At 36.2% G+C, this 43,583-nt stretch carries 37 protein-coding genes and 1 tRNA gene; 20 read left to right on the top strand and 18 right to left on the bottom strand.

What is annotated here, in order from left to right; all coding sequences use genetic code 11:
- Positions 1 to 120 precede the first annotated feature (120 nt).
- The 11 genes from ACFSRZ_RS08090 to ACFSRZ_RS08140 form a co-directional block, all read right to left on the bottom strand.
- Complete coding sequence (locus ACFSRZ_RS08090; RefSeq protein ID WP_379666038.1) at positions 121 to 804, bottom strand: DUF6624 domain-containing protein; 684 nt, start codon at positions 802 to 804, stop codon at positions 121 to 123.
- A 169-nt stretch (positions 805 to 973) separates the two neighbouring features.
- Positions 974 to 1,309, bottom strand: coding sequence for a hypothetical protein (locus tag ACFSRZ_RS08095; protein ID WP_379666039.1), 336 nt, complete (start codon positions 1,307 to 1,309; stop codon positions 974 to 976).
- A 28-nt stretch (positions 1,310 to 1,337) separates the two neighbouring features.
- Positions 1,338 to 2,069 (bottom strand): hypothetical protein, encoded by a 732-nt coding sequence (locus tag ACFSRZ_RS08100; protein ID WP_379666040.1) that lies wholly within the window; start codon positions 2,067 to 2,069, stop codon positions 1,338 to 1,340.
- 82 nt (positions 2,070 to 2,151) lie between these two features.
- A complete protein-coding gene (locus tag ACFSRZ_RS08105) occupies positions 2,152 to 2,643 on the bottom strand; it encodes a hypothetical protein (protein WP_379666041.1) in 492 nt (163 codons plus the stop codon).
- 50 nt (positions 2,644 to 2,693) lie between these two features.
- A complete protein-coding gene (locus ACFSRZ_RS08110) occupies positions 2,694 to 2,918 on the bottom strand; it encodes a hypothetical protein (RefSeq protein WP_379666042.1) in 225 nt (74 codons plus the stop codon).
- A 61-nt stretch (positions 2,919 to 2,979) separates the two neighbouring features.
- Positions 2,980 to 3,336, bottom strand: coding sequence for a hypothetical protein (locus ACFSRZ_RS08115; protein ID WP_379666043.1), 357 nt, complete (start codon positions 3,334 to 3,336; stop codon positions 2,980 to 2,982).
- Positions 3,337 to 3,496: 160 nt separating this feature from the next.
- The gene (locus ACFSRZ_RS08120; protein WP_379666044.1) at positions 3,497 to 4,201 is read right to left on the bottom strand and encodes a hypothetical protein; all 705 of its coding nucleotides are present in this window, start codon (positions 4,199 to 4,201) and stop codon (positions 3,497 to 3,499) included.
- A gap of 127 nt (positions 4,202 to 4,328) precedes the next feature.
- Complete coding sequence (locus ACFSRZ_RS08125; RefSeq protein WP_379666045.1) at positions 4,329 to 4,709, bottom strand: hypothetical protein; 381 nt, start codon at positions 4,707 to 4,709, stop codon at positions 4,329 to 4,331.
- 65 nt (positions 4,710 to 4,774) lie between these two features.
- Positions 4,775 to 5,338, bottom strand: a complete 564-nt coding sequence (locus ACFSRZ_RS08130; RefSeq protein WP_379666046.1) for a Crp/Fnr family transcriptional regulator — start codon at positions 5,336 to 5,338, stop codon at positions 4,775 to 4,777.
- Entirely contained in the window at positions 5,339 to 5,644 is a 306-nt protein-coding gene (locus tag ACFSRZ_RS08135) for a hypothetical protein (RefSeq protein ID WP_379666047.1), read from the bottom strand. It abuts the gene before it with no gap.
- Between the two features lie 38 nt (positions 5,645 to 5,682).
- A complete protein-coding gene (locus ACFSRZ_RS08140; RefSeq protein WP_379666048.1) occupies positions 5,683 to 6,057 on the bottom strand; it encodes a hypothetical protein in 375 nt (124 codons plus the stop codon).
- A 186-nt stretch (positions 6,058 to 6,243) separates the two neighbouring features.
- Between ACFSRZ_RS08140 and ACFSRZ_RS08145 the strand changes: the two genes are divergently transcribed.
- Positions 6,244 to 6,447 carry a hypothetical protein gene (locus tag ACFSRZ_RS08145; protein ID WP_379666049.1) on the top strand — a complete coding sequence of 68 codons (204 nt, stop codon included), beginning with the start codon at positions 6,244 to 6,246 and terminating at the stop codon, positions 6,445 to 6,447.
- Here the strand turns inward: ACFSRZ_RS08145 and ACFSRZ_RS08150 are convergent, their stop codons facing one another.
- A complete protein-coding gene (locus ACFSRZ_RS08150) occupies positions 6,448 to 7,962 on the bottom strand; it encodes a hypothetical protein (RefSeq protein WP_379666050.1) in 1,515 nt (504 codons plus the stop codon).
- A gap of 38 nt (positions 7,963 to 8,000) precedes the next feature.
- Complete coding sequence (polA, locus tag ACFSRZ_RS08155; protein WP_379666051.1) at positions 8,001 to 10,841, bottom strand: DNA polymerase I; 2,841 nt, start codon at positions 10,839 to 10,841, stop codon at positions 8,001 to 8,003.
- A 164-nt stretch (positions 10,842 to 11,005) separates the two neighbouring features.
- Between polA and ACFSRZ_RS08160 the strand changes: the two genes are divergently transcribed.
- Positions 11,006 to 12,232 carry a metallophosphoesterase gene (locus ACFSRZ_RS08160; RefSeq protein ID WP_379666052.1) on the top strand — a complete coding sequence of 409 codons (1,227 nt, stop codon included), beginning with the start codon at positions 11,006 to 11,008 and terminating at the stop codon, positions 12,230 to 12,232.
- A gap of 87 nt (positions 12,233 to 12,319) precedes the next feature.
- On the top strand, positions 12,320 to 12,613 hold the full coding sequence (locus ACFSRZ_RS08165; RefSeq protein ID WP_379666053.1) for a thioredoxin family protein: 294 nt from the start codon (positions 12,320 to 12,322) through the stop codon (positions 12,611 to 12,613).
- A gap of 145 nt (positions 12,614 to 12,758) precedes the next feature.
- On the opposite strand, the gene ACFSRZ_RS08170 is transcribed toward ACFSRZ_RS08165, so the two are convergent.
- Positions 12,759 to 13,382, bottom strand: a complete 624-nt coding sequence (locus ACFSRZ_RS08170) for a polysaccharide deacetylase family protein (protein ID WP_379666054.1) — start codon at positions 13,380 to 13,382, stop codon at positions 12,759 to 12,761.
- 2 nt (positions 13,383 to 13,384) lie between these two features.
- Positions 13,385 to 16,468, bottom strand: a complete 3,084-nt coding sequence (locus ACFSRZ_RS08175; protein ID WP_379666055.1) for a protein O-mannosyl-transferase family — start codon at positions 16,466 to 16,468, stop codon at positions 13,385 to 13,387.
- 168 nt (positions 16,469 to 16,636) lie between these two features.
- On the opposite strand from ACFSRZ_RS08175, the gene ACFSRZ_RS08180 reads away from it, so the two are divergent.
- Positions 16,637 to 16,707 (top strand) — tRNA-Gln (locus ACFSRZ_RS08180).
- A 152-nt stretch (positions 16,708 to 16,859) separates the two neighbouring features.
- Here the strand turns inward: ACFSRZ_RS08180 and ACFSRZ_RS08185 are convergent.
- Entirely contained in the window at positions 16,860 to 17,687 is an 828-nt protein-coding gene (locus ACFSRZ_RS08185) for a universal stress protein (RefSeq protein WP_379666056.1), read from the bottom strand.
- A 190-nt stretch (positions 17,688 to 17,877) separates the two neighbouring features.
- Between ACFSRZ_RS08185 and rimP the strand changes: the two genes are divergently transcribed.
- From rimP to infB, 3 genes are read left to right on the top strand one after another with little or no spacing between them, the layout of a single operon-like run.
- The gene (rimP, locus tag ACFSRZ_RS08190) at positions 17,878 to 18,339 is read left to right on the top strand and encodes a ribosome assembly cofactor RimP (protein ID WP_379666057.1); all 462 of its coding nucleotides are present in this window, start codon (positions 17,878 to 17,880) and stop codon (positions 18,337 to 18,339) included.
- Positions 18,340 to 18,351: 12 nt separating this feature from the next.
- On the top strand, positions 18,352 to 19,608 hold the full coding sequence (gene nusA, locus ACFSRZ_RS08195; protein ID WP_379666058.1) for a transcription termination factor NusA: 1,257 nt from the start codon (positions 18,352 to 18,354) through the stop codon (positions 19,606 to 19,608).
- Positions 19,609 to 19,656: 48 nt separating this feature from the next.
- Positions 19,657 to 22,431, top strand: coding sequence for a translation initiation factor IF-2 (infB, locus tag ACFSRZ_RS08200; protein WP_379666059.1), 2,775 nt, complete (start codon positions 19,657 to 19,659; stop codon positions 22,429 to 22,431).
- Between the two features lie 60 nt (positions 22,432 to 22,491).
- Here the strand turns inward: infB and ACFSRZ_RS08205 are convergent, their stop codons facing one another.
- Positions 22,492 to 26,508 carry a YDG domain-containing protein gene (locus tag ACFSRZ_RS08205; protein WP_379666060.1) on the bottom strand — a complete coding sequence of 1,339 codons (4,017 nt, stop codon included), beginning with the start codon at positions 26,506 to 26,508 and terminating at the stop codon, positions 22,492 to 22,494.
- Positions 26,509 to 26,680: 172 nt separating this feature from the next.
- Complete coding sequence (locus ACFSRZ_RS08210; RefSeq protein ID WP_379666061.1) at positions 26,681 to 27,058, bottom strand: SPOR domain-containing protein; 378 nt, start codon at positions 27,056 to 27,058, stop codon at positions 26,681 to 26,683.
- Positions 27,059 to 27,271: 213 nt separating this feature from the next.
- On the opposite strand from ACFSRZ_RS08210, the gene ACFSRZ_RS08215 reads away from it, so the two are divergent.
- The 13 genes from ACFSRZ_RS08215 to ACFSRZ_RS08275 all read left to right on the top strand — a co-directional run bounded on the left by ACFSRZ_RS08215 (position 27,272) and on the right by ACFSRZ_RS08275 (position 43,460).
- Positions 27,272 to 28,555, top strand: coding sequence for a cytochrome c3 family protein (locus ACFSRZ_RS08215; protein WP_379666062.1), 1,284 nt, complete (start codon positions 27,272 to 27,274; stop codon positions 28,553 to 28,555).
- Between the two features lie 31 nt (positions 28,556 to 28,586).
- A complete protein-coding gene (locus ACFSRZ_RS08220; RefSeq protein ID WP_379666063.1) occupies positions 28,587 to 31,646 on the top strand; it encodes a TAT-variant-translocated molybdopterin oxidoreductase in 3,060 nt (1,019 codons plus the stop codon).
- Between the two features lie 22 nt (positions 31,647 to 31,668).
- The gene (gene nrfD, locus ACFSRZ_RS08225) at positions 31,669 to 33,063 is read left to right on the top strand and encodes an NrfD/PsrC family molybdoenzyme membrane anchor subunit (protein WP_379666064.1); all 1,395 of its coding nucleotides are present in this window, start codon (positions 31,669 to 31,671) and stop codon (positions 33,061 to 33,063) included.
- A complete protein-coding gene (locus ACFSRZ_RS08230) occupies positions 33,053 to 33,589 on the top strand; it encodes a DUF3341 domain-containing protein (protein WP_379666077.1) in 537 nt (178 codons plus the stop codon). Before nrfD ends, ACFSRZ_RS08230 begins: the two co-directional genes overlap by 11 nt.
- Before the next feature lie 10 nt (positions 33,590 to 33,599).
- A complete protein-coding gene (locus ACFSRZ_RS08235; RefSeq protein ID WP_379666065.1) occupies positions 33,600 to 34,148 on the top strand; it encodes a c-type cytochrome in 549 nt (182 codons plus the stop codon).
- 25 nt (positions 34,149 to 34,173) lie between these two features.
- Positions 34,174 to 35,676, top strand: a complete 1,503-nt coding sequence (locus ACFSRZ_RS08240) for a quinol:cytochrome C oxidoreductase (RefSeq protein ID WP_379666066.1) — start codon at positions 34,174 to 34,176, stop codon at positions 35,674 to 35,676.
- A 27-nt stretch (positions 35,677 to 35,703) separates the two neighbouring features.
- Positions 35,704 to 36,714 (top strand): cytochrome c oxidase subunit II, encoded by a 1,011-nt coding sequence (locus ACFSRZ_RS08245; protein ID WP_379666067.1) that lies wholly within the window; start codon positions 35,704 to 35,706, stop codon positions 36,712 to 36,714.
- A gap of 36 nt (positions 36,715 to 36,750) precedes the next feature.
- Positions 36,751 to 38,532: a cytochrome c oxidase subunit I gene (locus tag ACFSRZ_RS08250; RefSeq protein ID WP_379666068.1), complete on the top strand. Its 1,782-nt coding sequence runs from the start codon at positions 36,751 to 36,753 to the stop codon at positions 38,530 to 38,532.
- A 98-nt stretch (positions 38,533 to 38,630) separates the two neighbouring features.
- On the top strand, positions 38,631 to 39,653 hold the full coding sequence (ruvB, locus tag ACFSRZ_RS08255) for a Holliday junction branch migration DNA helicase RuvB (protein ID WP_379666069.1): 1,023 nt from the start codon (positions 38,631 to 38,633) through the stop codon (positions 39,651 to 39,653).
- The gene (locus tag ACFSRZ_RS08260) at positions 39,654 to 41,384 is read left to right on the top strand and encodes a SulP family inorganic anion transporter (protein ID WP_379666070.1); all 1,731 of its coding nucleotides are present in this window, start codon (positions 39,654 to 39,656) and stop codon (positions 41,382 to 41,384) included.
- 15 nt (positions 41,385 to 41,399) lie between these two features.
- A complete protein-coding gene (locus ACFSRZ_RS08265; protein WP_379666071.1) occupies positions 41,400 to 42,809 on the top strand; it encodes an MBL fold metallo-hydrolase in 1,410 nt (469 codons plus the stop codon).
- A 7-nt stretch (positions 42,810 to 42,816) separates the two neighbouring features.
- A complete protein-coding gene (locus tag ACFSRZ_RS08270) occupies positions 42,817 to 43,197 on the top strand; it encodes a rhodanese-like domain-containing protein (RefSeq protein WP_379666072.1) in 381 nt (126 codons plus the stop codon).
- The gene (locus ACFSRZ_RS08275) at positions 43,194 to 43,460 is read left to right on the top strand and encodes a heavy-metal-associated domain-containing protein (RefSeq protein WP_379666073.1); all 267 of its coding nucleotides are present in this window, start codon (positions 43,194 to 43,196) and stop codon (positions 43,458 to 43,460) included. Before ACFSRZ_RS08270 ends, ACFSRZ_RS08275 begins: the two co-directional genes overlap by 4 nt.
- Positions 43,461 to 43,583: the final 123 nt, after the last annotated feature.

Below are 43,583 nucleotides of genomic sequence, written 5' to 3' on the forward strand. Positions count from 1 at the left end.
AAAATCAAGGATGTCTTGTTTCATTCTATTATTCCAAAAATCTATTTCATCCTTATAGATTCTAGTTATTGGATACCCTTCTTTTTTTCTTTCGATTTTTTTAAGACTCAATTTTAGTTTTTATTTCTCTACTTTGTAAAGTGTTGGGGCTTTTATGCCTTTTTGTAAGAAACTGGCTTTATTTATCTCAAAATGCATCTCGGACATTCTGTTTAAATATTCTTCTATAGGCTCTAATCCAATCTCTTTTCTACGTTGATTTACATTTGCACTATCTTGTAGTGTTATAGGATAAGCTTGGCAGATTTCCCAATTATAATCTACTTGAGTTCCGTATACTTGAGGTAAACCTGAGTTGATATTTACACGATCTGTTAAAAGTCCGTATTCTCTTGAATGTGCATTCTTTTTTAAAACTTCCTGTTTCATTTTTTCTAATACAGCTTTTTGAAAAGCAGGATTATGATCGGAGTGCTGTACCATTACCCAGAAATTAGACGAACCTTCTTTGCCCACTAAATCAAATCCTAAAAAACCATGCTGATCAAACAATTCTTTTATTCGCTTTTGATGAGTGGTAAAAACACTGTCTTTAAAAGCATTCCAATCTTCAGTACTTAATTTTTTGTATTCTCCTTGCGGAATGTAAGCCGCAATTTGATCTACTTCTGCCATTTTTTCTAGCTCATTGGCTAAGTCTTGATTGAAAACTACTTTTTGAGGAACTTTTTTCTTTTGTGAAGTGTTTTCTTTACACCCTATTACCATAAGACCAATGCAAAGTATGCCAATTAGTTTTTTCATGAGTTTAATTTTGAGTTTCTAAAAATAGCAAATAAACGATTACATCACTTTTCCCATTATCCCTTCGTTCGTGTTTTTGTCTATAAAGCCACTTTCCAATCCAGACTTATTGTCTAAATTTTGATGTTCAATTATATTTTCTCCGAATTTGAATTTGTTCCGTATTTTTTTAACCCCATCTCCATACAATTTCATTATGATTTCCAAAATTCGGAATTAAGATTTTATGAACTTCACCTTTTTGATCGATCAATTTCCAATCTTCCGACTCGATTAACTCGCCAAATTTTTCTTCTTCAGATTGAACAAGTTTCAACCATTTCTGTTCATCTTTATTCATAAGAGCATAAGCTTCAACAGAATATTTGATATACTCATTTATAAAATTATGACCTGATTTAAGCTTATCTGAAAGTTTATATGTTCCAAATAAGTTAGGAAAGTCTTGATCTTCTTGAACAATCGTTCCAATTTCAAGGTCTTTGTAGTATAATTTGTAGTTCACTAAATGGGGTAGTTGCTATTATAATTAGTTATTTACGTAATCGAATTTTTCCAATATTGAAAATTTTTGGTAGGTTTTTGATGTCTTTTTCTGAAATTTTATAATCACCTTCAAAATTCTCATCAAATGTTATTTCATATTTTTTAATAGAATATGTATATCCTATATCAAAAAGTTCTGCTCCTTCTGGGGTTAAAGTATTTGAAGAAGAACTGTAGAAATCTAAATGAATTCCTTCGGTTAGATTCTCGTTTAAGTCTGCAAGTTCTATTCCTTCAGGCTTAACACCACCAATGGTATGTGTATAACCACCATTTTCATTTATTGTTTTATTTGGTCTGTTCTTTACTAGTTGTTCTAAAATTAGATATTTATCTCCTTCAAATTCTGCCAGCCTTAACCACAAACCTTCTTCCATTGGAAGTTTTGGAAGTACCTTAATCTCGATAGTGTTTGTTGTGTATTTTTTACCATTGAACTCGAAATTAAAAGGCCCTACTTTATATTTTTTTGCTTTTTTAAATACGACCACTCTTTCAAAATCATCTGATTGACTTCCAAATATGGATTTTGAGCGCGTAAGCTCTATGTTTTTTCCTAGCTCTTTTTTCAAATAACTCGCTAGAAAATCTATGTTTATAGAGAAAGTTACACGTTGATCAACCCTGGGTTGAGGATTGTCAATCTCAATTGATAATTTTTCTTGCCCAAACAGGCTTAAAGAGGAGATAGTAAAAAGTAGAAGAATTGTTTTTTTCATAGAGTTTAATTTTGAGTTTCTAAAAATAGCAAATAAACGCTTGCATTTTTAATGGTGTTAACTATCGAGTGGAGCTTCTCTTTTATTCGATAACAAGTTTTGTGTATACTTTTCCGTCTTCTCCAACATAATCGCGGTTAAAGACCTTTTTTCCAATAAGCTCTTTTTTTGCTTTTAAGATATTATCAAGGTCACCACCTAATTCAATTTTGAATCGATGTTTTCTTGCCTTGAATTCATGCGATACATACAATAAGTATTTGTCTAAAATATCCTCCAAAGGATATTGACTGTTGGGTTTATCGGCTTTTTGTTTGTAGGAAATTGTCATTCTGTATTTGAAACTTTTTTTTTCTTTCAAATCTAAATACACTCCGTCTTTTATATACTTATAGCGCTTCTTGTTGTTGTACCTTTTAGGTTTTTCCAATGTTATGTTGGTCATAACATTGTATTCTAAATTCAGTTTGTGCTGTGTTGAAGAGATGGTATCATTATGATTTGCAACCTGAGCAAATAAAACATTTGTTACCAAGGTTAAAAGAACGATGATTATTGTTTTTCTTGGATCCATTTATTATAAAGTATAACTCCCTAAAAATAAAAAATAAACCTAGATGTTTATTAAGTATGACTGTGTGTGAACTCTGATATTAGGTTAATTAAATCCCAATCCAAGACGCTATCAATTGAAATTCTATCGATTAACGCTTTTTGTTTTTTCAAATCTCTATCAGATTCCATTCTTTTCAAAATTTCAACCACACTCTGTAAAGCCTCATCTTTTTTATAGTCAGATGAGTTTTGAAGTTTATCTATTAATTCTAATTTATGTTGATTAAATCCCACGCTTTGTAATAGTAGTTTTCTTTTCCATGTTTTAATACTCCCTAAAAATAACAAATAACCACTACACTTCTTCTTTAGGATGAAATAGTTGAGGTTTTCTTATATAAGAAGCAAAAATGGTTGCCATTATAATTAAAACGGTTACTTCATAAGGTTTCCCTTTGTACATATGAACAAACACAATAAAAGTCATATACAAAGCTAAAAGAGAAGTGCCAATGAGTATTGTTTTATTGTATAAGAATAGTCCCGTTGCCACCAAAAGAAACACTCCGGTAGCAATCATTATACTAGGGTTGGCCACAATTTTATCTGTTTGATTTGAGTTAAGGATCTTATCCAAAGCGTTTGGAATGTAAAACAATGTAATTGCCACAGAAGGCAACCACATCAATACGATACGTAAAAGGTTATTCATTTTAATGCAATTTTTTGGAGCTCTAAAATAACAAATAAACCTTTATATTACTTATCGATAAATTATAGTCTTTTTTGTATTTTTATTAAAATATTTAGATTTTATGAAAATAAAAAGAATGCTTAAAAACCCTGGAGGTGACGGAGGTGCTAATAAATAGTTACCATTCCCACTTTAAATAGTATGTTGCAAATAATTTCACTTTCTTAACATTTAATGTTAAGATGTACTTGTTGTTTTCTATTTTATAGTTTGGTTGTGATTTCATTAATTTTTCAATATGTCCAATTTTCTCGTAAGACGAGAATGTTTTAGGGGTTCTATTAATAGGGAAACAAATTTTAATTTCAAGATGCGTTCCTGGGTAGTTTTTGGTTGAAGACCAAAATTCCTTTTCATTAATAAAGCAGTTTATAAATTCGCATTCTATACTTCGTTCTAATATTTCCCCCCTTTTAAGAGGTGCTTCTAATTTAGACATAATAAGATAAATACCGTTGTTTTTAGTAATGGTATCTATATTCCCATTGGAAACCTTGATATTTTTAATTTTTCCATTAAATTCATTTAAACTGTTAAAGAAGTAATAAGCATTTGATTTAGAGCATTTCAATAAGATATTTTTTTTATACTTTACAAGCTCTCCTTTTTCATCTTCGATATTTAATTCAATGGATTCTTTTAGAGTGCTGAAATTAATAGGATTATAATAGTTTCTATAAAATATGTATAAGATAAATATCAAACTAATAAGTATTAATGATATAGATAGATAAATGTTGTTATCATTAATAGTAATTAGTCCTGAAATCAACGAAATGATTGATGAAAATATCGATATGTATTCAATAGTATTTTTGCTCATGCCTTAAATTATACATAATGGCCACATATGAATAGTTGCAGTTCTATGTGATAGGTTTTCTTAAGGAAAATTAAGTATGGTTAAATAGCAACTACTTTTTTATCTACTACTAATTTAGTAATTATTTTTATAAATTTTGGGCGGTAGTTTTTTTCAATCCAATCATTTGATTAATTCCCATATACAAAACAATTAAAGCAACAACGCCAATTATAAGATTTCCTGTTTGTGTAATTTGAAAAGGGTTTGCAATTAGTAATACGAAACTACCTAAAACCCAAACATAATCTTGAATGATAATCCATAAAACAGCAAGTTTCCTTTGTTTTCTTATTTCGTACCATATGGTTATTGCAAAGTAGATGAGAGCTAATCCAATAATCCAAAAAACAGTGTTGTTTGTAGTGCCAAATAGGTTGGCGAGTTGACGATTTAATAGAATTAGTATTGCTCCGGAGATACTTGAGAATAGAGCATTTATTTTTAGTGCTTTTTGTAGTTTGTTCATTGCGGTAAAATTTTGTTCTTACAAATTTCTACAAACGCAACTACATCTCTCTTGACAAATGGTAATTAATGAATTTTTCTCAACCTACTTAAAGATTCTGGTGTAACACCTATCATAGAAGCTATGTATTGTAGAGGAACATGTTTAAACAGCTCCGGTTCTTCTGCAAGCAAACTATCATAGCGTTGCTTGGCTGTTGTATGTAGTTGAGAAAACATTTTTCTTTCTAATAAAGCAAAAGATTTTGCTAATAATATATTATCAAACTCTAGCCATTTAGGTTCTGTTTGATTAAGTCTAAAATGATTTTTTCTAGTAATGATATAAAGTTTACAATCTGTTATTGCTTGTATATTCCAGTTGTTTTTTGTTTCAAAAATAAAACTGGAAAGAGAGGTTACAAACCTACCGTTACCACCAATCCACAATGTTATTTCTTTGCCGTCTACTATATCAAATATTCTCATGTATCCGGACTCGATAAATGCCATTTCCCGACAAATTCTTCCTGATCTGATAAAGTATTCTCCTCTTTTTATTTCTAAAGGTTCGAAAACGGAAAGAATATGATCTATTGATTTTTTTTCAATAGATACTTGAGTTGTAATACACTTCTTTAAGTTTTCCATTTAGATTGTATTTTCTTTAAAAGGCTTACTAAAATCTCGAACTCTTTTATTGTTATTTAAAGAATCTCGATTATCATATTCAGCCCACCAAATGACATCTCTTGGGTCGCCTTTTGCAGATTCTAAAAACGATTTAAAACTTTGAATTTCGTCATTAGCTAAAAATATCACACAGCGAATAATTCTGTCAGAATTCAAATAGTCATATTTATTTAAATATTCTGTCAAAATTTTATTCGCATTGTTGAAGTCCGAATCAAATCGGATTCTCATTTCTTCAACAATATCTTTTGGTAATTCTTTCAACTTTTTAATACTCTAAAAATAACAAATAAACGGTTACATCAATGAGCTGTGAATTGTTTAAATCGAAACTTTAAAGGAGTTATTAAGAGATAATAAAGAATCATGATGCCTCCTCCAACTTCAGTAAAACTACTTGCAAACATAACTCCAAAAGTAGCTCCCATAGTGAAAAAACTACGAAGAAGCCTTCTTATTAAATACTGATTTTCGCTATAATGTTTTGTAAAACGAAACTTTACAAAGTCGAACCAAACAATAAGTTCACTAATAAAAATTAGAATGGTTAATGTTAACAGCGCTTGAACAATATCTGTTTCTTGATTTGGATCATAAACAGCAAAAAAGTAACCCAAGACTGCTCCTGGCATAAACAATAAGTGAAAAACTAAAGCGATAAGATATTTAGGATTCATTTCAATTTTTATACTCCCTAAAAATAACAAATAAACACCATACTTATCAACTTAAAAAACCATGTTTATTATACCGAACACAACTCTCCTCATCTTTTTATAAATTTAATTTAGTCATAGATATGTATGACAAAATTCTCAAGGAAATCATATAAACTTGTTGTACACAAAAACCATTGAAAAAGAATGAAACCAAACCTAAGCCCGGCACAAAAAGAATTGTTAGAGTTACTACACCCCAAAGAAGTACAAAGTTTTTATGAGTCTTTAAAACTACTACATTACCTAGCTACCTATTGTGTAAGTGCAGAAATGGTAGAACTCTCTGCTTCTAAAGATGTGCAAGATCTTATAAATGTACTAGAAGGGTTGGTGTTGGAGGGTATTTAATTATGTATTTCTAAACCTTCTAAAAGCTCTTAATGTTTGATAAATAAAAGCTGCTAAAAAAATATTTTTGATAATATTTGCTGCTTCCCATCCTTTGTTTAAGTTTTTAATTCCAGTAATATCTTCAACGTTATTGGTAGGTAATAGAAATTCAGAAAACATACCTAAAGTATTAAAGAAGTTCTCCCAACTTAAAGAAAGCCTATAGTTAAAGCCAAAAAAGAAGAAACAGTACAATAAATTCAATCCTAAAATCCAAAATATTGGCACGATCCAGCTTAATCCGTAATTATTAGTCAATCTGTTGAAAGTTAGTATAATTCTATCTTTTCTAGTTTTATCCCAATACCATTTGAAATTGGCACTTTCTTTTTTTAGAAGTTGTCTTTCACACTTTAAGACTTCTCGATTAAAAATTAATTCTTGAGATTTGTCATTTCTTCTAATAGCATCCTCTTTCAAGGCAATAAATAATTCTTTATGGTGAATACCATATTGTTTTTCTTTATCTAATCTGTTATAAGGTCCATAATAAATGTTTTCAGAAAGGTGACTAGTACAAATTTTATTTATTTCATTTTTTCCCAAAAAGAAAAGTTTTTGTCCTCCAATCTGAATTTTATTTATTTCATTATTTCGAAAGCTAACAATAGTATTTTTACTTTGACTGTATTCTATGTCACTATAGTTAATTCTATATTTGTTATCTGAAGCAATCAAATAGTCAAGAATTTCGTTATTAGAAATATTCTCTTTCTTTTCTAGCTTGGCTATTAATTCGCTATGCTTTTTGTCATACCCATTTTTATTAACCATTCTTTCAAGCCTCTTGACAGCGTATAGTTTACCTGCCAATTCACCACTTATAGACCAGGAGTTTGAGCGAAAACCGTGTGTTCCATCATTATTGACAGCCCCACTAATCGTCAGATGTCGATTATAAAACTTATTTGAGTCAAAATGAACGAAGCAATTATTATAATTAGCATTTAAGTAAAAATCCACATTGTGGAATTTATTTTTGGTAAGAGTTAATCTAGCGTTTTGCCCAAGATCAATATTCACATATGAGTTATAGTTGGATTTAATACTAACGAATTCACAGTTTTTGAATTCAATGTATATTCCTCCTCTATATTGATCTTTCATTAGATTTGAATCTTCAGGATACTTCTCATCTATAACTAATGAGTGAAGCTTAATTTGTTCTGAATTACAAGCAATTTTAAGATTTTTAATAAGTATTTTATACTTTACAAAATATTCGTAGCCATTTTCATCTATTATTTCTGGCTTGGTATTAAGTTTGAAATCAAAAAAATTATCTAGTCCATTATCATTAATTAATGCTTTTGCTTTTCTTATATAAGCATTATAGTCCCACCTAGTTGATTTGTTTTCTAATTCTGAGAAGTATGTATGATAACTTTTAAAATAGTCTGTATTTGAGTCATGTTGAATAATTTCAATTAATAGTTCAGACTTGATTTCTTTAAATTCTTCTTCTTTTTTCACTTTTAAGGAGGGTTTCTTAACTTGTCTATTTTTTGAGTTTAATGCGCCTCCAACCAATTTGTACCTAAGCCCATTTCTACATCCAACGGCACCGCTAGTTTATAAGCATTTTCCATTTCTTCTTTGATGATGGGTTTTATGGTGTCTAGCTCGTCTTTGTGGGCATCAAACACCAATTCATCATGCACCTGCAACAACATCTTAGACTTAAACTGCTCTTGCTCAAAACGCTTGTGAATATTAATCATTGCCAGTTTTATAATGTCTGCCGCAGACCCCTGAATCGGCGCATTTACCGCATTTCGTTCTGCCGCACCACGTACAATGGCATTTCTGGAATTAATGTCTTTTAAATAGCGTCTACGTTGCAATACCGTTTCTACATAGCCATTATCTCTGGCAAAATCTACTTGTTTAGACATATAGGCACGCAACTTTGGGTAAGTTTCATAATAGGTATCAATCAATTCCTTAGATTCTTTACGCGTTAAGTTGGTTTGATTGCTCAACCCAAAAGCAGATACACCATAGATAATTCCAAAGTTCACCGTTTTGGCGTTGCTACGTTGCTCGCGAGTTACTTCATTAATAGGTACATTAAACACTTTTGCAGCGGTAGAGGCATGAATGTCTTCTCCGTTTTGAAAGGCTTGAATCATGGTTTCCTCTTCACTCAATGCCGCAATAATGCGTAATTCTATTTGCGAATAATCGGCTGCCAGCAACACATAATTTTCATCACGCGGTACAAAGGCTTTACGTACCTGGCGTCCGCGTTCTGTTCTAATAGGAATGTTCTGTAAGTTTGGGTTGTTAGAACTCAAACGACCCGTAGCTGCCACCGCTTGCGCATACACCGTATGCACACGTCCGGTTTTTGGGTTGATCTCTTCCGGCAAAGCATCTACATACGTGCTTTGTAGTTTTTTATACTGGCGGTATTCTAAAATATCCGATACAATTTGATGATCTTTGGCTAAATAAGACAGCACGTCTTCTGCCGTAGAATACTGCCCTGTTTTGGTCTTTTTAGGTTTGTCTACCAACTTTAACTTATCAAACAAAATAGGTCCCAACTGCTTTGGTGAAGCAATGTTAAATTCTTCTCCCGCTTGCTCGTAAATATTTTGCTCCAAACGTTTAATGTCATCCGTTAAAGCCACCGATAGTTCTTTTAAGAAATCGGTATTTAGGTTAATTCCTTCTATTTCCATGGCTGTTAGTACAGATACCAATGGCAACTCTACATCGTTAAACAATTGAGTTACGTTTCCGCTGTCCAACTCTTTGGTAAAATGCTCTTTTAATTGCAAGGTGATGTCTGCATCTTCAACCGCATATTCCGTTTGATCTGCAATAGGAACCACACGCATAGAGAGTTGATTTTTTCCTTTTTTACCAATTAGTTCTGTAATAGAAACCGGTTGATAGTTTAAATAGGTTTCTGCCAACACATCCATATTATGACGCATATCCGGATTAATGAGATAATGCGCAATCATGGTATCAAACAATTTTCCTTTTACAGGCATGTTGTAGTTAGACAGTACCTTGATGTCGTATTTTAAATTGTGTCCGATCTTTTCTATGTTCTCATTCTCAAAAAATGGACGAAATTCTTCTAAAATCTGTTGTGTCTCTTCCTGATCTTCCGGTAAAGACACGTAATATCCTTTGCCTACTTCCCAAGCAAAAGCAATTCCAATCACTTCTACTTCCAAAGCCTTTAACCCTGTAGTTTCTGTATCAAAACACACAGAAGTTTGCTGCATTAGTTTTTGTAGCAACAGCTTTCTGGATAACGATGTATTTACATGCTGATAGAAATGATCTGTATTCTTAATGGTTTTTAAACCCGATAAACTTTCTTCTTCTGTTACATTTCCGCTTCCCGGAGCTGCAAACAGATCAAATTGTCCGTTGGATGGAGCTGCTTTTGGAGACTTCTCGCCTCCGCTCGAAGTAACATCCTTAGGGGCATCTTGAGTGGTAGAAGCAGCAAAGGTCTTTAAGAAATTCTCTGTCAAACGACGGAACTCTAATTCGGTAAAGATCTCTTTAACAGCTTCTACATTGGGTTGCTCAAAAATAAGTTCATCTTCATTCAATTCTACAGGAACATCCAGCATGATGGTAGCCAGTTCTTTGGATAATATCCCAAGCTCTTTGTTATTCTCTACCTTTTCTTTCATCTTTCCTTTTAGCTCGTGGGTATTTTCCAACAGACCTTCCATAGAGCCATAAGCCGCAATGAACTTCTTGGCAGTTTTATCTCCCACACCCGGCAGTCCCGGAATGTTATCAACAGAATCACCCATCATTCCCAAATAGTCGATCACCTGTTCCGGTCGTTCTACCTCAAACTTTTCCTGTACTTCTTTTACTCCCCATTTTTCGTAGGAATTTCCCATACGAGGAGGGCGGAACATGAAAATACTGTCAGATACCAGTTGGGCAAAGTCCTTATCAGGCGTTACCATATAGGTTTCCAGTCCTTTCTTCTCAGCCTTTTTGGCTAAAGTTCCTATAATATCATCTGCTTCAAATCCTTCTTTTACAATGGCCGGAATGTTCATGGCTTCCAAGATCTTTTCGATATAAGGAACCGCAATTCTAATGGCTTCCGGTGTTTCTTGTCGATTGGCTTTGTACTCAGGAAAAGCTTCCGTTCTCGCCGCACTACCACCTCTGTCAAAACACACCGCCAGATAATCCGGTTTTTCACGTTTGATCACATCCAATAAGGAATTGGTAAATCCCATAATGGCTGAGGTGTCCATTCCTTTTGAGTTGATTCGTGGGTTTTTAATAAAAGCGTAGTAACCTCTAAAGATCAATGCATAGGCATCCAGTAAAAAAAGTCGTTTTTTGTCAGACATTTGATGGTTTTATGATTGTAAGGTGAAGATAGTTAAACAGACAATATATTCAAAGAATATTTGTCGCTGCGAACTCCGCAATAAAGCTACAAAACTTTAACATGATGTTAAAATTCATGATGTATATAACCCGTATCTTTGTTTAATTAAAATCAAGTTGATTTATGCCTCGATGGTTTTTACCCCTCATCATCTTTTCTGTGGTGGTTTTTATACTGGAATACTACGCATTTCAGGCTATCAAAACAGTCACTAAAAACAAAATTATTCGTTGGTCTTGGCTTACTGTTGGAATAGCAGTATATGCCTATTTCCTCTTTGTAATCTTTACCACACCAAGATCGGCAGGACAGACCAAGCAGTTTCAACTAGCAGCAGGAATGATGCTTACAGCCATTATCCCTAAAATATTGATCCTAGTTATTTTATTTGGAGAAGATGTTGTGCGTTGGGTACAAAAGCTAATCTCTTGGGCAGGAAGCCAACCCACAAAACCCATTGCCGGAAGACGTAAATTTATTTCGCAATTGGCATTAATTGTGGCTGCCATTCCGTTTACCTCTTTCCTCTACGGAATCATTCAAGGACGATATAATTACAAGGTACTGAAATATCAATTGTCTTTCAAAGATCTACCCGATGCTTTTGATGGATTTACCATTACTCAGATTTCCGATATTCACTCAGGGAGTTTTACCAACAAAGAGAAGATTCAGTATGGTGTGAATATGATCAACGATCAGCAATCAGATATGATTCTGTTTACCGGAGATATTGTAAACAACAAGGCGGTAGAAATGGACAATTGGATAGAGATGTTTGGTAATTTGAATGCTCCTTACGGAAAGTACTCTGTTTTAGGAAACCACGATTACGGAGATTATACCAGTTGGCCTTCTGAAGAGGCAAAACAAGCCAATTTTCAAGCGGTAAAAGACATTCACCCCAAAATGGGATTCGATTTGTTGTGTAATGAGAGTCGTTACATAGAAAAAGACGGACAGAAGATAGCTTTGGTAGGAGTAGAGAATTGGGGAAAAGGAGGTTTTCAGAAGAAAGGAGATTTAAAGAAAGCTTCTGAGCAAATACAGCAAGACGATTTTAAAGTGTTGATGTCTCACGATCCTTCGCATTGGGATGTTCAGGTAAAGAATGACGATTTTAATTATCAGCTAACCCTAAGTGGTCATACACACGGGTTGCAAATGGGAATTGAGATTCCGGGATGGATCAAATGGAGCCCTTCTAAATACGTATACAGACAGTGGGCCGGACTCTATGAAGAGTTTGGAAGATATATTAACGTAAACCGAGGATTTGGCTACCATGCTTTCCCCGGACGCGTAGGAATTTGGCCGGAAATCACGGTTATTGAGCTGAAAAAAGCTTGATAATCAAGTGAATTGAGCAGAAATGTTATATTTGTAAGCAAGAAAGCGCCGTAAAACGCGTTTGAGACGTACGTAAAACAAACAAAAATGACAAAGTTTGGCGAATTAATCAGTATTGAAAAACCCGTCTTAATCGACTTCTATTTCGATTGGGAAGATGCTGACAATAATTTGGATACTTTAAGAGATGTTGCTGCTGCTTTGGGAGATAAAGCCAAGGTAATTAAGATCGACATCAAAAAGAATGAAGCGCTTGCAGAAGCCCTGAGAGTCAAAGGAAATCCAACGTTTATGATCTATAAGAACGGTGAGATGAAATGGCGTCAAACAGGAGAGCAAGATGCAAACACCTTAATTGGACTGGTACAGCAATACTTCTAACAGTAGTTCAAAAGTTTCCTTTTACATTTTATCTATCTGAATTCAGATGTGTTTTTATGGTTTAAAAAGACACATTAAGATGTGTCATATCGAGCGGAAGCGAGATGTCTACACAATAAGTTCCTAAAAAGCTTCTCGTTTTAAATCAAGCAGAAATTGCTTTAAACTCAAACCCTTTCTCTGCAAAGTGAGCCAAGATCTTTGGCAAAGAATAATACACCTTGTCTTTTGCTTTTACACTATCGTGCATTACTACAATGCTACCACTTTTGGTATTTTGTAATACATTGTTTAAACAAGTTTCCGGAGTTATAGAAGTATCAAAATCGCCACTCAATACATCCCACATTACAATAGAATATCCCTTTTTTCTCAAAGCTTTGCCTTGAGAAGATCTAAGCTTCCCATAAGGAGGGCGAAACAATTTTGAATGAATGTGAGCTGCGGCATGCGCTACATTTTCTAAGTAGATGTTGTTCTTTGTTTTTGTCCCCTTTAGATGGTTGAAGGTATGATTACCAACAGCATGACCCTCTTCTAAAATACGTTCGTATATACGGTGATTACATTTTACGTTCTTTCCAATACAAAAGAAGGTGGCTTTGGCATTAAACTTTTGCAGCTCATCTAAAACAAACTCGGTAACTTCCGGAGTAGGTCCATCATCAAAAGTAAGATAGATCTCTTTGGAAGTAGAAGAAAAACGCCAGATATAATTCGGGAATATACTCCGAATGATACCTGGCGTCTTTACAGTATATAGTTTCATGATTATTGTTCCTCTTCAGGAATCAAATGACTGAACAGTTTTACAATGTTGATGAAATCGCCTTGCATTTTCTGGAATTCAGCCTTATCGTCATATCGTTCTACCTGACCTACTACATTTCTTAATAATAATAGGTTGTTGTCTATCTCTTCAAAAACCCATTCAACCTGATCTTTTGGGAATTCAGAGTACCACTCCAATTGCTCTTTAAAGATCTGGAAAAGTGTTTGAGCAGATTTTCGTGCTTTCTCCTTTTCTCCTAATTGATAATAGATCTCAGGATATCCTAAAGACAAGCTATAGTGCCCAAAGTCTTTAATTGGCATCTTTTCTAGAGAAAGATCCAATACTTCAACAGCTTGTATGGTATCACCTTCTATAGCAAATGCTTCTGCCAAACGAATCATGCTGTTACGTAAAGAGATTGCATTCTTTTTGGTTTGCTCATCTAAATAGATCTTACCATCGTTAATGTTACCCCAATCCAATTTCTTAATATTGGTATACATCTTATCAGGATCTATACGTCCCATATCAAACATACCTTCGTTTGGTGTTTTTATAGGTACAAACTTATAAGAAACTCCATCCAATTGTAAGTAGTTCTTTAACCAGATATATTCTTCGGCAGCATAAGCACCTCCTGTAAAATAGATGGGTTGTTTCCAGTCGAAGTTTGCCAAGATATCCAACATTAGAATTCTGTTCTTGGTAATTCCTCTGTCTATCTTAATATCTATATAATCTAACATCTTATCTGCATCTTTGGCAGCTACAATACCATATTTTAGAGCATTCTCTTTATTTACAGGAATTCTGATGTTGTTGGTTGGTAATACTTTTTCAGGGTTTCCATCTTCATCAATGTCATAGAAAGTACGAGGATCATCACTTTCAATCCAAGACATGAATGTCTTAATATCAATAATAGAATCTTTGTACTGTGGGAACAATTGCTCAAAATAGTAAGCCACATCCAAGGTTCCGTATCTGTATTGATCGTGTTCTAATTGTGATGGAATTGGTGGCGCATCATAAGTCTTTCTCTTCATCTGATCTATATACCAATCTGTAGCAAAAAGACTGGTGTTTACCAATTTTATATCTGTTCTTATACCTTCTACTTCTTGCATATACCACAATGGGAAAGTATCATTATCACCAATGGTAAACATGATGGCATTCGGGTCACACGACTCTAAATACGCTTGTGCATTTAAACGTGTTGTGTATCTGTTAGACCTGTCATGATCGTCCCAGTTTTGAGAAGCCATTAATAAAGGAACCGCAGCCAATGATAAAACAGTAACTCCTGTTGCAACCATTTTCTGACTGGCCATTTTTCTTAAAGATTGATAGAGTGCATAGACTCCAAATCCAATCCAAATAGCAAAAATATAGAAGGAACCTACAACGGCATAATCACGTTCTCTAGGTTCAAAAGGTTTTGGGTTTGTATAGAAGATAATGGCAAATCCGGTAAAGATGAAAAAGATCAATAGTGTATAGAAGTTTTCTTTGTCTTTACGAATTTGATACAGCAACCCAATCAGTCCTAAGATAAGAGGTAAGAAATAGTATTTGTTTCTTCCTTTGTTTTCTAGAACATCCGAAGGAAGATTCTCCTGAGGACCTAATCTTCTATTATCAATTGCAGGAATACCGCTCAACCAATTTCCGTTAAACTTATCCAGCATTCCTTGTGTATCGTTCTGGCGACCCACAAAATTCCACATAAAATAACGACCGTACATGTAACCAAACTGGTAGTCGATCATAAACTTCATGTTCTCGGCAAATGTTGGTCTACGCGTACTGTTCTCCGGAATTCCTGTGATAGCCTTGTAAATCTTAATAGACTGATCGCTGGTATTTGTCATCCTCGGAATAAATCCTTTATGACGATCAGAGAAGTTAGGAAGTACTCCTTTGTAGTTGTTTACAATCTCATACTTTCCGTTCTTCTTTTCATATTTAGGCTTATCATCTTTGGTAGGATTCTTAGAATCTTGTTCTCTTCTGTATACGTTTGAGTAATAGGTGTCGTAAAATACATTGGCATCACCGTATTGTTCTCTGTTGTAGTAGGCCAACAATTCTCGTGCACTGGAAGGGTCGTTCTCGTTAATTGTTGTATTTGCATTGGCTCTAATAGGGAGCATCAACCAAGATGAGAATCCGATCATGATAAACAGAACAGATAAGATCAATGTATTGGCTGTAATTTTTTGTGTTTTTCGGGTGTACTTTAATCCAAAGTAAAAAGCAGCAACCAAAATGATTCCGGCAATAATAGTTCCTGAGTTGTATGGCAATCCGATAGAATTGATAAAGAACAATTCGGAAGCACTAAAGAACTTTAATGTAAACGGGAATAAGAATTTAAATACAAAAGCAAGTACCAGTATTGAAATAACGGTAGCAATTACTGTGGTTTTTGCGTTAATAGTATGGTAAGTCTTAAAGAAATACAACAATACGATGGATGGAATTACCAATAAAGAAAGGATGTGAACTCCAAAAGAAAGTCCAACAACAAAACTGATCAATACCAACCACTTGTTTCCTCTAGGAGTATTGATTTCGCTTTCCCACTTTAATCCCAGCCAGAAAAGTACAGCCATTAAGAAAGAAGACATGGCATACACCTCTCCTTCTACCGCACTAAACCAAAAACTATCTGAGAATGTATAGGCCAAAGATCCTACCAAAGCACTACCTAAAACGGCAATGTAAGAACCTTCGGAAACCTCTCCTGATTTCACAGCTAATTTTTTTCCTAAGTTGCTAATGGTCCAGAACATGAACAGAATAGTAAACGCACTTGCCAATGCCGACATGAAGTTTACCATCATAGCAATATTTTCAGGATTACTAGTGAACATCGCAAAGAACGCACCTAACATTTGAAATAGTGGTGCTCCCGGAGGGTGACCTACTTCCAATTTAACAGAAGTAGAGATATACTCCCCGCAATCCCATGAACTAACCGTTGGCTCTAACGTTAATGCGTAGGTAATTAGAGCTATAAGAAATGTCCCCCAACCTAGAATTAGGTTCCATTTTTTGAAGTTTTCTGACGTCATACTATAGTAATATATGGAGGCGAATTTACTAATTTATCACAGAAAAAACGTTTCTAAGTCCAGTAATAGGATAGGATTGATGATAAAACTTTGTTAAAATCAAAAAACTCAATAAAATGTTTGCAGTATCAAAAGATTGATTTAAATTTGCATCCGCAATAAAGGCATTGGCCCATGGTGTAATGGTAACACACCGGTTTTTGGTGCCGTTATTCAAGGTTCGAGTCCTTGTGGGCCAACGAAATCCCGACTTTTTAGAGTCGGGATTTTTTATTTGAAAAAGTTTAAGGATGAGAACTTGCTTACTATAAGCAGGGTTTATCCTGAGCTTGCCGAAGGGAGTCCTTGTGGGCCAACAAAAAACCTCTCAAATTTGAGAGGTTTTTTTCATTTATAGTTTGAATGTGATCACAGGTCTTAAGACGTTTTTTGAGACACTCTTGGTAATGCTTCCGTTAAACAGGCTGGAAAGCCCGCTTCTTCCGTGAGTGCTTAAGGCAATGAGATCGGCATTAATATCTCTAGAGAAATTAGTGATTCCCTTTACCACAGATGTATCGTTATACACGTTAATTGTGCTTTTAGGAATATCCAATCCGTTGATAAAATCTTTGATTTTTTGTTTGGTAACAGACGAGCTTTCAAATTTCCCGATGGTATTTATTTTTAAGAGATGAATTTTGCTTTTAAACAGTTTTGCAAATCCTAAGAATTTCTTGAAAGACTCTTTGTTATCATCTTTAAAATTAGACGCGTATACGAGATCTTTTAATTTGAATTTGTTTGTGTCTGTCTTTACTACTATTACAGGAATTTCGGAAGTTCTAACAATTTTTTCGGTGTTAGAGCCAATAATCATTTCTTCAAAATCAGAAATTCCTTGAGATCCCATGATGATTAAATCGGCATCAATTTTTTTTGAGTAATCTCGAATACCATCATAAGGTGTTTGAAAGCGAATGGCATGTCTAGCTACCTGATCTTCATTAAAATACCTTGACTTTAGATCCAGTAGTTTTTCTTTTACTTTGCGTAAATACATCATGCTTTCCGGGATGCTAAAATTACTCCCAGCCCCCATGTCTACTATTCCGGACGGAAGTTCAACCATATGTAATAAATAGATTTCGCAGCTTGTTTTCTTCCCTATTTTTGCGGCAAGCTTTACCGCGTACTCAGATTTCTGAGAAAAATCCACAGGAACTAATATTTTACTCATAATGAACATAGTTAGATTGTTGGTTGTGGAGGGAAGCTTATTAATTTGCCAACGAGGCTCATTAAATTTACAAAAAATAATTGAATAGTAGGCGTTTGCGTATTAAATAACTAGTTAGTATATTTGCAGCGAAAATCACGAAAACGAAGAGGAAGGGGACATTAAAGTCCCCTCTTTTTATACCTTAATTATGGATCAGGAATTAGTAAGAAAGTTAGTTGATGAGGCGATTGAAGAAAACGATTCTTTATTTCTAATTGATTTGGGATTTTTACCCAATAACAAGATCAAGGTAATTGTTGATGGAGATCAAGGGATTTCACTAAAAGAATGTGTTCGTATCAGCAGACATGTAGAGCATAATTTAGATAGAGAAGAAGAGGATTTTGCATTGGAAGTAACTTCCCCGGATATTACCCAGCCATTGGTAGTTGAGCGTCAATATCAAAAGAACATCAACAGAGTTCTTAAAGTAAAGACCGAAGAAGGCGAAGTTGAAGGAACATTGATCAATGCTAATGAAGAAGGAATCTCTTTGCAATGGAAAGCCAGAGAGCCCAAACCCGTAGGAAAAGGTAAAGTAACCGTAGAAAAGAATGCTACAATAGCATACGAGAATATAAAAGAAGCAAAAGTGAAGATTACATTTTAAGAAGAATATGCAATGGAAAATATAGCGTTAATAGATTCATTTTCGGAGTTTAAAGATATAAAGAGTATAGACAGAGTAACACTAATGTCTATCTTGGAAGAAGTATTCAGAGCCGCGTTAAAACGTAAGTTTGGTTCGGATGATAACTTCGATATCATTATCAACCCTGATAAAGGAGATTTGGAGATTTGGAGAAACAGGATTGTGGTTGCTGATGGTGAAGTAGAAGACGAAAATGAAGAGATCGAATTGACTGAAGCTCAAAAAATTGAGCCAGATTTTGAGATCGGAGAAGATGTGTCTGAAGAAGTAAAATTAGTAGATTTAGGAAGAAGAGCTATTTTGGCATTGCGTCAAAACTTGATTTCTAAGATCCACGAGCACGATAGCACAAATGTTTTCAAACAGTTTAAAGACTTAGAAGGAGACTTGTACAGTGCAGAGGTTCATCATATTCGTCACAATGCAATCATCTTATTGGATGATGAAGGAAACGAGATCGTGTTGCCAAAGAGCGAGCAGATTAGATCAGACTTCTTTAGAAAAGGAGACTCTGTAAGAGGAGTGATCAAAGCTGTTGAACTAAGAGGAAACAAACCGGCAATCATTCTTTCGAGAACATCGCCTGAGTTCTTAGTGAAGTTATTCGAGCAAGAGATTCCGGAAGTATTTGACGGATTGATTACCGTTGAAGGTGTGGCTAGAATCCCAGGTGAGAAAGCAAAAGTAGCTGTAGATTCTTACGATGATAGAATTGATCCTGTTGGAGCTTGTGTGGGAATGAAAGGTTCTAGAATTCATGGAATTGTTCGTGAATTAGGAAATGAGAACATCGATGTAATTAACTATACTAAGAACGAGCAGTTGTTCATTGCCAGAGCATTGAGTCCAGCAAAGATCGTTTCTATGAATATAGAGCAATACGAAGAAGAAAAGAACGGTAAAAAAGGACGTGTAAATGTGTTCTTAAAGCCGGAAGAAGTTTCTAAAGCTATTGGTAAAGGTGGGGTAAACATCCGCTTAGCTAGTGAATTGACCAAATACGAGATCGACGTACAAAGAGAAGGAATTGAAGAAGAAGATGTTGAATTGACTGAATTTGTAGATGAGATCGAAGGATGGGTTATCCAAGAATTTAAAAACATTGGATTAGATACAGCTAAAAGTGTTCTTGAAACTTCAGTAGAAGAATTGTTGAAAAGAACAGATTTAGAAGAAGAAACAATTTTAGATGTTCAACGAATTCTAAAAGAAGAATTTGAAGATTAATCATCAATAAAAAAATAATACTTTTACAAACAAAGGTTACTAAAGTTTATGGCGGAAAGCAAAACAATGAGACTAAATAAAGTGCTGAGAGAATTAAACATTTCTCTTGATAGGGCAGTGGAATATCTTGCGAAGAACGGACATCAGATCGACGCAAGACCTACTACCAAGATATCAGGGGAAGTGTATCAGGTGCTTTTAGATGGTTTCGAAACAGATGCAAACAAACGAGCAGCATCAAAAGAGGTTGGTGAAGAGAAGAGGAAAGAAAAAGAGGCAATTCGCCTTGAGCTTGAAGCCAAACAAGAAAGAAAAAGAGCTGAAGAAGAAAAGAAAGAAGAGGTTCTGAAAGCTAAAGCTGAAAAGCTAGAGTTAAAAACTGTGGGTAAGATCGATATAGATCCAGCTCCAGCTAAGAAAGAAGAACCTGTTACAGAAGTGAAAGAAGAACCGGCTCCGGCTCCAGTTTCAAAAGAACCTGAAGTTGCTCCGGTAAAAGAAGAAGTAAAAGAAGAGGTAAAAGAAGAACCAAAAGAAGAGCCTAAAGTTGAAAAGGTTGAAAAACCAGCACCAGTGGCTCCTAAAAAAGAAGAAGCTCCTAAAGAGCAGAACAAAGGTTCTGAAACCATCAAGACTCAGTATAAAAAACTGGATGGTCCTAAGCTTACAGGAAAGAAAATTGACCTGAAACAATTTGAGAAGGTTAAGAAAAAACCTGAAGACAAAGCAAAGAAACAGGACAACAATAAAAATACTGACGCATCTAAGCGTAAGAGAAAAAGAATCAGCAAACCTGGAGGAGGAACTGCACAAGGAAATCAAAACAGAGGACAAGGACAGAACCGAGGACAAGGAAACAACAGAGGAGGAAATAATAGAAGAGGGCAAAGAAGACCTGTTGTTCAGAAAGAAGAATTGTCAGAAGCTGAAATCCAAAAGCAAGTAAGAGAAACACTTGAAAAGCTTCAAGGAAAATCTAACAAAGGAAAAGGAGCTAAATATAGAAGAGAGAAAAGAGACGCTCACCGTCAGCAAACAGAAGCAGAATTAGCTGCAGCAGCTGAAGAAAGCAAAGTGTTGAAAGTTACAGAATTTGTAACAGTAAGTGAGGTGGCTACCATGATGGATGTTCCTGTAACCAATATCATTTCTGCATGTATGTCTTTAGGAATGATGGTAACAATGAACCAACGTTTGGATGCAGAAACACTTTCAATTGTTGCAGAAGAGTTCAACTATACAGTAGAATTTGTTGGAGCCGAAGTAGAAGAAGCAATCGCAGAGGTAGAAGACAATCCGGAAGATTTAGAAACACGTGCTCCAATTATTACAGTAATGGGTCACGTAGATCACGGAAAAACATCGTTGTTAGATTATATCCGTGAAGCAAACGTAATTGCAGGAGAATCTGGAGGAATTACACAGCACATTGGAGCTTACTCAGTAGAAGTTGAAGGAGGGCAAAGAATTGCTTTCTTAGATACACCGGGTCACGAGGCCTTTACGGCAATGCGTGCTCGTGGAGCTCAGGTTACCGATTTGGTAATTATTGTAATTGCTGCGGATGATGATGTAATGCCACAAACAAAAGAGGCAATTTCTCACGCACAAGCTGCAGGAGTGCCTATTATCTTTGCAATTAACAAAGTAGATAAACCGAATGCAAATCCAGATAAGATCAAAGAGCAATTAGCAAACATGAATTTGTTAGTTGAAGATTGGGGAGGAAGCATTCAATCACAAGATATTTCAGCAAAAACAGGACAAGGTGTTGATGAGTTGTTAGAGAAAGTATTGCTGGAAGCTGAGGTATTGGAATTAAAAGCTAATCCAACTAAGAATGCTGTAGGAACAGTTGTAGAAGCCCTATTAGATAAAGGTAGAGGATATGTATCTACAATCTTAGTACAAGCAGGAACACTTCGTATTGGAGATTACTTATTAGCTGGGAAACACAGTGGTAAAGTAAGAGCCATGTTTGACGAGCGTGGAAACAACCTAAAAGAAGCAGGGCCTTCAACACCGGTATCTATCTTAGGATTAGACGGTGCGCCTCAAGCTGGAGATAAGTTCAATGTATTTGATGATGAGCGTGAAGCAAAACAAATTGCAACCAAGCGTTCACAATTACAACGTGAGCAATCTGTAAGAACTCAGAAGACATTAACACTTGATGAAATTGGAAGACGTATTGCTTTAGGAGATTTCAAAGAGTTAAACATTATCCTAAAAGGAGATGTGGATGGTTCTGTAGAAGCTTTAACAGATTCGTTCCAGAAACTATCTACAGAAGAAATTCAGGTGAACATTCTTCACAAAGGAGTGGGAGCAATCACAGAATCTGATGTGTTATTAGCTTCTGCATCTGATGCGATCATTGTAGGATTTAACGTAAGACCTCAAGGAAATGCTAGAACTGTAGCAGACAAAGAAGAGGTAGATATTAGAACATACTCGATCATTTATGATGCGATCAACGACCTGAAAGATGCAATGGAAGGATTGTTGTCGCCGGAAATGAAAGAAGAAATTACCGGAAATGTTGAAATCAGAGAAGTATATAAGATTTCTAAGGTTGGAAACATTGCAGGTTGTATGGTTATGAACGGTAAGATCTACAGAGATTCTAAAGTAAGAATCATCCGTGAAGGAATTGTAGTGCACGATGGAGAGTTAGCTTCTTTGAAACGATTTAAAGACGATGTAAAAGAAGTAGCTAAAGGATACGATTGTGGACTTCAGATCAAGAACTACAACGACATCAAAGAAGGAGATAATATAGAAGCTTACAAAGAAGTAGCAGTTAAGAAAAAACTGAAATAGTAAGACCTTTAAAAATAAGAAAAACGCCACTGTACAGTGGCGTTTTTTTGTGCAGTAAACTTAGTGTTTTATGATACGTTTCACTTTTTTGACTTCTCCGTTGATCACTATTTTTAAATAATAAACTCCTCGTTTCAATCTCGCTAAATTCAATCTGGCTTTTGTGTTGCCATTATTGAGAGCGATGTTTTTCTGGAGAACTTTATTTCCTCTGTGATTGAAAATAATTAAATCAACACTTGCATTTGAATTGCTATTGAAGTTAACCAATAAATGATGCTTAAAAGGATTTGGGTAAACTTTTAGATTGGTAATTTTAACTTGTTTGTTGTTAGAATTACAATCACCTAAAGTATCACCATGCGCTAAATGAGCACTTACTGCTTGCCAAGCAATACAAAGTGTTTTCTTTCCTTTGTGGCATACCTTTACTTTGTTTTGATGACCTTGGTGACCACATCTTACATCTATTACGTTTACAATTATATCTGCTGTAGTAGAGCATCCATTGGCATCTGTAACTATAACTGTATATGTGGTGGTATCTGTTGGTGATACCAAGATGCTTTGTGTAGTTTCTCCTGTACTCCATAAATAGCTAAAGGGAGCTTGCCCTCCAGAAATAGACTCAACACCAATCGAAGCAGAAGAGGCCGGGGGGTATCCGTAATATACTGTTGGGTTCTCACTAACTGTTATTGTTGGAGATGTTCTTCCGGCAATAGAAAAGTTTTGTGTGATAGAATTGTTCAAAGCGTCAACCACAGTAACATTATAATTCCCGGCAGCAAGATTATCTAGCGTATTGTTTGTAGTTGTATCACCGGTGCTCCATTCATAAGAATAAGGAGCCGTTCCTCCTGAAACGGTCACTGTTGCTGATCCGTCGTCAGTTCCATCACAAGAAGCATCTGTTGTAGAAATATTATCAATACTTAAGGCATCTCCGGTAATATTGGCCGAAAGTAAAGGTTGTGTCAAGCTATAATTTCCTGAGTCTGCTCCGGAAATAGTGAAACCTGTAGTGTTAATGGTGATTCCAACACCTACATTAGGACTTACAAAAGTAAAAACAGGTGTTCCTCCCAGAATTACATCATCAGCACCAATTACTCCTGATAGCACTGCAGTTCCAGAAGCAGTTGCAGTTGTTGTTCCGTCAAAAGCTTTATCATCTCCTGTTAATCCGGTTACAGTCAAACTAGCTACAGTAATATCGGCAGATAAGCTTGGTTGTGTCAATGTGTAATTCCCTGAATCCGTTCCGGAGATTGTAAATCCGGTTGTACTAATACTGATTCCCGTTCCAACATTAGCATCTGCAAAAGTAAATGTAGGAGCGCCCCCTAAAACAACATCATCTCCGGCAACAACTCCTAATAAAGTTGCAGTTCCAGAAACGGTAGCAGTTGTAGTTCCGTCATAAACTTTATTATCTCCAGCAAGTCCGGTAATAGTTAAGTTTGTAGCGGTAATATTTGCAGACAAAGTAGGCTGTGTTAAACTATAATTAGCAGCATCTGCTCCAGAAATAGTAAATCCGGTTGTGTTGATAGTAATTCCAACACCTACATTAGAGCTTACAAAAGTAAAAGTTGGCGATCCTCCTAAGACTACATCATCAGCTCCAATCACTCCAGATAGCGTTGCAGTTCCGGAAGCAGTAGCATTTGTTGTTCCGTCAAAAGCTTTGTTGTCTCCGGTCAGTCCGGTAATAGTTAAGCTTGCAGCGGTAATATCAGCAGATAAAGTAGGTTGTGTCAAGGTGTAATTTCCTGAATCGGTTCCTGAAATAATATATCCGGCTGAGTTAATACTAATTCCTGTTCCAACGTTGGCACTCGCAAAAGTAAATGTAGGAGCGCCTCCTAAAACAACATCATCTCCGGCAACAACTCCTGATAAAGTTGCAGTTCCAGAAACGGTAGTAGTTGTAGTTCCGTCATAAACTTTATTGTCGCCAGCAAGCCCGGTAATAGTTAAGCTTGCAGCAGTAATATCTGCAGATAATGTGGGTTGAGTTAAACTATAATTTCCTGAATCAGCTCCAGAAATAGTAAATCCGGTTGAGTTAATACTAATTCCTGTTCCAACGTTGGTACTTGCAAAAGTAAATATAGGAGCGCCTCCTAAAACAACATCATCTCCGGCAATAACTCCTGATAAAGCTGCAGTTCCGGAAGCGGTAGCATTTGTAGTTCCGTCATAAGTTTTGTTATCTCCGGCAAGCCCGGTAATAGTTAAGCTTGCAGCAGTAATATCTGCAGATAATGTGGGCTGTGTTAAACTGTAATTTCCTGAATCAGCTCCAGAAATAGTAAATCCGGTTGTGCTAATGCTAATTCCTGTTCCAACATTTGCACTTGCAAAAGTAAATACAGGTGCTCCTCCTAAGACTACATCATCAGCTCCAATCACTCCTGTTAATGTTGCGGTTCCTGAAGCGGTAGCATCTGTAGTTCCATCATAAACTTTATTATTTCCGGTAAGCCCGGTAATGGTTAAGTTAACTGCAGTAATGTCTGCAGATAATGTGGGCTGTGTTAAACTATAATTTCCTGAATCAGCTCCAGAAATAGTAAATCCGGTTGTGTTAATACTAATTCCTGTTCCAACATTGGCACTTGCAAAAGTAAATACTGGTGCTCCTCCTAGAGTTACATCGTCAGCTCCAATGACTCCAGATAGCGTTGCAGTTCCGGAAGCAGTTGCATTTGTAGTTCCGTCAAAAACTTTGTTGTCTCCGGCAAGCCCGGTAATAGTTAAGTTTGCAGCAGTAATATCTGCGGATAATGTAGGCTGTATTAAAGTGTAATTACCAGCATCTGCACCAGTTAATGTATATCCGGTTGTGGTAATGGTGATTCCAGTGCCAACATTACTTGTGGCAAAAGTAAAAACAGGCGATCCACTCAAGCTTACATCATCTCCTGCATTGACTCCTGATAATGTTGCAGCTCCAGAAACAGTAGCATTTGCTGTTCCGTCATAGGTCTTATTGTTTCCTGTCAGTCCTGTAATAGTTACAGTTGCTGCGCCTGTAGTATCATTAGCATTTAATCCGGTAGTTTCATAAGTTTCAATTCCAGCACAATCGTTGTACGCATAGATTTGGAAAAAATAGGTTGTTCCCGTATTTAATCCTGTGATTGTAATATTAGGAGAATCTGAGTTTCCAAAATAAACAGCTTGTTGTCCGGAGTTGTTCCAATTGAGATTTGCAATAGGCTCATCTCCGTCGCTTGGAGCGGTAAAACTATTTGAATCATTAATATAGATGGCATACCCATCAACTCCTCCTGTTGGAGCAGTAAAGTTGCTCAAGGTTAAAGTTGAAGAAGATTCTGCTCCAAAAATAGCACTAGTAGCTTGAGCTGTTGGTGCTCCGCAAACAAAGAAAAGACTTCCTAAAAAATCGTCAACAACAACTCCTACATGAGGATAATCTCCAAAGGTCCAATTGCTTGCTGTATCATACACTTGTGCCAAGCAGTCTGCTGCAGTACTGTTACATTCTGTGGCTCCTGTATATCTACCTTCTCCTGAGAAAGATAAAATTTGAGATGGTGATAGTCCTGTACCGGCAGAGATAAAAGGAGTTCCGTCATCTCCATCAACAGCTGTTAAAAAAATTCCCGGAGCGGCTCTTGTTCCTGTAATAGCAACAAAATCTTCTGCTGTTCCAAAATTGAAACCGGCTTCTATTTCGTCTACGGTTCCTACAGAAGCTGTTTCTAAAGATCCATCGGCATCAAAAATAGTAACCACAGTTCCTGCTGGAATAGTGCTTCCTGTATTGTTTTCCCATAAAAGTTCTCCTTCGCCAGTTGGTGTAGCAAAAGCAGTTCCGTTCCATTCTTCATCAATGAAACGAATGGAGGTTCCGGCTGGAGCATCGTCTATAAGTAAGAAGGTAAGTCCATCTTCTTCATCTGTTGATCCATTGTCGGAATGATAAGATAGTATGGCAATATCTCCCGGAGCATCAATAACCCCGTTGTCATTTTGCGCATACGTTTGGTTGTAAAAGAATATCGTTAGAGCTAACGATAAAATTACACGAGTAATGTTTTTCATAATAATAAGTTTTGATGGTGAAAGAGGGCAACTAAAAGTAGCTAAAAAAGACTCTCAAAGCCTTGCTGTTGCTGGTTTTCAGGTAGTTTTAACTATAAGAACAGGTGTATATACCTATACTAGAAAAACGAATTTTAATACTCGTATGAATGTGAGGATGTGGAAAAACGAATTATTTTCCGAGAGGAACGACAATTACGCCTGCGCCAAATTTCTTTTTAAGGCCTAATTCGTTTAAAATTCGATCGGCTTCCAGCTCACTTTTGTAGAGTCCGATCTGAATTTTCCATTCTGGTTGGCTGTAAGTTAAGTAGGTTTTTATGTCGGGAAATTCTATTCTAAACTTGGCTTGCATCTTTCTTGCTTCGACCTCAAAACCATTATATAATTGAATTCTATATCCGTACCCAAACTTCTTGTTAAAGTCTCTTTTTTTAGAAATAAGCTCTGTAATTAACTCACTATCAGTTTTTTGCTCTTGAGCAATGGATTGCTGAGCGGTAAAAACAAGAACGAATAAGAACGAAAAAAATAGACTGTGCCTTTTCATAAAAAAAATGTTGCTTACAAAGGTAACGAGTTGACCAGAAATAAATTGAAATTCCATCTTATTTAGAACAGTTATAAATTAGAATTTAACATTCCTTTTGCATTTCAAAATTTAGTTATATGTACTACTTTTGTGCAACTAATTAGGTGGGGTCTTTGTGCCCGTTTTAATTAGGATTTTTAGCAACAAGATACTAAACTATAGTTTGTAAATATGAAAAGTGTAGATCTACACAATCGACTAGCCAAAGTACTTCTAAAAAGTTTTACATTCCTATTATTATTTTCTTTCAGTTTAAATGCTGTAGCGCAAGATGCTGCGGTAGATGAAGCACGTCAGAAAGAAGGAAGGAAAATTTTCAAATCTCTATGTTCTTCTTGTCACAAGTTGGATAAGAAATTCATTGGCCCTGCCTTAGGAGGTGTTGAAGAAAGAAGAGAAAATGATTGGTTAAAAGCATGGATTAAAGACAATGCAGCTTTAAGAGCTACTGGCGATAGAGATGCAATTGCAATCTTTGAAGAGTACAACGGGTCAAACATGACTGCGTTCCCACAGTTGACAGATCAGCAGATCGATGATATTCTTTACTATACGACTGTTGGAGATCCTAAGCCAAAAGGTGTAGATGGAGGAACGGTAGTAGCTACTGAAAAAGCTGAATCGCCAAAATGGTTGATTTGGATTTTAGCAGGTGTAATTGTTTCTGCTTTCTTAGTGATCGCTGCTTTATTAAAGACGATCAGCGAATTGAAAGGAGCTCCAAAAACTCCAGGTTTATGGGGGAACACTTTAGAAGTTTGGGAAGGATTAAAGAGAAATACATTCTTACATGTAGCAGGAACAATCATGATGTTGTTTATTGTTGCGTATTTCACCTTCGGGGCTTTATTTACAGTTGGTGTAGATCAAGGGTATCAACCAGTACAACCAATTGCATTCTCTCACAAGATTCACGCAGGAGACAATAAGATTGATTGTCAGTACTGTCACTCATCAGCAAAACACAGTAAAACTTCAGGTATTCCTTCAGTAAATGTATGTATGAACTGTCATAAGAACATTTCTGAAGTAGCTGAGGATACTAAATTAGATGGATATTCAACAGCTCAATTAAATGCAGAGATTCAAAAGATCTATGATGCTGCAGGTTGGGATCCAGATAAATTAGAATATACAGGAGTAACGAAGCCTATCAAATGGGTACGTGTACACGACTTACCAGATTTCGCTTACTTTAACCACTCACAACACGTTACCGTTGGAGGAATTGAGTGTCAGAAATGTCACGGTCCGGTAGAAACAATGGATGAATTGTATCAGTTTGCTCCATTAACTATGGGATGGTGTATTGACTGTCACAGAGAGACGAAAGTTGACTTAAAAGGAAACGAGTACTATCAAAAAATTCACAAGCAACTAGCTAAGAAATATGGAGTTGAGCAAGTTACTATTGCACAATTAGGAGGGCTAGAATGCGGTAAGTGTCATTATTAATAAATCAGAAAGTAGATAAATTCGAATATAAATGGCTTCAAACAAAAAATACTGGCAAAGTGTTGCGGAACTAGAAGATAGTTCTATCGTAGAAACACTAAGCAAGAATGAGTTTGTAGAAGAGATTCCTACAGATGAATTTTTAGGAGACAAGGAAACACTAGAAAATTCATCAACCTCAAGAAGAGATTTTCTTAAATATGTTGGGTTTACCACTGCGGCAGCTAGTTTAGCAGCTTGTGAAGGACCTGTGAGAAAATCTATTCCTTACGTAGTAAAACCAGACGATACTATTGTAGGTGTTGCAGATTGGTATGCTTCTTCCATCGCTAATGGTCAAGACTTTGCTAATATCTTAGTTAAGACTCGTGAAGGACGCCCTATCTTAGTAATGCCAAACAAAGAAGCAGGAGGTGTTACCAATGCGAGAGTTCAGGCATCTGTATTGTCTCTATACGACAATCAACTTCGTTTAAAAGAACCTAAGAAAGATGGTCAGCCAATCACTTGGGGGAATGCTCACAAACAAATTGGTGAGAAATTAAATGAACTAAAGACAAATAATGAAACTGTTATTTTATTAACAGGTACATTAGCAAGTCCTTCTACAGAGCAAATCGTTTCCGAATTTATCACAGCTTATCCTAATGTGAAGCACGTATCCTATGATGCAATTTCAGAGAGCGGTGCTGCAGATGCTTTTGAAGCGGTGTTTGGAACCAGAGCGGTGCCAAATTATCATTTCGATAAAGCAGAAGCAATCGTTTCTTTTGGAGCGGATTTCTTAGTTGACTGGCATGGAGGATTTGAAAAAGGGTATGCAGTAAGCAGAGATCCTAATTCAGGTCACATGTCTCACCATGTTCAGTTTGAGGCAAACATGTCTTTAACAGGAGCAAATGCAGATAAGCGTGTAGTTACTAAAGCATCTGATCAAGTATTTGCTTTGATCAATTTATATAACGCCATCACTGGATCAAGTTTGCCTTCTAAATCAACTCCGGTTGATGCAGAAGTAAAAATAGCAGCAGCTGCATTGAAAAAAGCAGGTTCTAAAGCTGTAGTTGTAACAGGATCTAATGATAAAAATGCACAATTGATTGCATTTGCAATTAATGATGCATTGCAAAGTGAAGTGTTTGACGCTTCTAATCCTTTACATATTAGAAAAGGAAATGATGCAGAATTAGCACAAGCTATTGCTGACATGAAAGCTGGAAAAGTTGGAGGTATTATTACTTACAATGTTGATCCGGTATACAACTTAGCATCAAGCGCTGATTTTGCTGAAGGATTAAAGAAGGTGAAATTATCAGCAGCAATCACATTACAAGATGATGCTACTGCTAATGCTACTCAATATGCATTGCCAATTTCTCATTACTTAGAGTCTTGGGGAGATGTAATGATCACTGAAGGTCATTATGGATTAATGCAGCCTACCATTCAAAAATTATTTAACACAGAGCAATTCCAAGACATCTTATTAAAGTGGTCTGGAAATTCAACTGCATATTACGATTACTTAAAAGCATTCTGGTCTGCTAATGTATTAGGAGGACAATCTTGGAACCAAGCATTACACGATGGGTTCTTTAAGAAAGAAGGAACTGCAGAAGTAAGTAAAGCTACAGTTGATTTAGCTGCTGCTGCTAGTGCATTAAGAAGCGCTACAAAAGGTGGAGACGGATTTGAATTGGTGTTGTACTCTTCTACAGGGTTAGGAGATGGAAAAGAAGCTAACAACCCTTGGTTGCAAGAGTTCCCGGATCCTATTACTAGAGCATCTTGGGATAACTACTTGACAGTTTCTATTAGTGATGCTGATAAATTCGGTTTCAAAAACCCAGTAAAAGATAATGGAGCTATCAACGGTAACTATGTGAAGATTACTGTAAATGGAGTTACCATTGAAAATATTCCGGTAATGATCCAACCAGGACAAGCACCGGGAACAGTTGGTTTAGCCTTAGGATATGGTAGAAAGACCAACTTAAAAGATGAAATGCAAGTTGGAGTTAATGCATATGCTTTATATGCTAACGGAAACAATGTTCAGTACGGAGTAACTATCGAGAAAACTTCGGGAGCTGTTCATGAATTTGCATGTATTCAGGTACAAAAAACAATTGCAGGACGTCACGATATCTTAAAAGAAGTTTCTTTAAAAGATTATAATGATCACTCATTAGATCCTAAGCACACTTGGAACAAACCAGCAATGGTTTCTTACGATCACCAAGAAGTAGAGGCGAAGAGTATTGATCTTTGGGATACTCATGACAGATCATTAGGACACCACTTTAACTTATCTATCGATTTAAGTTCTTGTACAGGATGTGGTGCTTGTGTGATTGCATGTCATGCAGAGAACAACGTACCTGTAGTAGGTAAGAAAGAGATGAGAGTAGGTAGAGATATGCACTGGTTGCGTATTGACCGTTACTACTCTTCAGAAATAGAAACAAGAGAAGAAGCATTAGAAGCTGGTAAGAGAGGTGGAGAATTGTTTAGAGTGTTAGAAACATCTGCAGAGAATCCATCTGTAACTTTCCAACCAATGATGTGTCAACACTGTAACCACGCTCCTTGTGAGACTGTATGTCCTGTAGCTGCTACAACACACGGTCGTCAAGGTCAAAACCAAATGACTTATAACAGATGTGTGGGTACAAGATATTGTGCAAACAACTGTCCTTATAGAGTTCGTCGTTTCAACTGGTTCAACTATGCTGATAACAATGAGTTCGACTTCAACATGAACAACGAGTACGGAAAGATGGTATTAAACCCAGATGTAGTAGTTCGTTCAAGAGGAGTTATGGAAAAGTGTTCTATGTGTATTCAAATGACTCAAGCTACTATCTTAAAAGCGAAGAGAGAAGGAAGACCTGTAGAAAAAGGAGAATTTGCTACAGCATGTTCTGAAGCTTGTACAACTGGAGCTATGGTCTTTGGAGATGTAAACAACAAAGAAGACAAAGTAGCAGAATTAGTAGACGATAAAAGAGCTTTCCACGTGTTAGATTACATTCAAACAAAACCGAATGTAGTGTATCAAGTGAAAGTAAGAAATACAAACGAAGCGTAATTAAAAATTAAGATATAAGAATATGTCTCATTACGAAGCACCCATAAGAGAACCCTTAGTATTAGGTGATAAGAGTTACCACGACATTACAGAGGATATTGCTAGACCTATAGAAGGAAAAGCAAATAAGAACTGGTACATGGCGTTTTATATTTCTTTAGCAGCAATGCTTTGGGGATTTGGATGTATCTTCTATACCATAGGAACTGGTATTGGAGTTTGGGGATTAAGTAAAAACATTGGTTGGGCATGGGATATCACCAACTTTGTATGGTGGGTAGGTATTGGTCACGCCGGAACCTTAATCTCTGCAGTACTATTATTATTCCGTCAAAAATGGAGAATGGCAATTAACCGTTCTGCTGAGGCGATGACAATCTTTGCGGTATTCCAAGCAGGATTGTTCCCAATTATTCACATGGGTCGTCCATGGAACGGATACTGGGTGTTACCTATTCCAAACCAATTTGGATCGTTATGGGTAAACTTTAACTCTCCGTTATTATGGGATGTATTTGCGATCTCTACCTATTTATCTGTATCATTGGTATTCTGGTGGACAGGATTGTTACCTGACTTCGCAATGATTCGTGATAGAGCGGTAAAACCTTTCCAAAAGAAGATTTATTCTTTATTATCTTTCGGATGGTCTGGTAGAGCAAAAGATTGGCAACGTTTTGAAGAAGTATCATTAGTATTAGCAGGTTTAGCTACTCCGTTAGTACTTTCTGTACACACAATTGTATCGATGGACTTCGCAACGTCAATCAACCCGGGATGGCACTCAACCATCTTCCCTCCTTACTTCGTTGCCGGGGCAATCTTCTCAGGATTTGCAATGGTACAAACGTTACTAGGAGTTATGCGTAAAGTAACAAATTTAGAGGCTTACATTACACGTTTACACGTAGAGTATATGAACGTGGTAATCATCTTAACAGGTGGTATTGTAGCTGTAGCATATTCAACAGAATTCTTTATCGCTTGGTATACTGGTTCTCCTTATGAAGATTATACATATTTATCATTAGGAGCTGAAGCAGGACCTTACGGATGGGCATTCTGGTCATTATTAATCTTCAACATTTTTATTCCACAGTTATTATGGTTTAAAAAGATTAGAAGAAGTTTTATTTGGTCTTTCTTGATTTCGATTGCAATCAACATCGGAATGTGGTTCGAGCGTTTTGATATCATCGCAATTGTATTAAGTAAAGGTCACTTACCATCAACTTGGTGGCGTTTTGAGCCTACTTTCGTTGACGTAGGTATATTTATCGGAACGATTGGTTTCTTCTTTGTACTGTTCTTATTGTATGCAAGAACCTTCCCGGTAATTGCACAGGCAGAGGTGAAGACAATTTTGAAATCATCAGGAGAGAATTATAAAAAATTAAGAGACGGTAATCATGAGTAGTAAAGTAATTCACGCATTATACAATGATGATGAAGTAGTGCTGGAAGCTGTTAAGAAAGTAAAAGCAGCCAATCATCATATCGAAGAAGTATTTTGTCCGTTCCCGGTTCACGGATTGGATAAAGCCATGGGATTAGCACCTACAAGAATTGCGATTGCATCATTCTTTTATGGATTGACAGGTTTATCAATTGCGATTTGGTTAACATGGTACACTATGATTGATAACTGGCCTCAAGATATTGGTGGTAAACCAAGTTTTAGCTGGGGAGAAAACATGCCGGCATTTGTACCGATCATGTTTGAATTAACAGTATTCTTTGCTGCCCACTTAATGGTAATTACCTTTTACATGAGAAGTAGAATCTGGCCATTTAAAAAAGCAGAGAACCCAGATCCAAGAACAACAGATGATCACTTCTTGATGGAAGTGCCAGTTCACGGAGACGAAGAAGAATTAACTGCTTTGTTAAAAGAAACTGGAGCAGTAGAAATAAACGTGGTTGAAGTAGAAGACGCACACTAAATAGTAACAAATGAGAAAGTATTTAAAATTTAGTATCGCATTTTTGGCGTTAGCAAGTGTTGTAGCTTGTTCTAACAGAGAAAGAAAAGTACAATACATGCCAGATATGTATGTGTCTGTACCTTACAACCCAAATGGAGCTGATGGAATCTATAAAGACGGAGTGGTAAACAGCAAACCAGTTGCAGGTACCATTTCTAGAGGAAACGTTCCTTACGATTATGCAAATACAGATGCAGATTATAACAGAGCTAAAGATGAATTAAAATCTCCTTTAGCTAAAGATGAGGCAAACTTAGAGAATGGTAAAAAGATGTACGATATCTACTGTGCATCATGCCACGGAAAGAAAGGTGACGGAAACGGAGTGTTGTCTCAAAGAGAAAAGTTTACAGGAATCCCTAACTACAAAGATAGAGATATCACAGAAGGAAGTATTTACCATGTAATCATGCACGGTAAGAACTTAATGGGATCTCATGCATCGCAATTGACTATCAAAGAGCGTTGGCAGGTAGTACAATACGTAGAGAAATTGCGTAACGATTTATTGAAATAATTACAAAAAGAAGAATACGAAAGATATGTATCAATTCTCAGGTAAAATAAAATTATTCTCATTTGCTTTAATTGTTATTGGAGCATTGAGTATCGGGTATAGCTTTTTTAGCGCCCCTTCAACTGCAGAAGAAGCAATGGAGATTATGGCTAAGAAGAATGCCCACGGTGATGGTCATGGAAACAGTCACGGTGATGCTACACATGATAATAGCAAAGCCAAAGAAACTCATGATGCAACCAAAGGTCATGATAACGACAAAACATCTGAGCACAAAGAAGGGTCTGATGACACTCATGATGCTAAAAAAGACGAACACAAAACAGATACTACACATGCTGTAGATACACATGGAGGAGACCATGATGCCGCACACGCAGAACACGTTCTTCACCAAATGCAAAACAGACCTTGGTCTGCTGTTTATGTAGCCTTATTATTCTTCTTAGGAATTTCATTATTAGTATTGGCTTTCTATGCTGCACAAAGAGTAGCGCAATCAGGATGGTCTGTAGTACTTTTCAGAGTAATGGAAGCTATTACAGCAAACTTAGTGCCTACTTCTATTATTATGTTGGTATTGATCGTTCTTACTGGAATGCACTATAACCACTTATTTGCATGGATGGGAGAAGGAGTTGTAGATCCTACAAGTGATAACTACGATCCAATTGTAGCTGGAAAGAAACTATGGTTGAACACTCCGGGATGGATGATTCGTGGAATCATATACTTGATCGGATGGAACGTATACAGATTCTTCATTAGAAAGAACTCTATTGCTGAAGATACAGCTACAACTATTAGAATCTATAAGAGAAACTATAATGCCTCTGTAATTTTCTTAGTATTCTTTATGCTAACAGAAAGTATGGCATCTTGGGATTGGATCATGGGATTAGATCCTCACTGGTTCTCTACCTTATTCGGATGGTATGTATTGGCTACATTATTAGTAAGTGCCGTTACTGTAATTGCGTTTGTAACTATTTACCTACGTTCTAAAGGGTACTTACCAAAAGTAAATGATAGTCATATTCACGACTTAGCAAAATTCATGTTTGGATTCTCAGTATTCTGGACATACTTATGGTTTGCTCAGTTCATGCTAATCTGGTATGCAGATATACCTGAAGAAACTACTTATTTTGCATTAAGATTCAATGAGTATAAAACATTGTTCTTGAGTATGGTAGTTATGAACTTTGCATTCCCAGTTTTATTATTATTGAATAGTGATTTCAAGAGCCAGCCTTGGTTCGTAATCATCGGAGGACTTGTTATTTTAGCAGGACACTACGTAGATCTATTCATTATGATCATGCCAGGAACTGTTGGAGGAAGCTGGAGTTTTGGAATTCCTGAAATCGGAGCAACGTTGTTCTTCTTAGGAATCTTCATTTACACTGTATTCAGTGCATTTGCCAAAGCAGATCCAGTTGCCAAAGGAAACCCATTCTTGAAAGAGAGTGAGCACTTCCACTATTACAATATTGAACATCATTCAGGAGAAGATAATCATCATTAATCAAAAAATTAATTAAGACGAAAGACTATGCTAGCTCTATTTTATATTTTCATAGGTGTTGCGATCGGAGTAAGCTTCTGGCAGATTACCAGAATCATGAACTTCAGAAGCGTTATAGCTACCGATAAAGACAACAACTTCCAAGGGAAAATGTTTATTGGTTTTGCAGTATTCCTTTATGCAATGATGATTTACTGCCTGATCTGGATGAATGTATTAATGCTTCCAGAATCAGCTTCTATTGAAGGAGAGAACGATGACCTTTTATTTAACATCTCTTTCTGGTTAATTGGTATTGCACAATTTATCGTACAATTTTTAATCTTCTATTTCTCTTACAAGTACAGAGGAAAAGAAGGAAACAAAGCAAAATTCTTTGCTGACAGTCACAAATTAGAATTGATTTGGACAGTTGCTCCGGCGGTTGTATTAGTTGTATTGATCGGATACGGATTATGGCAATGGAACAACGTAATGTACGTTGCAGAAGATGAAGACCCAATTGTTATTGAAGTATATGCAAAGCAATTCCAATGGGAAGCACGTTATGCAGGACAAGACAATACACTAGGATTAGGAAATGTAAACTTTATCAAAGGTATAAACACAATGGGTGTTGATATGTCTGATGAAGCTTCAAAAGACGATAAGCAAGTAACAGAGATTCACTTGCCAAAAGGAAGAAAAGTATTATTCAAGTTCCGTTCACAGGACGTATTACACTCAGCTTATATGCCTCACTTTAGAGCGCAGATGAACTGTGTTCCTGGAATGGTTACTCAGTTTGCTTTTACTCCAAAATATACTACAGCGGAAATGCGTCAGAATTCTGAGGTAATTGCAAAAGTAGATGGAATCAACAAAGTACGTAAGAGAAACAATGAAGAGGAAATGTATGAGTTTGATTACATCTTATTATGTAACAAGATCTGTGGAGCATCACACTACAACATGCAAATGAAGATCGTAGTGGAAGAAGAAGAAGCGTTTAATGACTGGTTAGCACAACAACCAACATTAGCCGAAACAATTAAGTAATAAAGAAGAAAGAAGATATTTTAAAAGATATAGATTATGTCAGAGCATCATCATAAAGAAACATTTGTAACTAAGTACATATTTAGTCATGATCATAAAATGATCTCTAAGCAGTTCTTGATTACAGGGATGATCATGGGAGTCATTGGAGTTTTCATGTCAATGTTATTCCGTTTGCAATTAGCATGGCCAGATAAATCATTTTCAATTATTGAAGCTTTCTTAGGCCCTCATCAAACAGATGGAGTAATGAGTCCGGATATGTATTTAGCTTTGGTAACAATACACGGTACCATCATGGTATTCTTTGTACTAACAGCAGGATTAAGTGGTACATTCTCTAACTTATTAATTCCATTACAGATTGGAGCACGTGATATGGCGTCAGGTTTCTTAAACATGATTTCATATTGGTTGTTCTTTATTTCTTCTGTAATCATGGTAATTTCTCTATTCGTAGAGGCTGGGCCAGCATCTGCAGGGTGGACTATCTATCCTCCGTTAAGTGCATTGCCTAAAGCAATTCCAGGTTCAGGAGCAGGGATGACTTTATGGTTAGTATCGATGGCTATTTTCATTGCATCTTCTTTAATTGGATCTTTGAACTATATCGTTACAATCTTAAACTTACGTACCAAAGGAATGAAGATGACAAGATTGCCATTAACAATGTGGGCATTCTTTATTACTGCAATCATTGGTGTAGTTTCATTCCCGGTATTATTATCAGCAGCTTTATTATTAGTTTTTGATAGAAGTTTTGGAACATCTTTTTACCTATCAGATATCTTTATCAGTGGTGAAGTGTTACATTACCAAGGAGGATCTCCGGTATTATTCGAGCACTTATTCTGGTTCTTAGGACACCCTGAAGTATATATTGTACTTCTACCGGCACTAGGATTAACTTCTGAGATCATATCAACAAACTCAAGAAAACCTATTTTTGGATACCGAGCAATGATTGGATCGATCATGGCAATCGCTTTCTTATCAACAATTGTATGGGGTCACCACATGTTTATCTCAGGAATGAACCCATTCCTAGGATCTGTATTTACCTTTACAACCTTATTGATCGCTATCCCATCAGCAGTAAAAGCATTTAACTATATCACAACACTCTGGAAAGGAAACCTACAAATGAACCCGGCGATGTTATTCTCGATCGGATTGGTTTCTACATTCGTAACCGGAGGTTTAACAGGATTGGTTTTAGGAGATTCTGCTTTAGATATTAACATTCACGATACTTACTTCGTAGTAGCTCACTTCCACTTAGTAATGGGAGTATCAGCAATCTTCGGAATGTACGCAGGTATCTATCACTGGTTCCCAAAGATGTACGGACGTATGATGAACAAGACTATGGGATACTGGCATTTCTGGATCACGATCATTTCTGCATACGGAGTATTCTTCCCAATGCACTTTATCGGATTAGCAGGATTACCACGTAGATATTATACAAACACAGCATTCCCAATGTTTGATGATGTTGCAGATACCAACGTTGTAATTACCATCTTTGCTTTGGTTGGAGGTGTAGCGCAGTTAATTTTCTTAGCAAACTTCTTTATCTCTATCTACAGAGGACAAAAAGCAAGTCAAAATCCTTGGAACTCGAATACTATCGAGTGGACTACTCCAGTAGAACATATCCACGGAAACTGGCCAGGTAAAATTCCTGAAGTTCACAGATGGGCTTACGATTACAGTAAGAAAGTAGATCCGGAAGATGATAACAGCGACTACTTACACGGTCAAGATTGGGTAGCACAAACTACTCCATTATTGCCGGGTGAAGAGCCATCATAAAACATAGAAAACATTAGAAAAACCTTTCCATATCGGAAAGGTTTTTTGTTTTAAAAAGCGAAGGTAAAAGAGCCGCTAAATTCTAGTATATTTGTAAGATGAATGAGCATCTAAATCCTGATAACTCAAATTATTCGCACGAAGAATTGGATATCGAAAAAAAGCTGAGACCGCTTTCTTTTGATGACTTTACAGGACAAGAACAAGCAATAGAAAATCTTAAGATTTTTGTAGAAGCAGCTAACCAACGAGATGAAGCCCTGGATCATACTTTGTTTCATGGACCTCCTGGATTGGGAAAGACTACCTTGGCGCATATTCTAGCCAATGAATTGGATGTTGGAATCAAGGTGACTTCCGGACCTGTATTAGACAAACCCGGAGATTTGGCAGGACTCTTAACAAACTTAGAAGAAAGAGATGTCTTATTCATTGATGAGATTCATCGTTTGAGCCCTATCGTAGAAGAATACCTGTATTCGGCAATGGAAGATTATAAGATTGATATTATGATCGAATCTGGCCCCAATGCAAGAACAGTACAGATCAATTTAGAGCCTTTTACATTGGTTGGTGCTACAACGCGTTCAGGGTTGCTTACAGCACCTATGAGAGCTCGTTTTGGAATTAGTAGTAGATTGCATTATTACAAAACAGAACTGCTAACTACCATCATACAAAGAAGTGCTCATATTCTTACTGTTCCTATTTCTATGGAAGCAGCTATAGAAATTGCAGGAAGAAGTAGAGGAACGCCAAGAATTGCCAACGCATTGCTACGTAGAGTACGTGATTTTGCACAAATAAAAGGTGATGGAAGAATTACTATAGAAATTGCCAAATATGCTTTAAAAGCATTGAATGTAGATGCTCATGGATTGGATGAGATGGATAATAAGATCTTATCTACCATTATAGACAAGTTTAAAGGAGGACCTGTAGGGATTAGTACACTTGCAACAGCAGTGGGAGAAAATGGAGAAACAATTGAAGAAGTGTACGAACCTTTTTTAATTCAGGAAGGATTTATTATGAGAACCCCTAGAGGTAGGGAAGTAACAGAATTAGCATACAAACATTTAGGAAGAACAAAAGGAACAAGTCAAGGAGAATTGTTTTAGATGAAAACCCTGAAAAGACTCATACCCATACTCGATTGGTTGCCTAATTACAAAGCAACACAATTTCGCGGCGATTTTATTGCCGGAATTACAGTAGGGATTATTCTTATTCCCCAAGGAATTGCCTATGCTTTAATTGCAGGGCTACCTCCCATATACGGACTTTATTGTGCCCTAGTACCACAGGTTATTTACGCGATCTTTGGATCATCAAGACAGGTGTCCATCGGACCGGTAGCTATGGACTCTTTAATTGTTGCAACAGGAGTTTCTACTTTGGCGCTTACAGGCTCAGATAGTTATATTGCAATTACCATATTACTGGCCTTGATTGTTGGAGCCATACAGTTTCTTCTAGGAATTTTCCAGTTGGGATTTGTGGTAAACTTCCTTTCCAAACCTGTAATTACAGGATTTACTTCAGCAGTTGCTTTGACTATTGGAATCAACCAATTTCGCAATTTATTAGGAGTAGACTTTATTCAGAGTGATCAAATTCAACATGTATTAGAAGATATATGGTACAATATCATCGATTTTAATTCACATACCACCATCATAGGTTTAATCTCAGTACTAATCATTGTTGTTTTTAAACGTATCAACAAGAGAATTCCTAATGCTTTAATTGTAGTGGTATTTGGAATTTTGATAATGCGCAACTTTGGAAGTGATTTTGACGATGTAGATATTGTAAAAGACATCCCATCAGGATTGCCTAGTTTCTCTTTTCCCGAATTAGACTTTGATCTGATAAGAGAACTATTGCCAATAGCTTTAACATTGGTAATGGTAGGATATTTAGAAACAATTACCATTGGAAAATCATTAGAAGCTAAACAAGATGAATACAGAATTAGACCCAATCAAGAATTGGTAGCCTTAGGGTTAAGTAATATGGTTGGATCTTTATTCAAAGCTTACCCGTCTACGTCAAGTTTTTCGAGATCGGCCATCAACCAAGAATCAGGAGGAACAACAGGAATGTCTTCTTTAATATCGGCACTAATGGTCTTAATCACTTTGTTGTTCCTAACACCATTGTTCTATCACTTACCTAAAACCGTACTTGCAGCAATTATTATTGTTGCAGTATTCGGATTGGTTAATTTTAAAGAAGCAATCTTCTTATGGAAAGCCAACAACCTAGATTTTTGGTTGCTGATAGCAACTTTTGTTTCAACATTGTTCTTTGGGATAGAATATGGAATTGTTATTGGAGTAGGATTATCGTTGATCATTTTGATCTTTAGAACGTCCAGACCTTATATTGTTGAGTTAGGAAAAGTACCTAATTCTAATTTTTATAGAAACAAAGAACGCTTCTCAGACGTCATTATAGAAGATGAAGTACTTGTGTTCCGTTTTGATGCTCAATTGTTCTACGCAAACTCTAGCTATTTTAGAGATAATTTAGATCTATTGGCCTCGGCAAAAGGAGATAAGTTAAAGTTGATCGTTTTAGATGCAGAGAGTATCAACAGAATAGATAGTACAGGATTGGAAACATTGAAAGAAAGAATACGATACTATCAAAAGAGAAACGTCTTGTTTTATTTTGCAGGAGTAAAAGGACCTGTAAGAGATAGTTTATTTAGAGGAAAAATATTAGAAATCATAGATATCAATCACTTCTTTATGAGGGTTAACGGAGCTGTTAACTATTACAAAACAGGTGATCGAGAAAATCAAAAGAAGTATGCGAATTATATTCATCAAGCATACGAATAATAAGTCAATTAGATCATGAACATAGAACAAATTTATACAGGGTGTTTGGCTCAGGGAGCATACTATATCGAAAGCAAAGGAGAAGTTGCTATTATAGACCCTTTAAGAGAAGTACAAGATTATATAGAAAAGGCAGCAAAAGACAATGCCAAGATCAAATATATCTTTGAAACTCACTTTCATGCAGATTTTGTAAGCGGACACGTAACACTGGCTGAAAAAACAGGAGCGCAGATTGTTTTTGGACCCAATGCCGAAACTAAATTTGAATCGTATTCTGCAAAAGATGGAGAGGTATTTCAAATAGGAGATATCACCATTACAGTATTACATACTCCGGGACACACCATGGAAAGTACTACCTACTTATTAAAAGATGCATCAGGAAAAGACCATGCGATCTTTAGTGGTGACACCTTATTCTTAGGAGATGTAGGAAGGCCTGATTTGGCTCAAAAATCTGCAGATATGACTCAAGAAGAATTGGCCGGAACCTTATTTGAAAGTTTACGTAGTAAGATTATGACCTTGGCTGATGACGTAATTGTATATCCGGCTCACGGAGCAGGTTCTGCTTGTGGAAAGAACTTAAGTAAGGAAACAGTTGGAACTATCGGTGAGCAAAAGAAGACCAATTATGCATTACGTGCAGATATGACCAAAGAAGAATTCATAAAGGAAGTAACAGACGGATTATTACCACCTCCGGAATATTTTCCTTTGAATGTGAAGCTAAACAAAGAAGGCTACAAACCTATTGATGAAGTGATCGAAACAGGAACAAAAGCATTATATATAAACGACTTTGAATTGGTAGCTAATGAAACAGATGCATTGATATTAGATGTGCGTCATCAGTTTGAATTTGTAAAAGGATTCATCCCTCAATCTATCTTTATCGGGTTGAGTGGAACATTTGCCCCTTGGGTAGGAGCTCTAATCAAAGATATTCATCAACCTATTCTTTTGGTTGTAGAAGAAGGAAAAGAAGAAGAAGCCATTACCCGATTATCACGTGTTGGATTTGACAATGTTTTAGGATATTTAAAAGGAGGATTCTCTGCTTGGAAAGAAGTAGGAAAAGAAACAGATACTTTACTATCTGTAACTGCAGAGACTTTAGAAGAAAAGATCAACGAAGGAGCTTTGGTTTTTGATGTAAGAAAACCGGGAGAGTACGCAGCAGAGCATATAGAAAATGTGCCAAGTACTCCATTAGATTTCTTAAATGATCATGTTGCCGAATTCCCAACAGAGGAAGATTTCTACTTGCATTGTGCAGGAGGATATCGTTCTGTAATTGCTGCATCTATTTTAAAAGCGCGTGGATTCCATAAAGTGATTGATGTAGCCGGAGGATATGGAGCCATTAAAAAGACAGGAATTAGAAGAACAGATGTTGTAAGCTGTTCTTCATCAAAATAGAGAGATCATGAAAAAAGTATTCTTTTTTGGAATATTGTTTTTAAGCTTGTATAGCTGTAAGCAAGAAAGCTACTCTATGGAACTTATTCAACCCAAAGAATTGGCTGAGCTAATACAGAAAGGAGAGATCCAATTAGTAGACGTAAGAACCCAAGGAGAATACAATAATGGCGCGATTGAAGGTGCTGTATTGATCGATTTTTACAATAATAACTTTGTTCAGAAGGTTGCTGAGCAATTTGATAAGAAGAAGCCGATATATCTTTATTGCGAGTTAGGAAGCAGAAGTAACAAAGCGGCTCAGCTATTAATCCAAAACGGTTTTCACAATGTGTACGATTTGGATGGAGGGTATTATAAATGGTTAAAAAATCAAAAGAAGAAATGACAACAACAGTTTATATAGAAAACCTGAAATGTGGCGGTTGCGCTGCAACAATCAAAAAAGGAATTTTAGGCATTCAATCTGTAAGCGATGTAGAAATTGATTTGGAAACATCAGAAGTAAAAGTTTCCCATAACGAAGATGTGGTAAACAGTATCAAAGAGAAACTATCCAAACTTGGATATCCGGAATCAGGAGATAAAAATACTGTATTGCACAAAGCAAAATCTTTTGTCAGTTGTGCCGTAGGAAGATTAGAGAAATAAAAAAGAACCGAGATTTTATCTCGGTTTTTTTATTTTTATTGGAACGCGAGGCATTCGCGCACCAGCTGGGGTAGCACGGATTTGTAATCCGTGCAATGTATAAGGTATAAGTTTAAACAAGCC

The sequence above is a fragment of the Pseudotenacibaculum haliotis genome, assembly GCF_042684245.1.
GTDB classification, from domain to species: Bacteria; Bacteroidota; Bacteroidia; order Flavobacteriales; family Flavobacteriaceae; genus Polaribacter; species Polaribacter haliotis_A.

Excerpts from the sequence above, each read along its gene's own strand:
- ACFSRZ_RS08210 (WP_379666061.1), bottom strand. The coding sequence starts at position 27,058 with ATGAAAAGGCACAGTCTATTTTTTTCGTTCTTATTCGTTCTTGTTTTT.
- ACFSRZ_RS08160 (WP_379666052.1), top strand. The coding sequence starts at position 11,006 with ATGCCTCGATGGTTTTTACCCCTCATCATCTTTTCTGTGGTGGTTTTT.
- ACFSRZ_RS08245 (WP_379666067.1), top strand. The coding sequence starts at position 35,704 with ATGCTAGCTCTATTTTATATTTTCATAGGTGTTGCGATCGGAGTAAGC.
- ACFSRZ_RS08275 (WP_379666073.1), top strand. The coding sequence starts at position 43,194 with ATGACAACAACAGTTTATATAGAAAACCTGAAATGTGGCGGTTGCGCT.
- ACFSRZ_RS08260 (WP_379666070.1), top strand. The coding sequence starts at position 39,654 with ATGAAAACCCTGAAAAGACTCATACCCATACTCGATTGGTTGCCTAAT.
- ACFSRZ_RS08270 (WP_379666072.1), top strand. The coding sequence starts at position 42,817 with ATGAAAAAAGTATTCTTTTTTGGAATATTGTTTTTAAGCTTGTATAGC.
- ACFSRZ_RS08265 (WP_379666071.1), top strand. The coding sequence starts at position 41,400 with ATGAACATAGAACAAATTTATACAGGGTGTTTGGCTCAGGGAGCATAC.
- ACFSRZ_RS08115 (WP_379666043.1), bottom strand. The coding sequence starts at position 3,336 with ATGAATAACCTTTTACGTATCGTATTGATGTGGTTGCCTTCTGTGGCA.
- ACFSRZ_RS08220 (WP_379666063.1), top strand. The coding sequence starts at position 28,587 with ATGGCTTCAAACAAAAAATACTGGCAAAGTGTTGCGGAACTAGAAGAT.
- ACFSRZ_RS08120 (WP_379666044.1), bottom strand. The coding sequence starts at position 4,201 with ATGAGCAAAAATACTATTGAATACATATCGATATTTTCATCAATCATT.
- rimP (WP_379666057.1), top strand. The coding sequence starts at position 17,878 with ATGGATCAGGAATTAGTAAGAAAGTTAGTTGATGAGGCGATTGAAGAA.
- polA (WP_379666051.1), bottom strand. The coding sequence starts at position 10,841 with ATGTCTGACAAAAAACGACTTTTTTTACTGGATGCCTATGCATTGATC.
- ruvB (WP_379666069.1), top strand. The coding sequence starts at position 38,631 with ATGAATGAGCATCTAAATCCTGATAACTCAAATTATTCGCACGAAGAA.
- ACFSRZ_RS08205 (WP_379666060.1), bottom strand. The coding sequence starts at position 26,508 with ATGAAAAACATTACTCGTGTAATTTTATCGTTAGCTCTAACGATATTC.
- ACFSRZ_RS08140 (WP_379666048.1), bottom strand. The coding sequence starts at position 6,057 with ATGAATCCTAAATATCTTATCGCTTTAGTTTTTCACTTATTGTTTATG.
- ACFSRZ_RS08090 (WP_379666038.1), bottom strand. The coding sequence starts at position 804 with ATGAAAAAACTAATTGGCATACTTTGCATTGGTCTTATGGTAATAGGG.
- ACFSRZ_RS08100 (WP_379666040.1), bottom strand. The coding sequence starts at position 2,069 with ATGAAAAAAACAATTCTTCTACTTTTTACTATCTCCTCTTTAAGCCTG.
- ACFSRZ_RS08215 (WP_379666062.1), top strand. The coding sequence starts at position 27,272 with ATGAAAAGTGTAGATCTACACAATCGACTAGCCAAAGTACTTCTAAAA.
- ACFSRZ_RS08130 (WP_379666046.1), bottom strand. The coding sequence starts at position 5,338 with ATGGAAAACTTAAAGAAGTGTATTACAACTCAAGTATCTATTGAAAAA.
- ACFSRZ_RS08145 (WP_379666049.1), top strand. The coding sequence starts at position 6,244 with ATGAAACCAAACCTAAGCCCGGCACAAAAAGAATTGTTAGAGTTACTA.
- ACFSRZ_RS08170 (WP_379666054.1), bottom strand. The coding sequence starts at position 13,382 with ATGAAACTATATACTGTAAAGACGCCAGGTATCATTCGGAGTATATTC.
- nrfD (WP_379666064.1), top strand. The coding sequence starts at position 31,669 with ATGTCTCATTACGAAGCACCCATAAGAGAACCCTTAGTATTAGGTGAT.
- ACFSRZ_RS08125 (WP_379666045.1), bottom strand. The coding sequence starts at position 4,709 with ATGAACAAACTACAAAAAGCACTAAAAATAAATGCTCTATTCTCAAGT.
- ACFSRZ_RS08250 (WP_379666068.1), top strand. The coding sequence starts at position 36,751 with ATGTCAGAGCATCATCATAAAGAAACATTTGTAACTAAGTACATATTT.
- ACFSRZ_RS08240 (WP_379666066.1), top strand. The coding sequence starts at position 34,174 with ATGTATCAATTCTCAGGTAAAATAAAATTATTCTCATTTGCTTTAATT.
- ACFSRZ_RS08165 (WP_379666053.1), top strand. The coding sequence starts at position 12,320 with ATGACAAAGTTTGGCGAATTAATCAGTATTGAAAAACCCGTCTTAATC.
- ACFSRZ_RS08235 (WP_379666065.1), top strand. The coding sequence starts at position 33,600 with ATGAGAAAGTATTTAAAATTTAGTATCGCATTTTTGGCGTTAGCAAGT.
- ACFSRZ_RS08185 (WP_379666056.1), bottom strand. The coding sequence starts at position 17,687 with ATGAGTAAAATATTAGTTCCTGTGGATTTTTCTCAGAAATCTGAGTAC.
- nusA (WP_379666058.1), top strand. The coding sequence starts at position 18,352 with ATGGAAAATATAGCGTTAATAGATTCATTTTCGGAGTTTAAAGATATA.
- infB (WP_379666059.1), top strand. The coding sequence starts at position 19,657 with ATGGCGGAAAGCAAAACAATGAGACTAAATAAAGTGCTGAGAGAATTA.
- ACFSRZ_RS08105 (WP_379666041.1), bottom strand. The coding sequence starts at position 2,643 with ATGGATCCAAGAAAAACAATAATCATCGTTCTTTTAACCTTGGTAACA.
- ACFSRZ_RS08175 (WP_379666055.1), bottom strand. The coding sequence starts at position 16,468 with ATGACGTCAGAAAACTTCAAAAAATGGAACCTAATTCTAGGTTGGGGG.